Origin of the sequence: Kamptonema formosum PCC 10802 (assembly GCF_000332335.1) — a bacterium.
In the GTDB taxonomy this organism is placed as follows: domain Bacteria; phylum Cyanobacteriota; class Cyanobacteriia; order Cyanobacteriales; family Oscillatoriaceae; genus Oscillatoria.
The window spans coordinates 1684625-1741543 of sequence record NZ_KB235948.1; the positions used below are offsets into that span (position 1 = coordinate 1684625).

Below are 56919 nucleotides of genomic sequence, written 5' to 3' on the forward strand. Positions count from 1 at the left end.
CGCATTAATCTGGCGAGCAGCTTGCTGAAGTATCAAGCCGGAAATCTTAGCGCTAAAAATTTTCAGACTTCCAACTTTAAGCCGGAGATATCCCAGCTGCTAGCCACTGCAGTGCAGCAGGCTCGCAGCACAGGAGATAAAAGGGCAGAATCTTACGCTTTGGGAAATTTGGGGGGGCTGTACGAACAGAACCAGCAGTGGGGAGATGCCAGAAAACTGACTGAGAGCGCCCTACTTTTGGCGCAAGCCATCAGTGCGGCGGATATTGCCTATCAGTGGCAGTGGCAGCTGGGACGGATTCTCAACGTGCAGGGACAGCGAAAAGCCGCCATCGCAAGCTATAATTCCGCAGTCAGCACCCTGCAGTCTCTGCGCAGCGATTTAGTGGCGATTAGCTCAGACGTGCAGTTTTCCTTTCGAGAGAATGTCGAGCCGGTGTACCGGGAGCTAGTCGGCTTGCTGCTGCAACCGGGAACCAATATAACGCAAGCCGATCTGGTGCGCGCTAGGAAAGTTATTGAATCGCTACAGCTGGCTGAGCTAGATAACTTCTTTCGCGATGCCTGTTTGGATAGCAAGCCGGCTCAAATCGACCAAATTGACCCAACTGCGGCTGTTTTCTATACGATTATTCTCAAAGATCGCCTGGAAGTGATTGTGGCACTTGGCGGGAAACTGCGCCACCACAGCATCCCTTTACCGCAGGAGGAAGTGGAAGCGGAGATCGGCAACTTGCGGGAGGCTGCAACAATTCCCCGGCTGCGATTTTCCATCCAGCGCTTTTTAGAACCCTCGCAAAAAGTCTACGACTGGTTAATCCGCCCAGTCGAAGCCGACTTGGCCGCCAGTGGGGTGCAAACCCTGGTGTTTGTGCTAGACGGATCTCTGCGAAATCTCCCCCTCGCTTCCCTTCACGACGGAAAGCAGTATCTCGCCGAAAAGTATAGCGTCGCCATCGCCCCCGGTTTGCAACTGCTAGACCCGAAACCTCTGGCGCGACAGCAGCTGAAGATTCTCTCTGCCGGTTTGACTGAAGGCGTCCAGGGCTTTTCGCCACTTCCTAACGTAGAGCTGGAATTGCAGCGCATCAAAGCTGAGGCTCCCACTGAGGTGCTCCTGAATCAGTCCTTCACTAAATCCAACTTCCAGGCTACCGTCAAATCCGCAGCTTTCCCAGTGGTTCACTTAGCCACTCACGGCGAATTCAGTTCGGAAGCGAAAAATACATTTATTCTCACCTGGGACGGGCGGATTAACGCCAGCGACCTAGACGATCTGCTGCGTTCCGATACCGGAAAGAATCGCTCTATTGAATTGCTCGTCCTCAGCGCTTGCAAAACGGCTGCTGGTGATAAGCGGGCGGCTTTGGGGCTGGCGGGGGTGGCCGTGCGGGCGGGGGCGCGAAGCACCCTGGCATCTCTGTGGTATGTTAGCGATGAAGCCACTTCCTTGCTGATGACTCGATTCTACGAGGAGTTAGCCAAAGGAAATGTGGGGAAGTCGGAAGCCCTCCGCCGCGCCCAACAGGCTCTTTTGCACGACAGCAAGTTCTCTCACCCCTATTTCTGGTCAGCTTTTGTGCTGGTAGGAAATTGGCTGTAATTGAGGATATCATTTATAAAGAAAAAGTGAAGCTACAAGAAACCGGGTTTCTTGTGCTGGAGCAAAAAACCCGGTTCCTGGCCCGCATTCAGGGTTAACAATTCTTTTATAAATCAGCTCTCAGTTGGGCACTCTCACCCTTGACAAAAGACAGGGGATAACCATGAAGCCATTGTGCCAATATATCAGGGTAACAGCCGGCATCGCCCTTTCGTGGCTGGCTGCCATTTCCTCAGCCAAAGCCCAAATTGTCCCGGATGCGACGCTGCCCAATCATTCCGCAGTCGGGGTAGAGGGACAAATTCACCGGATTGCCGGCGGCACGACTGCCGGCACCAACCTGTTCCACAGCTTCAGGGAGTTTTCCGTCCTCACCGGCACCTCCGCCCACTTCGACAGCGCCCCCGACATTCAAAACATCCTCACCCGCGTCACCGGCGGGTCAGTTTCCCACATCGACGGGCTGATTCGGGCCAATGGCACCGCCAACCTGTTCCTGATTAATCCAAATGGCATCATATTTGGCCCCAATGCCAGGCTGGACATCGGCGGGTCATTTGTCGGCAGCACCGCCCTCGGCATCAGATTTGCCGACGGCAGAGAATTTAGCGCCACCGGCACCCAAACCTCACCCCTGCTCACCGTCAGCGTGCCTGCCGGCTTGCAGTTCGGGCCCGGTGCGGAGGCCATTGAAGTGCGAGGGCGGGGCAACCAAGTGGTCTCCGATCCGGAAACTTATGCCACTGTCGGGGTGGCGGGAGAAGGTCTTGCCGTTGCTGCCGGCCAAACTCTGGCGCTCGTTGGCGGTCAGGTGGCCCTTGCTGGCGGAAATCTGACGGCAGAGGGAGGAAGAGTTGAGCTCGGGAGTGTGGCAGAGGGGGTGGTGGCGCTCACCCCAACCAGCCCGGGCTATTCGCTCAGCTATTCAGGCGCGGGGAATTTCCAGGATATCCGCCTCTCGGGAGCATCTGCGATCAATATCAGCGGTCAAGCCGGTGGCAGTGTCGGGTTGCGGGGGCGGCGCGTCACCTTCACCGGCGGTTCCGCGATTTTGGCGAACACCTCCGGAGCGGGAAGCGGGGGAACCGTCACCGTCACCGCTTCCGAGCTAGTGGAATTGAGTGGCACAAACCCTCTGGATGGTAACAGCAGCCTTTGGATTGCAGAGACGAGGGGTGCTGGATCGGGCGGTGACATCACCGTTACTGCGGGACGATTGATACTTCGAGATGGGGCGCAGCTTTCATCTGGCACTTTTAGCGCCGGCAGGGCGGGAAATATTACGGTAGCCGCCTCTGAATCCGTGGAATTGACTGGCGCATCTGCCAGCAGTGGGTTGAGCAGCGGCTTGTACACTCAGGCTGCTGCCGGTACTGGCGCTGCTGGCACTTTGACGATTAACACTCGCACGCTGAGTGTCCGGGATGGGGCGCAAGTCTCCAGTGCGACATTAGATCGAGGTAGTGGGGGAAATCTTACCGTCAATGCTTCTGACTGGGTGGAACTGACTGGCATAGCTGATGGTGGGTTCCCCAGTCTTTTGTCGAATGGAAGTTTTGGCAGTGGGGATGCGGGAGTTTTGACGGTTAACACACGGCGGCTGACTGTCCGGGATGGGGCGCAGATATTTAGTGCTACTTTTGGCTCCGCTCGAGGGGGAAATATTGCAGTGAGCGCCTCTGAGTCTGTGGAACTGATTGGTGGAGCGGCTTCTAATCGCACCGGCTTGCTTGCAAGTGCGGTCGAAGGTACTGGAGATGGGGGCAACTTGACGGTTGTCACCGGCAAATTAACTGTCCGGGATGGGGCGCTGGTCAGTGCGAGTAATTTCCACAGCCGCAACCTGCTTCCGCCCGGGTCGGGGGCGGCTGGCAACATTCAAGTTGTGGCGAACTCTGTCGAGCTTGATGGCGGAGGAACGCTCACAGCGTCAGCTAATGCCGGAGATAAGGGAAATATTACTCTTCAAGCTGGGAACATCCAGTTGCGTCGGGGCAGCGCTATCACTACTAACGCCTCGGGCCCAGCTACAGGGGGCAATATCGCTATCACCACAGACACCTTGGCAGCTCTGGAAAATAGCGATATCACCGCCAACGCTCAACAGAACTTTGGCGGGAGAGTCAGCATCAGCGCTCAAGGCATCTTTGGCACCGAGTACCGCCAGCAACTCTCTCCCGCCAGTGACATCACTGCCACCTCCGCACTGGGAGCCCAGTTCAGTGGGACGGTGCAAATTACTGCCCCTGATGTTGACCCCGGCGCTGGGTTGGTTGCTCTGTCAGAAAATTTTGTCGATTTGGCAGGTTTGATCGCCGAGAATTTCTGCCACCTTGCGGCACAGGGGAGTTCTTTCACACTGATTGGCAGGGGGGGCTTGCCGGCGAATCCCAGTGAGCCGCTCACCAGTGCGCCGGTGGCGGTCGAGTGGGCGGCGCGGGAAGAGTGGGATCGCGGTCGCTCTGGAACTCCGTCGCGGCGGGCCATTTCATCCCCAATCCCAACTCAAAAATCCAAAATCCCAAATCAGATTCTGGAAGCTACGGGCTGGACAGTCGCCCCTGATGGCACAGTCATCCTTACTGCTAGCGCACCTCAAGTTACCCCCTCGGGTCCCCGATTCACCCCCCCAGGCTGCCGGTAGCTTACAGCCCCTGTCAGGAGAGCATTTGCATTCCCGTAGAGCGGGGAAATTCAGCAGCGGAGAGAACAAATATAGCGTTTCTCAGATCAGTGAGGTACTGAGAAACCCGGTTTCTGCAAGAAACCGGGTTTCTGGGCCTTAGTTCATCCAGCTGAGAGCCGCTCTAAATGTGTCCGAGATCACAACTGGCAGTTTGATTGAAGGAGCGTTTGCCAACCCCTCACTACATGGGCCTGCACTAGAAAAAATTTACAAAATTTTATACTCTCATCCTCCGAGGAAGGTAGACAGATGAAATGGGAGAGTGCTATGATTAACAAAATTTGTGTAATAGGAAAAAAAATGACAAAAAACAAACACAAACCAGAAAAAGATTCCCCAAAGGATAAAGAGCAACAAGCAAAGGACAATATCCCTCTGGACCCTCCAGTTGTGATCCAACGCCTCACGCCAAATTCAACAGGAGCGGGCATACGGCAAATAGGAGGGTGACGTCCCTGTTCGCGGTTCGCGAGCGCGGATATACCATATTTTTCCCCTCCCTCGCACAATTGTGTCCGGTTCACCCCGACAAATTTTTCTGTCACCTCTTCCATGTGCGGGGGGTTCGATACCGGTCCCCGGTGTTTTGAGAAGTGTCAGCCAGTATTGCAGCACACAGTTAGGGGCAGGGACAGGCGAGACGCCTGTCCTACGTCCGTTCCCTAAATGGCTGCTGCTATAATATCCTATCCCCTGCCGCCGCTGTTTCTTTGGTAGGGGCGGGTTTAGAAATGTCCTGTGACACTGCCAGATATCTCGGGTGAACAGGCCCCTATTTTTTCCTGCCAGTATTTGTGGGTCACTGCCGGCAATGAATAGAGTGGGGTGCGCAACACCAGCGCACTGTTTGCAGTTGGGCTCATGCCCTGCCGCGAGTCTCTACCCTAAAAATCACCGAGGGGTTCAACGAGCAGGGTGATGCCCTTAATTCCCACCACGCGCACGGTTTCTTCTGGAAAGATAACCACTTCCCTGTCACACAAGGCCGGCCACCAACTGCCCTGAAACTGCACCCGCCCTTTCCTGTAAGGCCCTTGGATCGTTTCATCAACTCGGGCTTTCTCTTGCCGGCTGTTTATCAAATCCTTGAGATTGAGCTTAGGGTTGCCCTTGCTGCCGGATTGGCTGGGGAGAGTTTTTGCACCAAATAAGCCAAAATAATTAAACATATACTTTTAATTTATCGGTCGCGAGTAGAAGACTTCTGATGGATTAGTTTCTAGGGAGATTCGCAGGGGCGGGCTCACCCGAGATATCTACCCGAGATATCTGTGGGAAGCTTTCGGGGAAGGCGGCGTGCGGGCGTGCGGTGGAAACCCTACTGGGAGCGGCTGAGCGAGACTTTGGGGGAGGGCGGCGGTGAATTCCATCTGGGTAATTTTGAACTCTATGATTTAACTGTAGGAACTTCCCCAGAATGCTGTTTCGGCGTGAGTGTCACTATCCGATCTGACCGGCATACCCTACTCTTCGTCCCAGCGCTAACCCTTGCTGAGTGAGAATTTCTGGCGGCAGCCTCGTTTTTCCGAGTGGACAGTTTGGCTGCCGGTAGTCCCTGGCCCACGGCTGCGGCGGGGACGGGCTGCCGGTGGGCCGGTGATACGGTGCGACCCGGTTTCTTAAAGAAACCGGGTTTCAGGGGCGTTAATTTGGGCCATTCGCCCCCGCTCACCTCTGACCCGTCCACCGCCCAGACTGACGCCGCAATTGTTTCTGCTGTTTATCTCTTGTCAAAAACAACAGATTGAGGTATAATAGAGCGCCTTTCCAGAATTGGCTGGCTGTTGCTTGTCTCTGAATGTTTCCTGGGGGCTGTTTGTCTGTTCATGTTTCTCAATTATCTGGGTCGCCCCGCACGCACCGGCAGGCTGGAGTGCGTCAGCCACATCCGCTCAACTCAGCAATTTGTTGGGAAGTTTTCCCCTCACCCATCAAGAATATCCCTAGCACTGCTTGCCTGAAGTGCCGGCACTCCTGTGAGTGCAAAGATTTTGGCAACCGCTGTTTGTGTTCCTGACGCAGGAATGTAGGTTATTACGGATTATCAAACGGTAAATGTAGTTATTATATTTTTAATATTATGCAACTTATGCGCAAATACAGGGCAGGGTGTGGCAGGTCCCGGACCGGTTTAATCTGCTTTTTGGAGAAAGGAGGCAGAGCCCCCACAGCTGCGTTGCCAGGCAGAGCCTGGGAACCAGGGAAGCGACCGGCCTGAGCCAGAGGGCGAAAAGACCGAGCTCCCGCCGGCGGCTGGCAATCCTGTGGGAGTCGGAGGCCCTTCTAAAAATATGCATTTAACTCGCTATGTAAAAACTGTTTATTTTTTAAATAAAGCTGGCAAAAATATTGAATTATTCATTCAATAGAGAAGCAGCGAGTTGAGAGCCCAGCACTTTGGAAAATAGGCTTTTTGGGAACCGTCCTGAGACGGGGGACCCTTACTTCCTATGCAGAATCGGCATCGATCCGTTGAGAAAAGCGCGAGGGAGCGAGTTCAGGGATAGGCTGCGCCCAGTACCGATTAAGCGAGCCTCCTGTGTTACTAACTTTTGTAAACTTCTGCGAGAGTAGATAAAATTTTCCTTAAGATACAAGCCGGCAAGGCTGCCTCGGTAGAAAATACAGGCAAGCTAGAAATAACAGCTATCCACCGGCTAATCGCACCCTCCGCCGCGAGCGCTTCCGAATAAGTAAATGGCCCTAAGCGGGCGTCTCGCGGAGCGACAAACCGATATACCTCAGGGGGCGGTTCCACCGGCACGCCTACCGCCCCGCCAGCCACGGAGACAGCCCACCGGCGTCAGATGACCAAAAGCTCCAGCCCGTTTATTACATCTAATTTAGAACCAGCACAGCTCGTCAGCATGAGAAGACGAAACTCAGTAACTCGATTGCTGTTCCCCGTTCCAGGCGGCGCAGCAGGTATATTTGCTCCCCTTACAGCGGTCGCTCAACGGGGCTCGGAGGGGTGATAGCACAAGGACCGGCACTGAGAAAAAGACAGCAGGCGCAAAGCCCCCGGGCTCGCCCCTGCTGGCAGCAAAGTGCCCGCCGCTGCCAGGAAACAGCTATTGTATAAACCTTCTACAAAACTTTCGATCGCGCCCCCTTTGAACGCGAGTGAAGAGGCAGGATTTGTTTGGCAAATCTTGCTCGACAAACCTTTCAGCCGCTGTGTTGCGGCTCGTCGCACAGCCACTTTAACACTATCAAAATGAACAGCAACAAAATGCCACAAAAACAGGGCCTATACGATCCCCAGTTCGAGCACGACGCCTGCGGTGTCGGCTTCATCGTGCACATGAAAGGAAACAAGTCGCACGAGATCGTAGAGCAGGCGCTGACGGTACTCGTGAATCTCGACCACCGGGGCGCGTGCGGTGCGGAAAAGAACACCGGCGACGGTGCGGGCATTTTAATGCAAGTGCCGCACAAGTTCCTGAAAAAGGCTACCGCCGCCCTGAACATCGAGCTGCCAGAACCGGGCCAGTATGGGGTCGGTGCCCTCTACTCCTCCCCCGATCCAGCGGCACGCGAGCGAGGGCGGCAGCTGTTTGAAAAAATCGCCGCAGAAGAAGGCCAGCAAGTGATCGGCTGGCGCAACGTGCCAACCGACAACTCGGATCTGGGCAACACGGCAAAATCCAGCGAACCATTCATGCAGCAGGTGTTTGTAAAACGGGCTGCAGATATCGCTGACGACAAGGCGTTCGAGCGCAAGCTGTACGTCATCCGCAAACGGGCTGAAGCCGAAATCCACAGGGCGCAGGTAGACCCGTCCTGGTACGCCTCTAGCCTCTCGTGCCGCACACTGGTTTACAAAGGCATGCTGATGCCGGAGCAGGTGGGGCACTACTATCGGGACCTGCAAGATCCGGATATGGAAAGCGCTCTGGCGCTGGTGCACTCCCGTTTCAGCACCAACACCTTCCCCAGTTGGGAGCGCTCACACCCCTATCGCTACATCGCCCACAACGGCGAAATCAACACCCTGCGCGGCAACATCAACTGGATGTACGCGCGGCAGTCGCTGTTCGAGTCAGAACTGTTCGGCGACGACATCAACAAAATCCAGCCGGTGATCGACCTGGAAGGCAGCGACTCAGCCATTTTCGACAACGCCCTGGAAATGCTGGTGCTGGCGGGCCGGTCACTGCCCCACGCAGTGATGATGATGATCCCCGAACCGTGGGCAGCCCACGAGTCGATGAGCGACGAGAAAAAAGCCTTCTACGAATACCACTCCTGCCTGATGGAACCGTGGGACGGACCAGCCTCGATCGCCTTCACCGATGGCACGACAATTGGTGCCGTGCTCGACCGCAACGGGTTGCGCCCGTCGCGCTACTACGTCACCAAAGACGACCTGGTAATTATGGCCTCCGAAGCGGGCGTGCTGCCGGTGGAGCCAGAGCGAGTGGCCCTGAAAGGCCGGCTGCAACCGGGGCGCATGTTCCTAGTCAACATGGAAGAAGGGCGGATCGTCGCCGACGAAGAAATCAAAAACAAAATTGTCAGCGAGCACCCCTACCGCGAGTGGATCGACCAGCACATGGTTGAGCTGGCGCAGCTCAAAGATGCGCCGCAATCGGTGGAACTCGACTACAACCTCGACCTGACCACCACCATCCAGCGCCAGATCGCCTTCGGTTACACCTTCGAGGAACTGCGCCTGCTGCTGACTCCGATGGCGCGCGATGGCGTGGAAGCCGTTGGCTCAATGGGGGCGGATACGCCGCTCGCCGTCCTCTCGGACCGGCCCAAACTCCTTTACGAATATTTCCAGCAGCTGTTCGCCCAGGTCACCAACCCGCCGATCGATTCCATCCGCGAGGAAATCATCACCTCCCCAGAAACGACAATCGGATCTGAGCGCAACTTGCTCAAACCCGAACCGGAAAGCTGCCATCTGATCGAGCTGAAAACGCCGGTGCTGACCAACGAAGAGCTGGCGAAGCTCAAGCACGTCAGCGAGGGCGGCTTCAAATCCGTCACTATCCCGATTTTGTTCAACCCCAAAGAGGGTGTGAGCGGTTTGGAAACAGTGATGGATGACATTTGCCAGCAGGCGTCCCGCGCCATCGAGGCCGGTGCCAACATCATCATCCTTTCCGATCGCGGCATCAGCAAAGACAAAGCACCGGTACCGGCGCTGCTGGCGGTTGCCGGCTTGCACCACCACCTGATCCGCCAAGGCACGCGCACGCGGGTTGGCCTCGTCCTGGAGTCCGGCGAACCGCGCGAAGTGCACCACTACGCCACACTGATCGGCTACGGTTGCGGTGCGATCAACCCCTATGTCGCCTTCGAGACGATTGACGACATGATCCAGCAGGGCTTGCTGGTCAACATTGACCACAAGACCGCTTGCAAGAACTACATCAAAGCCGTCACCAAGGGATCGATCAAAGTAGCCTCCAAGATTGGCATCTCCACCCTGCAAAGCTATCGCGGGGCCCAGATTTTTGAGGCGATTGGCCTCAACAAGTCGGTGATCGACAAATACTTCACCTGGACTGCATCCCGGATCGAGGGCGCGGATCTGGAAGTGATCGCCAAGGAGGCGATTTTGCGGCACAGCCACGCTTTCCCGGAACGCGAGGTCAATGGCCACACCCTGGATGCCGGCGGCGAATACCAGTGGCGCAAGGACGGCGAGGCGCACCTGTTCAGCCCGGAAACTATCCACAACCTGCAAAAGGCGGTGCGCGAGGGCCGGTACGATCTTTACAAGAAATACGCGGCGCTGGTAAACGAGCAGAACCAGAAGTTCTTTACGCTGCGCGGTTTGCTGGAATTTAAGGATCGCGAGCCGGTGCCGGTTGAGGAAGTTGAGCCGGTGGAGGCGATTGTCAAGCGCTTTAAGACCGGCGCGATGAGCTATGGGTCGATCTCGAAAGAAGCCCACGAAACGCTGGCTGTGGCGATGAACCGCTTGGGCGGCAAATCGAACACCGGCGAAGGCGGGGAAGATCCGGAACGCTACACCTGGACAAATGAGCGCGGCGACTCCAAGAACAGCGCCATCAAACAGGTGGCTTCGGGTCGTTTTGGCGTCACCAGCCTCTACCTGTCGAAGGCGAAGGAAATCCAGATCAAGATGGCCCAGGGGGCGAAGCCCGGTGAGGGCGGCCAGCTGCCCGGGGGTAAGGTGTATCCTTGGATTGCTAAGGTGCGCCACTCGACGCCGGGTGTGGGTCTGATTTCGCCGCCGCCTCACCACGACATCTACTCGATTGAGGATTTGGCTGAGCTGATCCACGATTTGAAGAATGCCAACCGCAATGCCCGGATCAGTGTGAAGCTGGTGTCGGAGGTGGGTGTGGGCACGATTGCTGCCGGTGTGGCGAAAGCGCACGCGGATGTTGTGCTGATTTCTGGCTTTGATGGGGGCACCGGCGCGTCGCCGCAGACTTCGATTAAGCACGCGGGGCTGCCTTGGGAGCTCGGTTTGGCGGAAACGCACCAAACGCTGGTGCTGAATAACCTGCGCTCGCGGATTGCGGTGGAAACTGACGGCCAGCTGAAGACGGGCCGCGACGTGGCCATTGCGGCGCTGCTGGGTGCTGAGGAGTTCGGTTTTTCGACTGCGCCGCTGGTGTCGATGGGCTGCATTATGATGCGGGTGTGCCATTTGAATACTTGCCCTGCCGGTGTGGCCACGCAGAATCCGGAGTTGCGGAAGAATTTTGTTGGCGAACCCGAGCATGTGGAGAACTTTATGAAGTTCGTGGCGCACGAGCTCCGGGAAATTATGGCGCAGCTCGGTTTCCGCAAGCTGGAGGAAATGGTGGGGCGCACAGATGTGCTGGAACCGAAGAAGGCGGTGGCGCACTGGAAGGCCAAGGGGATTGACCTGTCGAAGATTCTCTACCAGCCGGCAGTTGGGCCAGAAGTGGGCCGGTACTGCCAGATCCCGCAGGATCACGGGTTGGAGAAGTCGGTGGATATGAAGGTGCTGCTGGATTTGTGCGCACCGGCAATTGAGCGGGGCGAAAAGGTGAAGGCGACGCTGCCGATTAAGAATGTGAACCGGGTTGTGGGCACGATTCTGGGCAATGAAATTACCAAGCGCCACGCTGCAGGTTTGCCGGAAGATACGGTGCACCTGCATTTCCAAGGGAGTGCCGGTCAGAGTTTCGGGGCGTTTGTGCCGAAGGGTGTGACGCTGGAACTGGAAGGCGACGCGAATGACTACTTGGGTAAGGGGTTGAGCGGCGGCAAGATTGTGCTGTATCCGCCGGCGGGCTCGACTTTTGTGCCTGAGGAAAATATCATTGCCGGCAATGTGGCGTTCTATGGGGCGACAGGCGGGGAGGCTTATATCCGGGGTATGGCCGGTGAGCGTTTCTGCGTGCGCAATTCCGGCGTCAAGGCGGTTGTGGAAGCTGTGGGCGATCACGGTTGCGAGTACATGACCGGCGGCAAAGTTGTGGTGCTTGGCCATGCTGGGCGCAACTTCGCGGCGGGGATGAGTGGCGGTGTCGCCTACATTCTCGATGAGAAGGGCGATTTTGCGACGCGCTGCAATAAGTCTATGGTGGGGCTGGAAACCCTGGAAGAGACTGAGGAGATTGCGGAAGTTCGCGAGATGATCCAGAAGCACGCGGAGTACACGAAGAGCGATAAGGCGGCTCAAGTCCTGGCCAACTGGGAGGAGATGGTGCCGAAGTTCGTCAAGGTGATACCGAAGGATTACAAGCGGGTGCTGCAGGCGCTCAAGAAAGCCCAGGAATCTGGGTTGAGTGGCGATGATGCGCTGGCGGCGGCGTTTGAGCAAAATGCCCGCGACGTGGCGCGGATCGGTGGCGGCTGATTTTTCTGGGGGGGGAACCTCTCCCCCCCTGCCTTCTCCCCGTGAATGGGGAGGGGGGGATAGCGGAATTCATCCAAAGTAACTCGTAGGGTGCGTTCCCTCTTAGGGAACGCACCCTACCTCTGGCGAAACATGGAAAATGTTTAATTAACAATTTGGAGATTAATTAGCAAATTCTCTACGCCCCGATGATTAATGTTGAGCAAAGTACGTTAATTGAATGATCAATCTGGCTAGCAGGATAGGGGCTATCCAGTAAGGGCTGTTGGGGTGCCGGTGTGCCGGCTGACCGGCACCCGGGCGATGCAAAATCTCGGAAGCTTTTTAGACCACTTGTAAGACCCTATCAGGGAGGGCAAAGTATTGAACCCAGAATCCTGGAATCAGATAAAATCCAAGTATCAACTTGGGAAATTAATATACGGCCAAGTATAAGCTCACACTCCTTTTGGAGTGTTTGTCGATATTGGCGATGCAGAGGTGAGGGGACTTATCCAAATCACTGACTTTCTGGATACGGGAACGATGACACCAGAAATGTATCCCGAAGTTGGCTCGCCTGGCAGTTGTCGTTGGCTATACTGAAGACGACCGCAACCAAGTTTGGTTAAGCGTTAAGCCCAGCGTTCTACAAAGGTCGCTTGTAAAATTAAAGCTTCCTGTTGCAAATCAACTCTAACAACTGCTTTGAAGTGGGATAAAATTATGAGAGAACCAGCCGGCTTTATCGAATGTCACGGCGAGTTGCCGGCTGACCAGCCCGCACTCGCTTTTGATAAGCGAATAATTCTGATCATGGACTTGGCCAAAGGGGAAGCTGTCGGGGATGCGGAAACCAGATGGAGCCATAGTTGCCCTCGCCCCAGCGGATTAGTCCTTGTTGCCAGAAAGATGTATAATGAACTTACAGGATGAAAATTCCAAATAGCTAGCGTGCCGTTATTGAGCCATCAAAGTTGACAGATTACTTACTTAACCCAGAACATAAGCGAGGAGGTGCTAAGGCCAAACTGCTCATTCAATTTGGATATTCTCAAGAAACTTGGCAGCGATTAGAAACTGATATTCGCGAGTATCACTTGGACGCTGATGTCGATATTGTTAAGGAAACCGCCTACGGAACGCGCTATGAGGTGAGCGCTTATCTTTCTACACCTGTTGGCAGACAACTTCTTGTAAGAACGGTTTGGCAAATAGACAAGGGGACAGACTTTCCCCGATTGATTACGGTGATTCCCGATTAGCAAGTTAGCGGAAGATGTTATGAACTGTGAACTTTATTCAGATGTTATCTTGCTGTGCGATTTACCTGAAGAAGGGCTTTTTGCGGGGGATGTTGGTACGGTGGTGGAACAACATCATGTTGAGGGCCTAGAAACAGGTTATAGCGTTGAGTTCTTTGATATGTTGGGAAATACTGTGGCTGTTGTCACTTTGCCTGAGAGTTCCCTCCGCTCACCGACTCGTGCGGACAGACCCAGCGTAAGACTTGTTGACAGTTTTGCTGCCTAATGAGTTAGAGTAGCCGTCTGGGCCAAATTCCTGACACCCAACAGCCGGCTTAAGATCCGCAGCAAGTTTGACACTATTCTTTCAGATCGTGTGGTATAATAATCGGAGCAACCCCAAAGTGGCGACTGTGGAAACGCTGCTGTTTAAGACAGGGAAGCTGAATCCCTTTCGGGGCGTGAGGGGACTCACCCCAGAAGAGTTCTCAAAGGACAGCTGACGGAGAATAATTATGGTACAAACCCCAGAAAAAACTCTCACTTTGGAGGAGTTTCTGCAACTGCCAGAAACGAAGCCGGCTAGTGAGTATATTGACGGTCAAATTATTCAGAAGCCAATGCCCCAGGGAAAACACAGTAGAATTCAAGGTCAACTCGTCACAGCGATTAATGCTATAATTTTAAACTCTAAGAAAATCGCTTGTGCGTTTCCAGAACTGCGCTGTACCTTTGGCGGACGGTCAATTGTGCCTGACGTGTCCGTATTTCTCTGGGACAGAATTCCCAGCGATGAGAACGGCGATATGGCCAACACTTTTCTAATCCCTCCTGATTGGACAATTGAAATTCTGTCGCCGGAGCAAAGCCAAACAAAAGTTACGAAAAATATCCTGCACTGTCTAAAATTTGGGACTCAAATGGGGTGGCTCATCGATCCTGAGGAGCGTTCGGTTTTGGTCTATCATCAAAAACAGGAAACTGAGGTTTTCGATGAGCCTGAAGCGCAGCTACCTGTGCCATCTTTCGCCAGCGATATACAGCTGACAGTAGGAGATTTATTTGCTTGGCTAAAGAAGTAAAAGCCAAGGAGAGGCGCGGCTAAAGCCCAACTATGAACTTTTGGGCTTTAGCCCAACTACGAACTTTTGGGCTTTAGCCCAACTGCGAACTTTTGGGCTTTAGCCCAACTACGAACCTTTGGGCTCTTCTATCTGTGGCTGATTTCCACCGGCATTCGCTATAATTTACAAAAAAACGCAAATTACAACGGAGATACAACTGTGGGAAAACCAACCGGCTTTATCGAATTTGTCCGCGAGTTGCCCTCTGAACTCGCCCCCCTGGAACGCATTCGCAATTGGGACGAATTCCACCTGCACATGCCGGAGGAAAAACTCCGCACCCAGGGCGCTCGCTGTATGGATTGCGGCACTCCGTTCTGCCACACCGGCACCCTGATTAGCGGTATGGCCAGCGGCTGCCCGATCAACAACCTCATCCCCGAATGGAATGACCTCGTATATCGCGGACTCTGGCACGAAGCCCTCGACCGGCTCCACAAAACCAACAACTTCCCGGAATTCACCGGTCGCGTCTGCCCCGCCCCCTGTGAGGGTTCCTGCGTGCTCGGCATCCACAACCCGCCGGTGACGATTAAAAATATCGAGTATTCCATTATCGAAAAAGGCTGGGAAGAAGGCTGGATCGCCCCGGAAGCGCCGGCGAAACGCACCGGCAAAAAAGTGGCCATCATCGGCTCTGGGCCCGCCGGCCTTTCCGCCGCCGCCCAGCTCAATAAAGCCGGTCACTGGGTAACCGTATTTGAACGCGCCGATCGCCCGGGCGGACTGCTCATGTATGGCATCCCTAACATGAAGCTGGATAAGAAAGAAGTTGTCCTGCGCCGCATCAAACTTCTGGAAGACGAAGGCGTGAAATTTGTCTGCAATACCGAAGTTGGCAAAGACTTGCCGGCGGAACAGTTGCTCAAAGAATTCGACGCCGCTGTCCTGTGCACTGGTGCCACAAAACCCCGCGATCTTCCCATCGAAGGCCGGCAGTTGAAAGGCATCCACTTCGCAATGGAATTCCTCACCGCGAACACGAAATCGGTTCTCGACGGGAGCAAAAATGACAGCTTCATCTCTGCCGAAAGCAAAGATGTTGTGATCATCGGCGGTGGCGACACCGGCACCGACTGCGTTGGCACTTCTATCCGCCACGGATGCAACAGCGTCGTGCAAGTAGAAATCCTGCCCAAACCGCCCCTGAGCCGCGCCGCCGACAACCCCTGGCCAGAATGGCCCAAAGTGTACAAAATGGACTACGGCCAAGAGGAAGCTGCGGCAAAATTCGGTGCCGATCCGCGCGTTTATCTCACCACCGCGACGAAGTTTGAGGGCGATGAAAACGGCAATGTAAAAGCCGTCCACACCATCGAAGTGCAGTGGGAGAAAAATGAGAAAGGCCAGTTTATTCCCAAGCAAATTCCTGGCACGGAAAAAGTCATACCGGCTCAATTGGTGTTGCTGGCAATGGGTTTCCTCGGACCCGAACAGCCGCTGCTCGACGCTATCGGTGTTGAGCGCGATCCGCGCAGCAATGTGAAAGCAGAACACGGCAAATATGCCACCAGTCTTCCCAGCGTTTTCGCGGCGGGTGACTGCCGGCGCGGTCAGAGCCTCGTGGTTTGGGCTATCAACGAAGGGCGCGGTGCCGCCCGCGAGTGCGATCTCTACCTGATGGGGAGTACCGATTTGCCTTGAGGCAATCGGGTTCGGTTAGGGAATTGTCAACAATCAATTATCCTGTTCTGGGGCGGGCAAAAGCTCGCCCTGCCCCGGCAGGATTGCTTGAGAAGAATTGCTTTTTTTGCGAGTTCTTTCAAACCGAAAACCAGGTATAGCACTAGCAAAATTGATAAGGAAGTTAGATATTGAGGGTCGGAGGGAACGCCGGCCCTACGGATATATAGCAGCAGTCATATTGGTTAGGGCGTCAGTGACCTAGGGAAAAAGGCGTAGGGCAGGCGTCTCGCCTGCCCTCTTGATCTAAGGGCATAATCGCATTGGGCATCACGCATGCATGGCATCACGCAAAAGCTGGTAGGGGCGGGTTTACTAACATCTGGTAAAATGAGAAACCCGGTTTCTTTAAGAAACCGGGTTTCTGGCATCTACTTCATCCAACTGAAAACCGCTATATATTTGTGCCGGTGGTAAAGATGTGGCGATGCTCAAATGTGCCGGCACAAACATGGTTGTGCCAGTGGAAATCCTGCTCAAACCGCCCCTGACTCGCGGCGCAGCTTGGGATCAGAAAAGCCTGAACCGGGAACTCGAAGCCGGTGGTAACGACTATTTAAATAAGGAGCTTTCGGGCGGCAATATTGTCCTCGATCTGCCCGCTGGAGCTAGTGCCGGGGAAAATACAAGCGCCGGCATTTGCGTTCTATTTAGTCGCGTTATAAGGCGCGACTAGCGGTGAGGTTTATATCCGTGGCATCGCCCAGAAGAGTGGGAGAAAAAATTTTCAAAATTCTCGCGCCATCCCGGAACAATATCTTGATGAAGCAGCTCTTTTTAAGAAACGAAGGACTGCAAGCAAATGATGCAGGTGCTCAAGAAAGCGCAGGCATTTCGACAGATCAGCGACAGGGGAACTGTCGCCGTTTTTGAGCCAAAAGCTTGCGACTTCGCCCGCACGAGTTGCGGTGGGGATTTGGGAAGCTATCGTTTATTCTGTCAAGCCAGATTTGGGAGTGCAATTCTACCTGTAAAGAGGAAAAACCTGTGAATACGAAGACTGTCCAAAAAGCTGCCTTGGTGGCATCTCTTTCTATTCCCTTAACACTGCACGTGTTGAGTGTTCAACCCGTGAGAGCAGAAATCCTTTCACCGGAAACAAGCGGGGAGGTGCGTGCTGAAAAGAGCGCTAGTATGGGAGGAGGATCGGGAGAGGGCAAAGCAACTCTTTATCGTAGTGGGAACCTTGTTGTAGAAGGTTATGCTGTGAGCACAGCCCGAACTACTGCCACAAGAACTAGCATCTTTGTCGTCGGGGTAGACACAAAGGGGCGCTCTCTTTTTGTGTCTAACAAATTCGATGTCCCAACTGCATGTGCGAAATGGGATCCCTCCTGCTCATCTAAGAGACGCGCAACTTTCCAGCAACAAATAAGCTCTGATTTGGCTCAATATGTAGCCCGACTCGATGTATATGTTGCAGATCGTGGGAGTGGTGGGGTAGAAGGTCGATTGAAGCAGTTTGTAGATAATATTAAAAGTTCCTGTGCTGCTTATGACGATCTTCCCGCAATCGCGAGAGCTGCCATCGCTTCCCAAACAGGATTCCCTGGCTGTAATCCCAGGTAATAAATAACCAGTAGGGTGCGTTACCAGAAGCGTAACGCACCTTACTTACAGGGGGAATTTAATAGCTTTCTTCGACCGGAACCCCATCATCCTTGGGCTGAGAGAAAGTCTGATTGAGAGAGGCATCGCGGATAGCAAGCCACAGAGAAAGGAGTTCCGCACCGCTTATATCGCTGCTTTTGTAGCGCTCAACGGCTAGATCCAAGTCTTGCATGCTAGTAAGGGCAGGAACAGTAAAGCCAAGTGGTGACATAGGGCAACCTCTACTGATAGGACTGCGACAGCAGTCAATCTCTACTGGCTGTATTCTAATCCGAGCCGGAAACAAAATGTAGTGGCCGTTACAATTTTTATAAATTGCTGAGTGTTAATCCTTGAAACTTTACAGGCGGTAGCCGTGACCGGCAAAAAAGACGGAGTGTCCAGGGCGGCAACAGCCGGCGCTATAGTGGCTGCATGCCTTGCTGCAACTGGAATCTGGGCACTTCTTCACAAGGGCTGTCCTGCCATAAAAGCGCGAGCGCTCGCTTGCGGAGCCCTCTTTTGCTTCACAAATCTTGACGCAAGGGTGCGGGTGGCTGGAGGTGAGAGAATTCAAGCACAGTTGCCCCCACCCCGTCAGAAAGGAATCGATTTAACCGGCTTTCCCGAAATTCACCCCCAGAAAAATTGGTCTATACTTTAGTGTATTCACTGTTAATAGAGAGATATTCCATGAAAATTGGCGTTATTGGTGCGGGGAACGTCGGGGGCGCTCTGGGGCGCATCTTAGCCGGCAAGGGCCACGAAATTGTGTTTGGGGTGCGAGATCCGCAAAGCTCGAAAGTGCAGTCGCTGATAGATTCAACGGGAGGAAAGGCGAAAGCCGGCAGTGTTCAGGAAGCCGCAGCGCACGGAGAAGTCGTCATCCTGGCGACGCCTTGGCAAGCGACTCAGGAAGCCATTGAACAGGCCGGCGATCTGAGTGGCAAGATTCTTATTGACTGCACGAACCCTCTGGGAGCGGCACCGAATGAGCTGGTAATTGGGCTCACGACTTCCGCCGCTGAAGAGATTGCCAAATGGGCTGCCGGTGCGCGAGTAGTAAAAGCATTTAACAATATCGGCGCGAGCTGTTTTGAAAATTTGACCTTTGGCTCTCAGCAAGCCAATACCTTTATTTGCGGGGAGGATGCGGAGGCGAAAAAAGTTGTAATGTCCCTGGCGCAAGAAATTGGATTTGAGCCGGTGGATACGGGTGATTTGAGCAAAGCTCGGCTGGCTGAACCTCTGGCTGCGCTTTGGATTCATCTGGCTTACTTCCAGGGAATGGGGCCAGATTTTGCGGTTAATCTCGTGAAGCGCTGAGGTTAAGGCAGGCGAGACGCCTTGTCTGTAGAGCGCGCGCGCCCTGCATAAGAAACCCGGTTTCTTAAAGAAACCGGGTTTCTGAAATTTACACGAATGATTTAGAGCGCTATATAACCGGGAAATTCCTATTTTTCCGTGAGGGTTTCGATCCCGTCCCAGCCTTCGGGGAGGGGGGTGCGAATCCAGTTTTGACAGCGCTGCCGGTGCAAAAGCGCGGCGTAATCGTGGCTGTCGATACTGAGAACTTCCTCAAACTTCTCTAAAGCCGGCTCCAACTGGCGATTGAGATAATACTTGCGCCCTTGCTCATAAAGCTCAATCAGTCGCTGCTTGGTTTCGGAAATTGGAGCGGTGCGCAACCCCACCAATTCATAGATAGAAACCGGCTGATTTTTTCCCTTCACCCGAACGATATCCAGCTCTCGCACCCAGAGCATATCGCCGCAGCACTGATAAGTGCTGCCGCTGATTGCGATGTCGCAGCCGTACAGTTTCGTCGTTCCTTCCAGGCGAGACGCCAGATTCACGTCATCCCCAATAACGGTGAACTCCATCCGCCGGGCGTGACCGATATTGCCACTGATGGCTGCCCCAGAATGGATGCCAATGCCAATGCGGATGGGCAGCTTTTGGTCTGCGAGCCGGCGAGCGTTGAACTCTGCCAGAGAAGCTCGCATTTCCAGGGCGGTTTGCACCGCTTTCCAGGGATGATCTTCCAGGGGCACCGGCGAGCCAAACACTCCCATAATAGCATCCCCAATGTATTTGTCAAGGGTGCCTTTATACTTAAAAATTGGCTCCACCATCGCCGAGAAGTATTCATTGAGCATGCTCACCACTTCTTCAGCTTGCATGCTTTCTACTAATTTAGTGTAGCCCCGAATATCGGAGAACAAAATCGAAACTTCCTTGCGATCGCCTCCCAACTTAGCCGCATCACCACTTTGGATCAGCTGTTCCGCCAGCTCCTGAGTCATGTAGCGATACATGGTATTCTTAATCCGTTTCTCATCGCTGATGTCATCCATCACCACCAGAACGCCGCCCACATTCTGAGCGCCGCTCGCACCGGCAATCGAATTAATCGACAGGTGGACGCTGTGAGACTCGCACCCCGAACCCGGCACCAAAGTTTGGTCGGGATAGTATTGCTGGCGCGATTTCTCATCGCAACCCGCCAGAGCCGCTTGGACCCAAGTCGGGAAATCACCCCCCTTGAGCCGAATCACATCCAAGATAGACTGACCTTCCAAACAGTCTCCCTCGCTCAAACCTAACAAGCGCTTGGCACTGAGATTAGCGGCGGTAATTCGACCGGCTGCATCCGCAGACAGCACCCCATTGCTCAGGCTGCGGAGAATATCTCGCTGCAGCTGTTCCTGTTGCTGAATTTGCGCGTACTGGTGCTGAATCGTCTCGTACTGCTGCTTGACCTTTTCAAACAGCTTGGCATTTTGGATAGCCACACCGGCTTGGATGTTGAACGCCTCCATAAATTCTCGGTCGCTGCGATTAAAACTCGCCTTCCAGCACTCAGGAGCGTGGGGCCAATCATCAGGCTTGTAGGTAGGAAACTCCCCCTGTTTCCGCTTGTTGACCAGTTGAGTCACGCCAATCAACTCCCTTTCGGCATTAAAAATTGGCATGCACAGCAAGCTGCAGGTGCGATACCCATTTTTCTGATCAACTTCTCTAGAAACTTCCGAATCCGCATCATCATACAGGTCAAAGAGAATATTCAGAGGCTTGCCGGTTTGAGCCGTTTTACCCACATAGCCTTTTCCCACCGGCACTCGCAGTTCCCTTAAAGACCCATCTGGCTGCGGAATTTTCGCCCACAGCTCCTTGGTGTGCTCATCTAGCAGCCACAGCGTACTGCGGTCAGCACTCATCAGTTTCTTGGCAGAATCCATCACCCGCTTCAGGGTTGACTCCAAATCCAAGCTGCTCGACGCCAGCGAGCGAGTTGCTTCTAAAAGCGCCTCAGCCGCACGCTGTCTCTGCATCGCTACATAAAAGGAGCGCGAGCTTTCCAGAATCAGCCGAATTAAAGGGGAAAATTCCTCAAACAGCGCTTCATCTTCTTGCGTGAAACCCTGCGTGTCAATCCTTTCACTCAAGTATTTTCCCCGAATGGGATTGCCTTTTAACTTGTTGAGCAGCTGGACAACAGCCACCAACTCGCCCTCTTCATTCAGCAGGGGGAGCGTCAGCATCGTATAGGTGCGGTATCCCGTTTTCTTGTCGGACGCCTTAGCAGCTTCAGAGCGGTGGTCGTCATAAAAATCGAAGGGAATATTCACGACTTTCTTAGTCGTTGCCACTTCACCGGCAATCCCTTGAGTCACCGGCATGCGAATCTCTAGCGACCCCTTGCCATCATCTTTGGCCAGAATTGACCAGAGTTCATTTTGCTCCTCATCCCGGATATAGATAGTCGTCCGGTCTGCCCCCAGAATATCTCCAGTTTTCCAAGTAATGGCGCTCAGCATCTCATTGAGGAGCGCCTCAAAATTAGAGCTGTCCAAACTCAGCATTGATAGAGTTTGATGGACAGCGCTGAGTTTGCCTTCCACTCCTGACATCGCTTTTTTAAAGTTATTTTTGGTCAGCGGGGCCAGAAATTCAGAAAAGCTCGCCTGTCTTGTCGCTAATGCTGCCGGTGCGTGAACCATAATTACTCCTCCAACCCTGATTGACTGCTGAGATAGAACTGAAGGCAGCTTGCCAGACGAGTGCCGGCTGCCCGTAAAACCTGCAATTCCTTGTCGGCGTCTTACAATTTTCAGTATAGGAGCTATCCGGGAATTCAAACCCAAATTATTCAGGAGTTTAACTCAGAAAAATCAAGACTCTTGCGGCGAGGGGCAGCCCGTAACCCTCAAAAAAATCAGAAAATTCAGAAAAGTCATGTTATGCTGGAAAGGCAAACATTGAACCCAGGGTGCTCAATGGCTGATGCAGAGGTCTTAAAACTGGTAGAACTGGCAGACAATTGGATTGGCAAAAAGACTGGCGAGGTGCTCGATGACGCCCAGAAGGCGATCCTGCGGCAGGCTCTCGCCGGTCAGAGGCTTAAAGATATTCAAGTCACCGGCTACACCGGCAGCACCGTGCAGCGGGAAATCGCCCCCAAGTTGTGGAAGCTGCTGTCACAGGTGACGGGGAAAAGGGTGAGTATAAAGACCGTGCGGCTGGTGCTGGAGGGATTGCGGCTTGAGCCTAGCCCTTCAGGGAGCTGGGGGGCTCGGGAGCGGGGGGGGCTCGGGGTCCGCTTTGGGGATGGGGGGGAGGCGGGAGCGGCGAAGAGCGCCAGCCCACAAACTCCTCGGGCACAGAACTCCCCCGATCTCCCCCCAGAGGGGCTGGAACTGCCGGGTGGGCAGCTGGAGCTGGCGTCGAAATTCTATATCGAGCGCCCTCCCATTGAAACCCGCGCCTTTGAAGAAATTAGCAAACCGGGGAGCCTGATTCGCATCAAAGCCCCCAAGCGAATGGGCAAAACTTCTCTAATGACCCGACTGCTGCGCGAAGCAGAACGGCTGGGCTGTCGCTCAGTGGCTTTGAACTTCGAGCTAGCTGATAGCGAAATTTTCACCAATCTCGATAAATTCCTGCAGTGGTTCTGCGCTATCGTAACCGACGACCTGGAGCTGCCCATTCAACTAGATAGCCGGTGGAGCAAGTTTTTGGGCAGTAAAAAGAACTCCACGAATTACTTTGAAAAGTACCTGCTGCCGGCAATTGACACTCCCCTCGCTTTAGGTCTGGATGAAGTTGACCGGATTTTCCCCCATGAAAAAATAGCCGATGACTTTTTCGGGTTGCTGCGGGCTTGGCATGAAAAAGCCAAGCAAAGCGATATCTGGAAAAACTTCCGGCTGGTGATCGTACACGGCACAGAAGTCTATATCCCCCTCAGTAACGACCAGTCCCCATTTAATGTCGGGCTGCCGGTGGAGCTGTCGGAGTTTAACTCAGCGCAGGTGCGCGACTTAGCCCACCGGCACGGCTTAGATTTGACCGGCACTCAGGTCGAGCAACTGATGGCAATGGTTGGCGGACACCCCCACCTTGTCCGGCTGTCTCTCTATAAAATTGCTCGCCAAGAGGTCACTCTAGAGGAACTCCTCAGAGAAGCTCCCACCGAAACTGGAATTTATGCAAACCACCTGCGACAGCACCTGCGGCATTTAGAACAGCATCCGGAACTAGCCTCAGCCTTTCAACAAGTTCTTGAAACAGACTCTCCAGTGCAGCTCATGCCGGCAATCGCTTACAAATTAAACAGTATGGGACTGGTGCGCTTGCAAGGCAATCAGGTCACAGTCGCTTACGACCTGTACCGGCAGTATTTCCGCCAGCGCTTGCTTGGCAGCGAGCGCCTAAACCCTTCCCCACTTTCCCTGTAACGTCACCCCACCCACCCCAAAAAAATAATTCCTCCCCCTCTCTTGGCGTCCTACCCAACGGGCAAGCCGCTAGCGCGTCTAAGGTGTCTTGGCGGTTCATTATATTAATAACTCCTCTCGAACAGGGTGCAATAAAAATCTCCCATCAAAACCATATGACTCATCGCTTTCTCGACCAGCCTGAAGTTTTGCGAGTGCTGTTCCATCCCAAACGGGATGACAGTTTCGACCCCTTAGACCCAAAAACCCGCCCGGTTGCCGTGGAAGTAGAACCGGCAGTTTTTCTCAGGGGATGGCTGTACCCAGCTCTTCCCAATTCGCCGGCGATTCTCTTCTTTCACGGCCATGCAGAAATTGCCGCTGACTATGATGCCTTTGCCGATTTTTATATCCAGATGGGCATCACCTTTCTGGCGATCGATTACCGTGGCTATGGCGCGAGCGACGGCACGCCGGCAGCTAGCAATCTTCTGTGCGATGCGCTAAAAGTATTCTTAGCAGCTGACCGCATCTTCCACTCCTGCCGGCTGGCACCTAAGGAGCTTTATGTTATGGGGAGAAGTATCGGAAGCGCCCCAGCAATTGAAGTGGCTGCGCACGCTTCAGACAAACTGGCGGGACTAATCGTCGAGAGTGGCTTTGCCGAAACAAAGACACTTTTAGATTGCCTCGGCATGCCGGTGGGGGAATTTGATGAAAAGCGCGACGCTTTTGCCAACAGTATCAAAATCAGCCGAATCTCAATCCCCACTCTAATTATACACGGGAAAGAAGACGCCCTGATCCCCCCCGCCCAGGCGCAAGAACTCTACCGCAGATCCGCCGCACAAAAAAAACAGCTTGTGCTGATTCCTCGCGGCAATCACAACACCCTAATGATCGCCGGCATCTCCAAGCAAGGGAAGTCCCCCTACTTTGAGGCCATTCGGGGATTTGCCGGCGGTTAAGTGAGCCGGTATAATTAGATAAAAATTTACCTCGTACCTCGTTCCCAGGCTCCGCCTGGGAATGACCCTCTGGAGGCAGAGCCTCCATTTACCTTACAAATGTAGAAATGGAACCATGACTCATTCACATTACGAATATAAAGTTGGAGGTTGCCTGCCGGCGGACGCCCCCACCTATGTGTGGCGTCAGGCGGATGACGACCTCTATAACTACTTGAACGCCGGCACATTTTGTTACGTCCTCAACTCCCGGCAAATGGGCAAGTCGAGTTTGCTCGTGCAGACAATAGGCCGGCTTCAGCAAGCCGGTGCGGTCTGCGCCGCCATTGACCTGACAGAAATCATCAGCCCCGACATCACCAGAAACGAATTTTATGGCAGCCTAACTTACACCTTAGCCGACAGTTTTAACCTCCTGGACACGATAGGCGGTTTTGACGCCTGGTGGCGCAAGTACAAAACCCTCTCCCCCCTCAAGCGATTGGGCATCTTTCTCAAAGATGTCCTCCTGAGAGAGCCCTCCATGTTGGACAAAGCGATTGTCATTTTTTTGGATGAAATTGATAGCGTCCTCAGATTGCCTTTCTCAGTCAGCGATTTTTTCGGTCTGGTTCGGGCTTGCCACAGCAATCGCGCAGACCAGCCAGAATACAACCGCCTGACTTTTGCTATATTAGGAGTAGCCTCCCCCTCGGATTTGATTAGAGACAAAGACCACAGCCCCCCCTTCAATTTTGGACAAGCAATTGAACTAGCCGGCTTTCAATTAAATAAATCTGAACCGATAGCTGAGGGGCTAAAAGACAAATCTCCCAAACACAAAAAATTGCTGCAAGCCGTGCTGTTCTGGACAGGCGGGCAGCCTTTCCTCACGCAAAAGCTGTGCAAACTGATTGTCGATTCGGAGGAGTCGCCCCCTGCCGGCAGTGAGGCGGAATGGGTGGAAAAATTGGTGCGAACTCGCGTCATTGAAAATTGGGAGAGCCAAGATGAGCCAGAGCATTTGAGAACCATTCGCGACCGGCTTCTCCGCAGCGAGCAGCGCCGCGTTCAGCTCTTGAAGCTGTACCAGCAAATCGCCGGACAGGGAGCTGTCCCAGCGGATGACAGTCCAGAACAGATGGAACTGCGGCTGTCAGGATTAGCAGTCAAGTACCAGGGCGAATTGCGGGTTGGCAATCGGATTTACCAGTCCGTATTTAACTCGGAGTGGGTACAAAAGGTGCTGGCTGCGATCCAGCCCGATCCCCACCCCCGCGACGCCGAGTTTCTCCAAACGCTAGCTGAATTAGAAACCAAACTTTTAGTGTCGCAGCTCGCCAATGTGGCTGAAGGGAAAATTTCCGACCAAGCTCTCTATGAGGTGGTGCGGGATATCACCTTGCAGGTGGGAGATTTACTCGGTGCGGATCGCGCCACTATCTTTTTGCTGAATGAAGACAAAACTGAGCTGTGGTCGCTTGTTGCGGAGAATCAAGGCGATGAATTCCTAGATATTCAGCTGCGAGTCGGGGAGGGTATTGCCGGTCAAGTCGCCGCCAGTAAGAAAACTATTAATATTACTGCCAAGGTTTACCAAGATCCCCGGTCTTGTCTGGTTAAAGACTTCGATAAAAAATATGACTACCGCACCTATAATATGCTGGCTTTTCCCTTCTTGACGGAAATCGGCGAGGTGGTTGCTGTCGTCCAGTTACTCAATAAGTTGAAACAGCCCGACAGTTCGCAGGGGAAACTGTCGCAGAGAATTGACAGGAAGGGCTTTACAAAAGAAGACGAAGAGCGATTGGCTCAATTTGTCCCTCCGATTCGGCGGATTCTGGAAATCTGCCAGTCCTCTTACAAAGCTACCAAAAAACTTCGGGCGACGGCGGCGCTGGCAGAAGCTACCCGCTCTCTTGACAAGAGCAGTTTAGATACCAAAGAAATCCTCCAGCGGGTGATGGATGCGGCTAAGAAACTGATGAGCGCCGATCGCAGCACGCTTTGGCTGCTAGACGAAGAGCGGGGCGATCTGTGGACAAAAATCCCGATGGCGGACGGCACCTTGATCGAAAAGCGCGTTCCCAGGAATGTCGGCTTTGTCGGCAAAGTGGCTGAAACCGGCGAACCCGAGATTATTCCCTTTGACTTGTACGACCATCCCTTCTCTGAAACCGCCAAAGGAACAGACCGGAAAACCGGCTACCGCACTTGCAGCTTGCTGTGCATGCCGGTGTTCAATCCCGAGCGCGAGTTGCTCGGCGTGACGCAATTGCTCAACAAACGAAAACCGGGAGTTTTCCCCACCTACAAACCGGCTGACTGGCCCAAAGCGCCCGAACAATTCAAGGCTAGCTTTGACGAAAACGACCGGCAATCCATGCAGGTTTTCAATGAGCGCGTGGGAGTTATCCTCCAGTACGCAAAAACTCACGAAGACCTGAAGCGGCTTGCGGAAATCCAGCCCAAGGAAGCTGTCCGCAACACCCTTGCTATGCTGATTAATGCAGCAGGCGACCGGAGTGATGAAACGCTCTACACCGCGCTTTTCAATATGCTGAATTTCCTGACTTCCTCTGTCGGTAAAATACTAGAAGCTGACCGCACAGCCATTTTCCTGCTGGATGCGAAGGGAGACGAACTTTGGTCGCTGATTGCGGAGGAAGAAGGGAGCGCCCCCACAGAAATTTCCCTTGCCGCTAATCGAGGGCTTCCTGCTGAAATTGTCGCGTCAAAATCTGTAAAGGCGCTCGCTGTAACGGCAGGCGGCTGGAAAAATAATCCCTCCCTCCTGCAAGCCACTGCCGGTCAATGTTGCAGCTACTCTACTCACAATATTTTACTCTTTACCCTGGCAAACCAGCAAGGGGATGTCGTGGCTGTTGTGGAGGCGCTCAACAAATTAAAATCCCCCCGGAGTGCCGGTGCGCCCCTTTCCGAAAAAATTGACCCTCAGGGATTTACCTGTGCGGACGAGGAGCGGCTGGCGAGCCGCGCTGACTCAATTATACCAATTTTGGAAGGGTTCCAATCTTTTCATAAAGAAATCCGAACCATTCAGGGACAGCGAGCGACAGAAGCGCTTTTTTCAGCGCTCAATTCAGTCAGCCAGAGCAGCGGGAATCCAAAAGAAATACTGCAGCGGGTGATGGAGGAGGCAAAAACACTTACGAATGCCGACCGCAGCACCCTTTGGCTGCTCGATCGCGAGCGGGGGGACTTGTGGACGGAACTCCCCGGTTTGGGGGAATTGCGGTGTGAGATTGGGGTTGGCTTCGCCGGCACTGTCGCCCAAACCCGCCAGCCGGTGATGATTCCGTTTGACTTGTACGAGTGCGAAGGTGCTGAGAATGCCAAAAAAACCGACCGGGAAACCGGCTATCGCACCTGCAGTTTGCTGTGCATGCCGGTGTTGAGTTTTGATGGCCAGGAGCTTCTCGGCGTGACACAATTGCTCAACAAGCGCAAACCGGGAAATTTTCCTGAATATAACCGAGCTGAATGGCCGGCAGCCCCGGACTGCTTCAAAGCTAGCTTTAATGAAAAGGATCTCCGGTATATGGAGATATTTAACAATCACGTCGGGATTCTGCTGCAAAACTCTCAGCAGCAGGATATATTGCGAACTGAGCTGGGCAGAGCTGCCGGTGACACCCCCTTAAATATGCCGAATTCGTAAGCTGTTAGGCTTTTAACCTGCTTTTCCCTTGAAAGGAGGCAGAGCCTCCAGAGGGCGTTCCCAGCCAGAGGCTGGGAACGAGGGAAAAACGAGGGAAAATCCAAAATTGGTATTAGTGAGCCGGTGGCGCTTTGGCTCCCGCACGACCTTTCCCCAAAAATACCAGCAGAGGCATCGAACAGAGGAAGGCAACTCCTACCACCCGAAAAATGTCTGCGAAAGACAGAACTGCGGCTTGTATGCTGACGGTCTGGCTCATTAAGGCAAGCGCTTGCTGGTGCGCCGTGACAGCATCCATTCCCCGACTCTGGAATGCCCCAGTTAGTAAGTCGAGACGCTGATTCGTTGCGATATCGTAAGGAGTGATATGAGCGAGCAGCACCGCTCGGTGAAAAGCCTCCCGCTGAGCGAGCAAGGTGGTGAGTGCCGCAATGCCGATACTGCCCCCTAATTGGCGAGTCAGGTTGTAAAAACCAGACCCCGCCGAGATATCTTGCTTGGGAAGCGATCCCAAAGTTGCCAAACTCAACGGGAGAAACATCAGCACTGTAACCCCACCGCGTTCGAGCAGGGGGAAAAATAGCTCGTCCGTCCCTGTCTGGGGATTGATATTTGCCAGCTGAAACATAACAAAGGCATTCCCCACCGCACCGCAACCAATCAAAAGTCGGGCGTCAACTTTAGTCGATATCTTGCCCAACAGCACCATTGCAATTGCTGAGGTTAAGGCACCGGGAGCGAGTAACCAGCCGGTTTGAGTCGCGGTAAAGTGAAGCACGCTTTGGGCGAAAATCGGCACGGCAAAGAGCGCTCCGTAAAGCCCCATACCGAGAATTCCAGAGTAAATGCTTCCAGCCACGAGAGAGCGGTGACGCAGCACCCGCAAGTCAACCGCAGGATGTTTTGTGCTGAGTTCGCGCCAGATAAACAGCCCGAGTGTGAGAGCGCTAACCACCGCCAAAGCCGTGATGTAACGAGATTCAAACCAGCTTTCTTTTTCTCCTTCTTCTAAGAATGTTTGCAAGCTGCCAACTGCAACCGCTAACAGCCCAATTCCCCACCAATCGACCGCTGTGCTGTGCTGGCTGTCCTTGATTTTATTTGGGGGCAAAAATAGCCAAGCCATCACGGTTGCCAATATTCCAAAGGGAAGATTGATGTAAAAAATCCAAGGCCAACCCATCGTATCGGTGAGGTATCCCCCCAAGGTTGGGCCAATTGCAGGGCCGGCAATCACGCCAACGCCAAACACAGCCTGCGCCACACCTTGCTCGTGGGGTGGAAACGTCTCGAAAAGAATGGCTTGGCCTTTGGCAAGCAACCCCCCCCCGCACAAACCTTGCAGGATGCGCGAAAAAATCAGCGCCGGCAGGTTAAATGACAGCCCGCACATCACCGAAGCAATAGTGAAGCCCACTAAAGAAAAGATAAAGTACCTTTTCTTCCCGAAATAATCTCCCAGCCAAGCCGTCAACGGAATCATGATAACGTTGGCGATTCCATAGCCAGTCACAACCCAGCCAATTTCACTCACGGTTGCGCCCAGACTCGCTTGCATGTCAGTCAGCGCTACGTTGACGATGCTGGTGTCGATGACTTCCAGAATTGCTCCCAAGGCAGCTGTCAAAGCGATTGCCCACTTTAGAGGGCCGGTGACATACCCAGACTTACTAACACTTGAAACCATCTTTTTTGCAGGAGCCACTCGTTTACTGCTCTCAGTATTAGAGACATTTAAAATTTTAATCATTGAAAAATATGCGGAAATAGTTACTGCTGGAGGCTATCAGAAACCGGGTTTCTTGAAGAAACCCGGTTTCTTGTTCTTTCTTGATGCGGGGGATTAATTTTCGGTTCATTTTGGCCGGCTTGCTTAAAATCCTACGGCTCGGCAGCCATCTGCTGGCGGTTCTCAACAGCAGCGGTACTCACCGTGACGGTGACGCTCAAACCGGCTCGGAGTTTGTGCTGCGGATCGGCATCCGGCAAAAAGCTTAACCGCACCGGCAGCCACTGCACCACTTTATTGAAATTCCCCGTGGCATTGTCGGGAGGCAGCAGCGCAAATTGAGCCCCTGTCGCCGGACTGAGCCCCTCAACTTTGGCTCGGAAAACTTCGCCCGGATAGGCATCCACTCGCACTTCTGCCGCTTCTCCCACGCGCAAATCTTTTAACTCCGTTTCCTTAAAATTCGCTCGCACATAAATTGTTTCCGTCTCCAGGGGAACGACTGCCAAAAGTGGCTGTCCGGGCTGAACTTTCTGGCCGACTTCCCCCGTCAGCTGCCCGACATAGCCGGTAACGGGTGCCTTGATAGCGGTATATTCCAACTGCTGGCGAGCTAGAGCCAAAGCGGCTTCGGCTTGTTTCACCTGAGCTTGAGCGCTCTCGGTTTGATCCTGCTGCACAGTCACTTTTTGAGTAGAAGCTTTCGTTTCAGCAACCTGCGAGCGAGAGGCATCGGCTTGTGCCACTGACTTTTGCACTTGAGCTCGGGCATTATCGATCTGAGCTTCGGCTTGCTGGAGTCGCGATCTGGCACTCTCAACCTGAGCTTGCGCTTGTTGCAATTGAGACTGAGCGCTCTTAACCTGAGCTTGCGCTTGCTGCAGTTGCGCTCGCGCGTCATTCACTTGAGCTTCTGCCTGCCCGACTCCTTCATTCGCCACCGTCAAATTGGCTTGAGCAGTATTAAAAGCCGCTCGTGCGGTGTCTTGCTGCTGAGCAGGAATCGCCCCCTGCCCGAACAGGAATTCATAGCGCTGCAAATCAGTTTGAGTTCTGGTGACTTCTGTCTCAGCTTGGGCAACCTTAGCGCGGGCGGCGCTCACGCCTGATTCGGCTTGCCGGATTCTAGCTTGCTGAGCCTCGACGGCTGCGACTGCCCCCTCCACTTGCGATTTTGCCGCACTCACGCCCAATTCCGCTTGCTGCAACTGAGCGTCAGCTCCCTTCCTTTCGGATTGCGCTTGCTTGACGTTGGTTTCAGCTGCAACAACCGCAGCTTCTTGCGCTTCTAAATTCGACTCAGCTTGCTGAATTTGAGTCGTGTTTGTATTGGCGGTGAGCGATACGGTGTCAGCAGAACTCTTTAACTGAGCCTTTGCTGAGTTTAGATTCGCTTCCATTTGCTGGATTTTTAGCTGCAGGTCTTCGTCCTGCAAAATAACTAGAGTCTGCCCAGCTTTGACGAGAGCGCCATCCTTGACCAGCACCTGTTTAACGGTCGCTGATATTTTTGGCGCGACCGGAGAGATGTGCCCTTCAATTTGCGCGTTGTCCGTGGAAACGTGTGTGTGTTGAAATTGCCACCACCGCCATCCGGAAACAGCTCCAAAAGCCAGACCGCTCGCTCCCACAACCGCCAGCAGCCACCGGTGCCGGTTGAAGAAAGACGGTTTTGTTTTGGCTTCACCGGCTGTTTCCCCGTCTGGCTTAGATTCGTCTCCCTCTGGCTGAATTTCAGGCCGGTATTCGCTCTCACCTTCCTTCCGCAGAGCCGGCTGGCTAGCGGGTGACGGCGCTAAGTCATCAGATTTGACTCTAGATTCAACCGCTGTGTTGGTCTTCATTTTTATTGTCTGTACTTGTAATTTTGGCTGGCAAAGTGCTAATCCCGCGCACGAAAACACCGACGCAAGTCTCGATGTAGCTCTCGCGACTGTAGCCTAGTGAGGTTGGGGTTGCATTGCGGCGCAGCATGCCGGCGAGCAGCATGCCGGTAAACAGATCCACTGCCGGTTTCAAGTCGATATCCTCGCGGACGTCACCCCGCTTTTGAGCTTTGCGCAGGTAAGTCACCAGCTTTTCTCGCAGCGGTAAAACTGCCTCGGCGATAATCCGGTTCGCCGCTTCCGGGTGGCGCTTCGCTTCTCCAATGAATGTCCGGATTAGGGCTTCATGTTCTTCCAGCATGCTGTTGTACAGCGATGCGTAGTGCCTGAGATCCTCAGTTAAGTTCTGAGTCCACTCGTCTTGGTGAGCCAGGGCTTCTACTTGCAAAGCTGTAGCCTGCGCGACAACTGCACCCAGCAGCTCGTCTTTGCTGTGGAAATGCCGAAATAGCGTCACTTCATTCACGCCGGCAACACGGGCAATTTCCCTGGTTGTCGCCCCCGCTACCCCCGCTCGGGCAAAAACTTCCGCCGCTGCTTTCAGCAGCCGAGTCCGGGTTTGTTGGGTTTTTTGCTCGGTACGATCCATGTTTGTCATGCAAGTGCTTACTTGCAGTATAAGGCACCGGCTCGGCGCAGCGCAAGGGGCACTCCAAATAACTGCCCATTGGACATAGGGCATCGGGCATAGGGCGCTGGGCGTCCTTAGCACATCTGCGAGCTTCTGTCAAGGAGATAAAGTGGAGCGCCAGAGGCTGTCAGCAGTAGCCGATTTGCTAACACTTGTCCCCTCGTTCCCAGGCTCCGCCTAGGAATGCACAAAGGGAGGCTCTGCCTCCCTTTCCCCTGATTCCCCTTTGTCCCCTCGTTCCCAGGCGGAGCCTGGGAATGCACAAAGGGAGGCTCTGCCTCCCTTTCCCCTGATTCCCCTTTTAAAATCTAAAACCTAAGTTTATTAAAGAAACCAGCTTTCCTAAAAACCAGGTTTATTTAACAAGCTTTTAGGCTTTTAATCTTCCTATCTACCCAAAGGAGGCAGAGCCTCCAGGACCTCGTTCCCAGGCAGAGCCTGGGAACGAGGGATAGAGGCTTTGCGCGTTCTACACTTTACGAAATACCTGTCCGAGCTGCTTGCAGGCTTCTTCAATCTTGTCAATACTGCCCGGATTCACCAATCCGAAGTAGTCAAAAACATACACCCGGTTATTTTGAGTGGCTTTCAGCTTACTCCAGAAAGGCTCCGACTTGAACTCCTCCAAAATCCCCTGCCCCATATCCACAACCAAAAGCACCTCTGGATTGGCTTCCAAGACTTTTTCTGGCGAGAGCGTCACGTACCCGCCCACAGGGCTTTTCCCCTGCAAGTCCGCCACGAGATTTTTGGCCCCAAATTTTTCCAGCAAATCCCCCGCCCAACTGTTTTTATTCGGTGCCAAAATTGGCTGCCGGCTCACCAGCACCAGTGTGGGTGGGGATTCGACTGCCGGTTTTCCCAAAAAGGATTGATATCGCGCCAGCAGTGGGGCGGGGTCAGCACCGATAGAGCGAGCCACGCTTTCGGTAATTGACGCCAGGTCATCCCACTTTTTAATATTAGTCGAAAGCGTGGCAATCTTCAAATCTTTCAATTTGGGCAGGAGCTGAGCGTGAAACTCTTCATTAACCACCACCAAATCAGGTTTGAGAGCCACGATTTGTTCCAAACTGGGTGGCGTCTGCCCCTGACTGACTCGCGGAATGTCTTTAAATCGGGCATCCTTATCCAGCAACCGGCTGCCGCCAACACCAGCCAGTTTGGTTTTATCCAGATTGGCGACAATATCAGAAGTGAGCGAAGTGAGACTGACAACCCTAGAGGCTACCTTTTGAGCCGTGCTAGCTGGCGGGGTGGTAGCAGTGGCACAAGCCACCAAAACCAAACTCAATAATAGTGTGACACCGGCTGCTATCCAGCGACGAAACATAAAACAAATCTCCCAGTACAAACAGCTGTTTTCAAAGAGCGGTGACAGGTAAATCAGAAGGGGAGCATACCACTGTGCCGGCGAATTTTGTGCAATCAGTCGCACCGGCATCTCTACTATACGGGATATAGCGTTTCTCAAATTAGTGTGCTACGGAGAAACTCCGTAGGGGCGGGCACGGGGGCATTGGTGTCAACTTAAGCTGTGTCCCATAGTCTCCCGGCGGTTGAAACCGCAGCTACACAGACCAAACCCGCCTGCGCGGGTTTGAAAACTCCCGCTCTTCTCTTAAGTCCGCGTAGGCGGACTTCGTTTGTATAGCCGCGATTTCAATCGCCAGGAGCTTAAGTTGACACCAGTGGCACGGGGGCACCGCCCCTACGACAATGTGTTTAGGGGCTATAGTACATCAATCTGAGAACCGCTATATTCACCGGCGCTCACCGACTTTCTAACATCTATCTTATGACAGATTTACATCCGCTTCTCTCGTTCCGACGCAGAGCCTGGGGACGCCGCTCGCTGGGCACGCGCCGGTCGCCTGCGCCGGCACTGTTTGGGCGTCGCACAAATAGGAGAGCGCTCTCCTGTAACGAATGCTAAAATGCCCCTGTTCCGTCACCAACCGCGCTGGAGAGCCGGCACGGAACGGCTATCGTCTTTCTGGATTGCAACGCCAGTTAACTGACTGTTATAGCACTTTTCACTTGAGTGGAGTACAGTCTGGAGATCCCCCCAAACGGGGCGGGCACGGGGGCACCGCCCCTACGATTGGGGGGCGCAAGAGAATGTTCCCCTCCTTTTTAAGGGGGGGCTAGGGGGGGATCTAATATCTGTACCTCACTCGGCTGAAATCTGCTATATATGCCTGATTGCGGCTGTCGGGGGGGACCCGCGAGGGGCACGGAGAGCAATCAGCAGCCACTTCGATGAGCTGTCCGGCTGCCGTGCTTGGTGCTGCCGGCGGGGAAATTTTGGTCCCAGAGAACCCATTGGCTGCCAACATGAGAGCGATCCCGATTTCTGAAATAGAAATAATGCTTTTCATGGCTGCTTTGTCCCGTAATTCGGGGAGTACATAAAAGTAGATATTTCGCTTGCCGGTTTAAATTAGAGCGATAACGGCCCCAAGAGCAGGAAATCTAAAACCAATCCGGAAAGCGCTTAACAAGTAATGATTTATGCCTTTTATCTCGCGCTCCAAGGCGGCTTCCATAAGAGCGCATCATTACTTTTACGCGACTGCTAATCCTTACTATTAAGCACTGCCGCAGGCTGCTAATTGAGACATGGAACATTACCTCCTAAACTGGCGTGCGAAACCATCCACCACAATCTTGCTGCCATTTAGAAGATTATTGCTGTGGAGAAAAGGGACTTAAAAACCGGAATTAAAAATTCCTGGTAAAAAACCTGGGAAACTATAGCCAGAGCAGTTTTTTTTGCTTCTAAACTCAGACACTAAATGCCTTAACTCTCTTAAATCCCTTAAAATTGACACAAAGCCCCTATCTGCCGTATGCTTGGCAGAGGAGCCATCCGCTGAATTCGGGACAGTCTAAGCTTTTCCCCAATCCTGGCCCTCCCCTTTCACCGAAACAGAGGGGCTCGGAGGGTTGGGTTGCTACGCCTTGGACTGGTAGCCAGCGGAAGTCCAGCAACCTTGAGTTAACACGCGCAACACAATGGCCTCATCCAAAGCAAGACGCGCTCGCGGTCGGATACTGACGGATAAAGGATGGAAGAAAATCTGGGATGCGGTCAAAGAAAATTTTCCAGATGGACATACTCTGGCAGATATATCAAACCTGACTGACCGCACTATCAATGAACGCGCTAGTGGCCATTTTGTATCCGTTGATACGGTTTCTAATATATTGAACCGGCGGGCTGGGTCTGACAAGAGTAAAATTGAGAGTCTTTTTAGCGCCTTGGGCCAAAAGCTGGATGAGGATGACCATGTTTTGGCCAACGCCCATGTGTCACAACTCAACTCGAACGTTGTGGGGCGTGAAGGGGGGATGGCCAACGCCGGTATCAGCCAAGACGCCAAAATTACCGTCAACCGGGCAGCGGGCGGCGTGGTTAGGGCCAGTTGGGGAGAAGCGCCTGATGTCTCCGGTTTCGTTGGGCGCACTGAGGAGCTGGCAGAACTAGAGCAATGGATTGTGCGGGATGGCTGCCGGCTGGTGGCGCTGTTGGGCATGGGGGGAATTGGCAAAACTGCCTTGTCTGTCAAGCTGACACAAACGATTCAGGGTGAGTTTGAATCCGTCATCTGGCGAAGTCTCCGCGAAGCCCCTCCTGTGGACAAGCTACTGGCAGAGTTAATCAAATTCTTGTGCGAACAGCAGCAAACCGATTTGCCAGACGCAACCGGCGAGAGAATAACCCTGCTTATTGATTATTTACGAGCTTCTCGCTGTCTGGTAGTTCTGGATAATGCTGAGTCCCTGTTGCAAAGTGGCACTCACGCAGGAGAGTATCGAGAAAGCTATGAGACTTATGGCGAACTGCTCAGACGGGTGGGAGAATCCACGCATCAAAGTTGCTTGGTGCTAACCAGTCGGGAAAAACCGGCAGATGTGGCACCCTTGGCAGGAGAAACCCTGCCGGTTCGAGTCAGGCAACTCAGTGGGTTGCGGGAAGCGGCACGCAACATTCTTCAGATCCAGGGATTGTTCGGTTCAGAAGATGAAAAAATACGGCTCGTTGATTTATATCAAGGCAATCCTTTAGCTTTAAAGATTGTTGCCGCCCGGATTAAAGAAGTCTACAATGGTAAAATAGCTGAATTTTTCACGCAAGACGAACCGGTTTTTGGAGATATCAGCAAGCTGTTGAGGCAACAAGTAGATCGCTTGTCAGATTCAGAAAGGCAGGTCATGTACTGGCTGGCAATCGCGCGAGAGCCGGTTTCGATCTCAGAATTGCGCGAGGATATTCTCTCATCTAGCGGGAAGCGAGAAGTCCCTGACGCTCTGCGCTCGCTCGTCTGGCGCTCGCTCACAGAAAAAGCAGGGGACAAGTTCACCCTGCAAAACCTAGTCATGGAGTACATCACCGGGCGATTTACAGAAGAAGTCCGCTCGGAAATTAGAGCGGGACAGCCTCAACTCTTTAACAGCCACTCCCTGATCAAAGCGACAGCAAAAGACTGCGTTAGGGACACACAAATTCGCCTCATCCTCAAGCCTTTGGCTGAGAAGCTATTCGCTGATTTTCGCAGCCAAGCGGGGGTCGAAGCCCAGCTCAAACAAATCCTGTCAGGACTCCCGAAAAATTATAGGCCGGGATATGCCGGCGGCAATATTATCAATTTACTCCTGTCTTGGCAAACAGATTTAACGGGCTGGGATTTCTCTAACCTAACAATTTCTCAAGCTTTTCTCAGAGAGGCAAACTTGCGCGGGGTTAATTTTGCTAGCGCTAATTTAGCTCGCTCTATTTTTGCTGAAAATATAGATAGTATTTTGGCCGTTGCATTCAGCCCTGACGGACAATTATTGGCTGCCAGTGATTTCGCCGGCGAGATTCATTTGTGGCAAGTTGCAGGAAATCAAAAACTTTTTACCCTCAAGGGGCACATCTCTGTAGTGCGGTCAGTTGCTTTTAGTCCTGACGGCAGGGTTATCGCCACCGGCAGCGACGACGCAACAGTAAAACTGTGGGATGCCGGCACTCATCAGTGCCTCAGAACTTTACAAGGGCACACCCGCCGGATAAGTTCCGTCGCTTTCTGCCCTCAAGGGAATATTCTAGCCACCGGCAGCGACGACGCAACAGTGAAATTGTGGGAGGTTCCCACTGGTCAATGCCGCGCTACTTTAGCCGGACACGCCGGCAGGGTGCGTGGTGTGGCCTTCAGCCCCGACAGCCAAACGCTGGCCAGCGCCAGCAGCGATAAAACAGTGAAGCTGTGGGATGCTAGTAGCGGTCAGTGCCTAACTACTTTAAAAGGACACCAAAAATCCGTTTATGCGGTTTGTTACAGCCCTAATGGAAAACATCTAGCTACCGGCAGCGCTGACAAAACGGTCAAGCTGTGGGATATCTCCAATATCGGCAACAGTCAGTGTTCCGCCACTTTAACAGAACACAGTGCAGAAGTTTCTTCAGTGGCGTTCAGTCCGGACGGACAAATTTTAGCTAGTGGAAGCTATGACCAAACAGCGATCCTGCGAGATATCCGAGATATGCGCAGCTGTCGGGTTTTAACGATTTGCCAAGGGCACAGCAGCTGGATACACTCAGTTGCCTTCAGCCAGGACGGGCAAACCCTAGCCAGCGGTGGCGACGATCGGGCGGTAAAACTGTGGGATATTCGCGAAGGTCAGTGTTTAGCCACTTGGCGGGGACGCCCCAGTTCGGTGCATTCAGTTGCTTTCAGTCCTGAAGGTAATATTTTGGCAAGTGGTGGCGCTGATAGCGGGGTCAAGCTCTGGGATATCAGGGATGGCAAGTGCCTCAATATTTTGTCAGGGCATGCCGAGCGAGTGTATTCAGTTGCTTTTAGTCCGGACGGGCAAATTCTCGCGAGCGGCAGCGACGACCGGACGGTACGGTTGTGGGATGTCAGTCACAGTAAATGCTCCCACACTTTGCGGGGACACACTCATCGAGTGCGCACAGTCGCTTTTAACCCTAAAGGTAAAATTTTTGCTTCTGGCAGCCGCGATTGTCGGGTGAAGTTGTGGGATGCTGATACGGGCCAGTGTCTGGCGACTTTTCAGGAAGAAACAGATTTAGTGTACGCAGTTGCTTTCAGTCCGGACGGAAACATTATTGCCAGCAGCAGCGATGACTACAGCATTAAGTTACGAGATGTCTGTACGGGTGAGGATCTGGCAATTTTGCGGGGACACGAGAGAGAAATAAATTCACTGGCTTTCAGTTCGGATGGCCAAATTATAGCTTCTGGAAGCGGTGACAGTACGGTACGGTTGTGGGATGTTAGAACCCGTGAGTGCTTAGTGATTTTGAAAGAACACGCCAACTGGATATTTTCAGTGGCTTTCAGCCCGAATGATAAAATCTTGGCGTCTGGCAGCGGCGACAGTACAGTGCGCCTCTGGGATATCAGCACTTATCAATGCTTAGCTACTTTGCGGGGTCACGCTGACTGGGTGTATTCCGTTGCTTTCAGTCCGAACGGGGAACTTTTGGCTTCTGGCAGTGCGGATGAAACAATTAAACTGTGGGATGTAAAAACCGCAGAGTGCAAAACAACGCTCTCGACGCCAAAACCTTACGAAGGCATGAACATTACGGGGGTTACAGGTTTGAGTGAAACAGCGGTGGCAACGCTTTTAACTTTAGGGGCAAAAGTATTTTATAGCAATGGACAGTCAGTTTAGGACATGGGCATTGGGCATTGGGCATTGGGCATTGGGCATTGGGCATTGCTGTCAGTCTTCCCCATGCGCCATGCCCCATGCACCATGCCCCATACGCTATGCCATTAGTGTCCTAATCTAAGTTATAGCGGTTTGCATCTGGGTGAGGTACAGATATTAGATCCCCCCCTAGCCCCCCCTTAAAAAGGGGGGGAACTTTCTCAAAGCCCCCCAATCGTAGGGGCGGGCACGGGGGCACCGGTGTCAACTTAAGCTCCTGGCGATTGAAATCGCGGCTACACAAACGAAGTCCGCCTTCGCGGACTTAAGAGAAGAGCTAGAATCTTAAAACCCGCGCAGGCGGGTTTTGTCTGTATAGCTGCGGTTTCAACCGCCGGGAGACTACGAGACACAGCTTAAGTTGACACCAGTGGCACGGGGGCACCGCCCCTACGCTCATCGGGTTTATGAACCATAGTACATCAAACTGTGAACCGCTATAATACTGCTATATCTTTCTCTTGGCGTTCTTGGCGTCTTGGCGGTTCATTATTAAACTGGGATCGGAGGGAACTCCTGCAGCTTCTAGACTCCGTGCTAGCTAGGGAACGACCTAACTATTTACCTTAATTACAGACTGTAAAATTTTAACGGCCCACTCTTCCGCACTGATTCCCGACGCTTTGGCTGTTTCTAAAATTGCAGCTTGCAAAGAGAAAGGAATCTGCAACGTTAAACAGCAAGCCGGCTGAGTGCTTTCGCTCTCTTGCTGTTCTGTTGCATTTTTGGCAGCTGTTGTGTTATTTTGGAGTAAATCTTCTGGCATCGCTTCCCCATCTTGATCATGGGTGCTGGTTTTTCTACCTTTCCTGGAGCCATTCGTTAGCTGTCGGGGCTCCTGATATTCTTTGGCTATCTTGACAACGTGATGGTAGGTGATGCGGCCAGAAGGAGCCGTAGTGACAGCTTTAACCCAAGCTTCTCTTTGCTTCTCAGCCGGCAGAGCTGTCAGGGGGCGTGCTTGGCGTTCGTTAGCCGGCAGGGTTTCAATCCCTGCGCCGTGGCGCAGGTTTTCCATCAGGACAGCAGCCTCAATCAGCTGATAAGCGGAGCGCCAAGAAATCTGCCAGCGAGCGGGACAGTATTTTTCAAAAGAGCTGTAGTTCTGCCTGTACAGGCGTTTGTCCCGAATCTGCCTTAAAGCCTCTCCCATCTCCCAGAAGGCTTTTATCCCCCGCTGTACCTGAGCTTCCAGATTCTCCAGTTCTATTTGCTCCGGTTGAGTCAGTTCCTCAGATGCCGGCACAATTTGAGCCTCAGAGCGGGTGGTGTCCCCGTCTGTCTGTTTCATATACGCCCTCTCGAAAGTGATTCAGTTGAATGAGCCGTTCTCTGCAAGCCGTCAGAGCGGGCCACAGCCGGTGGCCCGCCGGTGGGGGAGAGCGAACTCCTAAATTACTCCTAAATTACTCCTGAAATCGTCCGCAGTATAGGTCGCTTAACAAAACTATGAAAATAGAACGCAATAAGAAACTTCAAATTTGGGTGAGCGAGGAGGAGTACGCTCGGCTCGATGCCGAGTCCGCCCGTCAGGGAATTCCGATTGCGCAAGTAGTGCGTTCTTTTATCCGCCAGCTGCCAGCCATTGACCTGTCTGAGGAGTCCGCTGTTTGAGGGGTGAGGCCCAAGGTTGGGTGCCGGCGGCGGGTGCAGGGGGAATTGCCGGCATCCTAAAAACCAGGGGCGGCGTCGAAAATAACCAGCCGCGAGTTAATTTAGATATCAGTAAGGGAAAAGTCTCAATGCAGCGAGATGCTCTGGTTGTTGGGATTAATCGCTATCCTTTTTTGAAAAAATTGCCAATCAGCGACGCTCAACACCTGACGGCGGCGGCAGCGGATGCGGAGGCAGTGGCTCGCCTGCTGGAAACTCACGGCAATTTTACGGTGCGGCGCTTTCCCAACTCTCTGATTGACGGCAAATTGCAGGTCGATCCGAAGGCACTGATGACGGCAGAGGAATTGGAAAAAGAGATCGCTCGCCTGTTCAATCCCAACACCGGCAGCCCCCCAGACGCGGCACTGCTGTATTTTGCCGGACACGGATTGCGGCGGGAAGTCACAGGCGGCGTCACCGAAGGCTATCTGGCAACCAGCGATGCCGGTCCGAGAAAAGAGAAATGGGGGGTGTCCCTGCAGTGGTTGCGCCAACTGCTGAAAAAGAGTCCCGTGCGGCAGCAGATTGTCTGGCTGGATTGCTGCAGGAGCGGCGAACTGTTTAACTTTGCCACGGAAGACTTACAGGTGGCGGACTCCGAGAAGGTGCGCTTTTTTATCGCCGCAGCCCGAGATTTTGAGGATGCCCACTCCAACTTAACGGGAGAACGCGGGGCGCTGACTGAAATTCTCCTGGATGGACTCGACCCCAGTGCCAAGGGTGCTGTCACCAGCGTCAGCCTCACGAAGTTTATCAACCGGCAACTGCTTCTCGTTCCCCAAAAGCCGATTATCCATTGTGACAAACGCCCACTCATCTATCTGACGGCAACTCCTGAGAAAAGACATTTATTAGAAAAGCGTTTGGGGAGTGGACCAGTTTCGCCAGATAGCGGCAGAATTCTCTCTCGCAGAGAATATCTGAACCGGCAGGGATTGCTGTCACAGGTGAAGAATGAGGTAGACAGTCGCCTGGAGCATTCGCTGCACAATGCGGTGCTGATTAATCTGGGGAAAGAGAAGCAACCGCAACAGGTGCAACGCCCTTGGGATGTAGAGGTGAAGGTTGGGAATCAGTCGCCGGTGGCGCTGCCCCAGAGGACGGAGATTATCGACGTATTTGACGATGAAACGATCGCTGGAAAGCTGCTGATTCTGGGTGCGCCGGGAAGCGGCAAGACGACGACTTTGCTAGAACTGGCGCGGGAGTTAGTCGAGCGGGCGGGATTGGATGCGAATCAGCCGGTGCCGGTGCTGTTTAACCTTTCGAGTTGGAAGGATGACAAGCAAACTATAGCGGAATGGTTAGTGGCTGAACTCAAGGATAAATATCGGGTTCGTCAGGATATTGGGCAAAAGTGGCTTGCCGGTGGCGAATTGTTGCCGTTGCTGGATGGGCTGGATGAGTTGGCATCGGAGCGGCAAGAGAAATGCGTGAGAGAGATCAATCGGTTTATAGGGAGTGAGGTGCAGTCGCGCCATCTGGTCGTGTGCAGTCGCCGTGAAGAGTACGAACAGTACGAAACTCAGTTAGAACTGAATGGTGCCATTTGCTTGCAATCTCTAACTGAGGCACAGATTCAGAAGTATTTGGAGGGTGCGGGACGTTCAGAACTCTGGCCCAGTATCGAAGCTGATTTCCAGCTCTTGGAATTGGCTAAGTTTCCACTGCTGCTGGCAATCATAACTTTGGCGCTAGCCGGTGAAGAACTATCCGTTGAAGAATGGCACAAATGTTCTTCTGCTGAAACCCGCCGCCGGTATTTGTTTGATGCTTATATTGCGCAAATGCTGAGACGAAAAATCAAAGCGCAGTGGTATGCCAAAGGCAAGGAGCCTCGCGAGGCTAATATAAAAAATTGGTTGACTTGTCTTGCTAAAAGGCTTACAGAAGATTCTCAAACTGAGTTTTTAATAGAGCGAATGCAGCCCGCTGCTTGGCTGCCGGCTACTTGGCGCGACCGTCAAATTTACGCTCTGGGAGTGGGGGGAATTTTGGGACTCATTGCCGGAGCGGTCTTTGCGCTCTTTTACCTCTTTCCCTTAATTACCTTCCTGCCTTTTCCTTTATTAATAAAAACCCCTGCTGGCAGAATAGCAATATTTGCCTCTTTGTTTATAGGTATATGTTTTGGATTAATTTTTTGGCTGCTCTTTTATTTAACTTTCGGACAAGAAAAAAAAATCAACCTGTAGAGACTTTGAATGTGACAGTAGGGAGTATAGGAAAGTCTCTAATTCTTGGACTGATTCTGGCACCGATAAGTTCGATCATCGTTGAACCATTATTGCGTTTGAGCGGTTCGCCAATAAGGGCAAAACCGATTTTTTTTCTTTTAATTATCGCGCCCCTTATGATGATAATTTCACAAATGCCCGGCCCTGAAATAGAAACAATAAAAACCCCTAATCAAGGCATTTGGGAGTCCTTAAAAGCAGCGCTCATCTTCGCCTTAATCGGAGCAACAACGTTAGGGTTATCCGCTTTCCTGATGAGGGAACAGCTGTTTGTAGTTTTTGTCTCATGGATGTGGAAATCCTCGGGGGTGATGCCATCTTTTGTATTGTCTCCAGTGCAAACCGCCGGTCTTGTTTTACCGGCCATACTGGTAGGGCTGTGTTTTGGGCTGAGTCAAGCCGGCACAGCCTGCATTCAACATTTCAGCCTGCGCGTCGTTCTCTACTGCAAGGGCTTTATTCCCTGGAACTATGCCCGGTTTCTCAACTATGCCACCCAGCGAATGATCCTGCAACGAGTCGGCGGGCGCTATCGTTTCATCCATCGCCTGCTGCAAGACCATTTTGCCAATATGGGGCAATAGTGGTTGGTAGCGATGGACACTTAGCGATCGCTCTTGGGAATACGGATAGCAATACACCCCTACTGCCCCAGCACCTTCACCACGCGATCGATCCAACGCAGGGAGCCGATTTTCTTCTGCGGGTTGTCATCCTTGAGGACCTTAATGGCAATCTGGATAACTTTTTCAACAATTTTTCGATTGGCGAAATCCCGATCGTCACCGCGGATTTCAATTTTACGCTCAAACAACACCTGGGTCACTTCCTCATCTGTCGGTAATAACTGTTGCCTGACTTTTTCAGCCACAGTCAAAAGGCTAGAGTGTGCCGATTGAAAAGCTGCATTAAGGGCATCATTACTGGTTATAATCGCCATTAAGCCTTCTTCAATAAACTCCCAATCGTCAGGATCTAGTTCAAGTTGCTCCCCAACCTCGAATAGGTTGGATTGTTCTAAGGAACTCAGGGAAACTTTTGGACTTTTCAAAGCCAGCAATAGAGCAAGTAATGTGTTAAAGGCAGTGGAGTTCATCGCGCAATCGTGCTAATTTAGATATCAAGTCACAATTGTAATAGATGCTGAGGATGTGAAACGATCAGTTGTAGTCGCTGGTGAATAGATAAGTACAAATACGCATGACTGTAAAAAACTGTAAAAATAGCTGTTTCGATAGCTAGTAGGGGTGGCGCAATTTTTACAAAAAGTTACAGACTGTAGAGGAATTAGCCTGAAATACTTAGCAAGGGTTTGCTCTTTATGATGTATTCGGTGAGCCAATGGGGTAATATATCCAAATGAGCCAATCTTAGTTGATGAGGGAAAGATGAAGCGACACGCTTTAGCAGTTGGCATCAATCGTTATCCCTTCCTGAAGGCTGGGGGTAACACCACACATCTGAGAACCCCAGCAACTGATGCAGAGACGATCGCTCAGCTTTTAGAAACCTACGGTGGCTTTAGGTTGCGACGACTGCCCGAAGGTATCAACGATGGTAAGAGACAAGTCGATGTCGCTGGCCTAGTTACGGCAGCAGGACTGCAAGAAGCTATTACTCACTTATTCTGTCCAACAGGAGGCTACATCCCAGATACAGCACTGCTATTTTTTGCAGGACAGGGTTTGCAGAACCAACGTGAGGGGCTGACAGAAGGCTTTTTAGCAACCAGCGACGCTTCTCCGAGAAAAGATAATTGGGGCGTTTCTCTCCATTGGTTGTGCGAAGTTTTATTAAAAAGTCCAGTAAAACAGCAAATTGTCTGGCTGGATTGTTGCTATAGCGGGGAGTTGTTGAATATTTTGACAGCGGCAGAGTTAAAAAATTGGCTTTCAGGGGGTGATCGCTGTTTAATAGCTGCTTCTCAAGATAATCTAAATTATGCTATAGGCGAGCGCGGTGTCTTGACCAATGTATTATTACAGGGGCTTGACCCCCTGCAGCAACCACAAGATGAGTGGATAAGCAGCTGGACGCTCATAACGTTTCTCAGGAAACAATTAGAAACTAATCCCGTTTTAAAACTCCAGATTCCTTTGTGCCGAACCTTTGGGGAAGAGATTCGATTTTGGCCCGGTCAGAGACGGTTGTTGGTGTCAAATAGTGCTTTGAATTTAGGAAAACGCGCTGCAGCAATAAAGCGCTCCGCACTGGTAGTTGGCATTAATCGCTATCCATTTCTAAAAGATTCACCCACAAGCGAAGCTCAACATATAACAACAGCAACAACCGATGCTGAGGCGATCGCCCGTCTTCTCGAACTCTACGGAGACTTTGAGGTCACTAGACTCCCTTCTTGGCCAGATATATCCCAATTCAATCCAACAGAACTGGTAAAAGCAGAAGACCTTCAAACTGCTATTGAGCAATTATTCAGGCCAACTGCAAGTCAAATTCCTAATACAGCGCTGCTGTTTTTTGCCGGTCGCGGACTGCGGCGGGAGTACGAGAATGGAGAATCAGAGGGTTTTCTAGCAACCAGTGACTCAAATTTTAGAAAGCGCTGGGGCATTTCTCTCAAATGGCTTCGGGAGTTATTGCAAAAGAGTAAAGTGTCCCAGCAGATTGTTTGGCTTGATTGTGGGTTCAGTGGTGAATTTTTAAACTTTAATCAGTCCCGTGAAATTAAAAAAGGGCAGAGTCGTTGTTTCATCGTTGCGGCACAGCGAGCGGAGCAAGCTCATGCGCGTGACGGGCGAGGATTATTAACTAGCGCTCTCCTCCAAGGAATTACCCCTAAAAATAATTTGGAACCCATAGATAACTACTCTCTGACTAATTTTATTAAGGATTTTTTTAAAGAAGAAACTCTTCAATATCCTGATTTTATTAATCTTGGCGACGAAATTATTTTAACGGGAAGTGAGGGGGTTATGCAATACCTACATTCCCAACACCCACTGCATCAATTGTGGGAAAATACAGAAGAATGGTTTTCCAACGATTATGAAAATTTACTTGTCAAACATAGCGCTGCCGAAATTTACGAATATTTTGAATCCGATCCCCTTCGAGCCAACCGATATAAAGCAGAAATCGAGAAGGCCATAGGTTGTAATTTCCCCGAAATTTGGTTCCAAACAAGGGATTCTATTCAAAATATACACGAATCGCTGAAGCACCTTTGTGGGGCTTTTTTCTGCGGACAGACGAAGAATCCAGGCCGTCGTCACATTTCTATTGGCTCCGCATACTTAATCGCGTTGATGGCTCATCAAAAGGCGTGGGGAAATGTACAACCCTTAACTAAAAGCGTTCCTAATTGGGCCAACTTGACACAAGCTACCAGTCCGTTGTTTCCTTGGCAAGACCCAGCTACCGCCCAAACATCGGCTATGGCCCTGTATGACCTCTTTCTTCGCTTATTTGAAAAACGCAGTCAAGAGGTTGAGTCCCAAGTGAAGACAGCATTTTTTGACAACTCGGGTAAAATACTGAAAATCCAATTCAAGTGGAAAGCCAATCAAGCGTCTGAGAATCGTCCGGATAGTCTGGCCCAGGGGGTAGCTCGAATTCTTAACCAAGAGAACATCTCAGTCCCGGATACGGCTAGCAACACCAGAACCGCGATTTTGCGGTTGTGGAGAAATATGCTGGTTAGTGAGGAAGGTTTTATGAGTCCTGGGGTTGTCTATATGCAAGGACCATTGCTTGTAGTATCATCTACTAATTAAAGGAGGAAAATTTCATGGTAGCATCAGAAAACACTGTCCACCCCCTCACAGCTTGTGTTGTTTGTATGGATAGCGACAGATCGTCAAAATGGGTAAAGCTGCTGCTGAGCGGTGGCTTCGCTGAAATTTATGTAATCTCATCGGCTAACGATTTTACAAAAATCACGCCAGACGATCCGGATGGAGAAGGTTTATCGAAAGAAAAATTCCCCGATCGAGTTAACGCAACTTTTATTCATTCCTCAGATGCTAATTTATGGGATGACAGTGGTATAAAAGCTGACCATGCGTTTCAATTTAGCGCGCCAGGTGTTTTCTCTAGGAGAAGACGCTCAAGACCATATTTAGGAAACCCTATTTTTAGAGAAACTGCGCCTAAATTTGACATTTCAGATGCTGATATAGCCCAAGCCGTTAAATTTTTAAGACAGCAGGGAAAATTACCCCAAATGTGCGAGGAACAAAAAAAAGTCTATGAAGAAGAACTTAAGGCTGACAATCAAAAGGCAGATGAATGGCAAAAGGAATTTCATAGGGAGTTAATTGAAACTCCAGCGGACAGCAGAAGCTCGAAACAAAAGATATTTTCATTGCTTAATTTTCTAAAAACTACTGCAGACGAAAATGTGAGAACCGATTTGCTAGATGATATAAAACCCCATCGCTATGTAGGAGGGATAAAACCAATTATTTATGTTTTCGATGACTATAACAATTATCTGGTGCGCAAAAACAATTTATATCAACATAACAGCCACATCAAAAAATCAGAAATTGGTAAATACTATCGGGACAAGCAGACAGAAAATTTGACTGAGGATCAATTTGCAGAGATATTGGATGGATTTTGCCGGTTTAATTTAAACAACTTGTCTGTAATATTTGATGTTAAAGCGCTGCCCCTTTGGATTCCGGCTGGGATGGAGTCGAGCTATGAGCTAATTTATTCGGCACTGCCCTTTGACCAAATCGAGCGCGACCGCCCCCACATTGCGGCCTTCTTAGTTGACTTAGAGTGGAGGCCAACCTTATTCGATCCTTCAGAAGAAAATAATAAAGATAAATGGACAGGAATGGGCTTCCGCGCTATTCATGTACTATGTGAAAAGTATCCTGAAATTCCCTCATTTGTCTTAACGGGCCTACAAGACGAACCAGACAAATCAAACAAGGAATTGGTCGCTCCTGAAGACATCGGAGAAGGTTCTTTGGCATACCTGGAAAAAGCTTTGACTTACGGAGCGTCTTGGGGTTTTTACAAAGACATAAACCACCACAGAAAATTCGATCTAGTTAAAGGTAAAAAAGATAGAACGTCAAAGCAGCCTCTTTATTATATTACCCTCGAACGCCAACTAGAAGCCGATGCCGAGAAGCGCTACAGTCCCTTATTAGGAGAAATTCTCATCCCTAAGCAGTTGAAGGTTGACCCCATTACTCCAGAAGTTAACAGATTATTCAACCAACTTGATATCAAAAAGCCAATCGGTAGCTGTAGTAAGGGTAAAGCGTTTTTACAGCTAATCGCTGAACTGTTCCGCAGTGGGGATGAAGTTGAACCCGTTAAGGTTCTCACTTCGGGCAAATCACTGGCTCAAGCCACCTTTTTTGTGAAGCCGAAAGACCAAGCAACGCGCTTCATCAAAATTGGCCCCTGGCTCAGTATCCAGCGAGAGTATCTCGCCTATCAGCAAATTATCCAGCCCCGACTCAACAGTTACACTGCCGGGATCATCCGCAAACCTGTTATGAGTAAAGGTGATGGCGAGCAAATCCCCACCGGCGCACTGATGTATTCTCTGGCGGGATTCCCCGAAGACTATCAACGCTTGCGTCCCCTGCATGACCTAATGAAGCAGCAACTCAACCAACCGGCAGGGGGAGATTACCTCGTGAGTCGCATTCAAAATACTCTGGAAAAAGTCCTCAAACCCCTATCTCACTCCGGAATAGCCCAATCTGAACTCAAAACGGAAAAACTTCCTCTCTGGCAGTGGCTCGGTCACGCGCTGCCACCTCTATCGGGCGTATTGATCCCCCTAGAATTTGTTTCTGCTGACGATTTAGAGATCCCCAGCGACAGTGCTAATCAGTCCAGCGAAGGCAAAAAGCGCAAGGTGAAGCCGCTGCAATCCTATATTGCCCTGGGGTACAAAGAAAATGTCGCTTGGACTCTGGCATCGTTTGAGCTGGAGAGGCAACAGAAAATCGGCAAACAAGACCTTTCCCCGTGGGACGATCGCGCAACGTTTGAAAATGCTGAGAAAATCTTGCTCTCTGGCTGGCACCTGCTAGAAGTTAGCGCCCAGGAAGGGGAGTTTGCTGAAGGTTCTGTTATGTTAGCCCATCCCGATCTGGGACTTCGCATCAAGCTGCGGGGCAGAGGTCGAGACATTTGCCGGCGGTTTGGCGCGACTTGGATTCGTCCGGGAATGCCGGTGGAGGTGCTGGCGTGTCTCGACGCTGAAAGCCAAGAAGTCAAAAAGATGCAAGACAGAATTTTCAGTGTAGCCTTAGCAGAGGAGGCTTTCCCAAAAGAAAAGCAAGATAGTAAGAATATTGAACAACTGCTGAACAGTGTCCAGACAGTCAGCAAGGAAAAACTGCCCAATCCGTTTGATTATTTTGGCGATCGCTCCCAAATCCCCTACCACTACACCCTCTCCGCCCATATTGGGGCCATTCACGGAGACTTTAACCTGCAAAATATTCTGTTTGGCAGCGAACAGGAACAGGTGGGGTGGTTGATTGACTTCGAGCGATCCCAGGATCGGGGCATGGTGGCCTTTGACTTCGCCAAGCTGGAAGTAGAAATCTGGAATCACCACCTGACGCCCTCTCTGGCCAATCTGGCCAATCTCTGGCCCAACGGTGGCTCAGACAAGGCTCATTACCGGTTGCTGGATGCGGCGCTGAGGGCTGTGGAATTTGAGGGAAACAGCGCTGAATTTTTTGCTGCCCAATTGGCCCAACCCGATCTAGCCGCATCTCAAACCTTGACCCTGCCGGTCGGTAACGCCCTCAAGGCGATCGCCGCCATCCGCCGGTTTGCCCTCAAAACCTGCAAGCTAGATATGGCAGAACTCCGGTGGGCGCTGTCTGCCTATTTCCTCAATTCGTCCAAGTTTCCAGATATCGATCCCTGGTCTTCGATTTTTGCCTTTCTCGCTTCAGCATGGCACTTGCAAGCTGTCATCCCTCAAGCAAATTCCGGAGAATATGACAATATTTTCCAAAAAATCAAGCTCGGCAGTCGGGGGCAAACTTTACAGCGACAAATTGACGGACTTTTAATCAAAATGCGAAATCATCGTGGAGAGTAATCAAACTTATGACCGGCATAAAACTTAACGAATTTACCGCCGCAATGTCTGAATCCCCTATGGCGGAGCGATTGCAAAATCTGTGGGGACATGCAGAGCGATGGGATGTGGCTTCTACAGGGTGCGTTGCCAATATTACGCCGATTTTTGGCTATCTTTGGCTGATGGTTGCCGCAACTCCACCCAACAGGCAAAACAGCGAAACCTCTATGTATGTCACCAAGTTACCTTCTAAAGGGGGCAGTTGTGGCACGGTGGATATTTTGGAAAGTGGTGGCTTGTCTTTTCCAAGCGACGCACAGGCGATCGCGCAGCAATGTAAAAAGGAGCTGGGCGTTATTTGCCAGCCCACTGACGATTTAGCCCCAGTGGACAAAGAGTTGATGCGCGTGCGAGGCTTAACCAACTTGATGACTAACTTTCCTTTAGTCTATGCCTCTATTCTTTCTAAGCGTATCGCGATCGGCTGCACTCACTGCATTGTAGATGTCAAGTTAGGTCAAGCGACTAAAATGCTCTCTCCCAGGATGGATGAGAAGCAGATTCAATTAGTGACGAATGATTACTTTAATGAACAGGGCGAACAAAGGCTAGTTATTGACCAGCGGGAAATCTTAAAGGAGTTTAAAAGTCTCCTTTCTGAGGTAGTAGGCGGGACAAATAAGGAGTTTCCGGACCTGAAAGAACAGCCCTGGATTGTGCAACTATGCCAAGATTCAAAGCAACCAGGCGGCGAGTCAAAACTCAATCAACTCAAAGAGATTCGCTGGTTGCTGACAAATTCCAGTATGCCCCAATGTCGGGCTATCGGCAGGCAGCTAATTTTGATTCATATTGACGAACTGATTTCTGGGAAAAGAGGCAAGGGAGAACATTTAGAAGATTTGCTGGATGAAAATTTGTTAAACCAGCCAACCGAATACAAAAAACTATATTGCGATATTCTTCCCAAGATATGCGGAATCAATGAAGTTGAATTGGCCGTATGGGAAGAGCTGAAAGAACAATGGCGTAAGTTGAAGAAGTGCTTGCCCAAACTGGAATCAAATTGCCGGCATAGGGACAGTCTTCTAGCTTCATCGGAGGAGGCGGAAGCGAATGTTAAAAATGATGACAAGGAGTTTACTGTCCAGAAATATCTATACGAACCCACCTATGATTCTCTGGAAAAAAGCTATCCAGAGGGACAAGAAGAAGATTTAAAGATTGTCACTTTTGGGCTTTATCCCTATCAGTTGGCAGCTAAAGATAAGGTAAAAATCAAGTGCATGGATGCTTACGCGCTGGATAAGTTGTTTGGGTGGCTGTGTGGAGAAAACCCCTACGATCCGGAAGTAGGAATCTGGCTGCACAAGTTGCCTGGAGAAGAAGTAGAAAAAACCACCAATAATCAGCCAGATGAGCGGCAAAAAAAGCACTATAAAAAGCTTGCTGCTTGCGGCTTATGGCAACAGCCTATAATCTCTATTTTCTATCGCCCTAGCCGGTGTTCTGAATCAGAGGTCTTTGCAAAAGCAAGGGAATTTTTGTGCCGTGTGAAAGTCTAAATACCGCCCAGAGAATTGACATATCTGCCCTTTCAGGCAGAGCCTGGAAACGCCGCGTTCTTGAGGCTCTGCCTCCTTAAGTAGCAACTTGGGTTATTTACAGGACTTACGCAGCTACACTTAATGTGGTGTGGGGTGGGTTACGCTATCGCTAACCCACCCTACGAGCTGCAAGCTGAAGCATGCGCTCTCGCGTCAGCGCGTGGGGTTTAACTGGAGCAATGGCCATAACCAAGCGACTGCGACGAGTAAGTTTAGGAACCACCGCTACAGTCATGACTGTCAAAGCCATTATAGCGACAACAGACACTCTCCACTTTTTTTTCATCGGTTTGATTATCTGTTGTGGTGGCAGTTCTGCCGGCGAACGCACAGCCACTCAGACGCCGCCTCAATAACCATCACGCTGGTGACTCTTTCGATTAGCAGTATAGCATCCCCCGCCAGTCAAAAGACAAATACGGTAAGCCCCCCTCCCCGTATTGGCGAGCGAGTTTTGCTAACCCCTCAAAAGGTGCCACCGGCACCCTCACAATCCCCCAATCCCCCAATCCCGGCTCCCTCCCCCAATCTCATAACTCCACAGTCAATATGCCTGCCCTACAAGAAATGGCTTTACAAAAAAGTGACGCTCCCATCTGAAGTAACCTCACAAGGGGCGACCGGAAAAATTTGCAACCCAACCGGCGTATCCATAACGATAACTTCCACATCAAAAACCTGAGCGAGATTTTCCCGAGTCAGAACCTTTGCCGGCGTGCCGATATCCCAAAGACGCCCCTGCTTGAGGAGAGCGATGCGCGAACTGTACCGCGCTGCCAAATTTACCTCATGCAGCACAGTGATAATCGACAGCCCTTGCTGCCGGTTGAGCTCTTTGAGCAGTTCCAGCAGTTGCAGCTGGTAGTGAATATCCAGATAAGTCGTCGGCTCATCCAAAAGTAGCACACGCGGAGACTGGGCGAGCGCCAGCGCCAGAAAAGCCCGCTGGCGCTCCCCCCCCGAAAGCTGCTCCACAAGACGCTCGCTAAACTCTACCAGCCCCGTCTCGACGAGCGCCTCCTCAACTAATGCCCGATCTTCAGCATCCAATTCCCACTGCCACCAAGGCTGGTGGGGCGAGCGCCCCAGACTCACCAGCTGGCGCACCGTCAGCCCAGCCGGAATCGCTTGCTGTTGCGGCAAAAGCGCCAGTTTTCGCGCCACCGCCTGTGCCGGCTCGCTGTGAATCGCTCTCCCATCCAAAAGAACCGCACCCCCGACAGGCTGCAGGATGCGGCTGAGGAGTTTCAGCAGAGTGGACTTGCCCGAACCGTTCGCGCCCACCAGACTCAGCCACTCGCCCGCGCCGAGAGTGAAGTCAATTTCCTGAACAATTGGCGTTGCGCTGTAACCGCCGGCAAGATTTTGAGCTTCTAAAGGCATAACTAGAAATTTCTGGAACCAGAACGACTCGATAGCAACCAGACAAACAAAGGAGATCCTAGCAGTGCCGTAACAGAACCCACCGGCAGCTCCACCGCCCCCAAGCGAGACAGAATATCAGCAAAAGTCAGCACAAAAGCGCCGCCAACCGCCGAAAGCGGCAAAACCCAGCGGTAGTCCGCGCCCACGAGCAGCCGGACGCCGTGAGGCACCACCAGCCCCACGAATCCAATCAAGCCGGCGACACTCACCGCACCGGCAGCCAGCAGAGTGGCCACTGCCCCAATTAAAAGGCGAGCTCGCAGCAAAGAAAACCCCAGCCCCACCGCCAGATCGTCCCCCAAATTCAAAACATTCACCGATCTTGCCAGCAGACAGCCGCCCAGGAGCGCCGCCACAATATAAGGAGCAGCCACTGTAACTTCTGACCAGCCCCGTCCGTTGAGACTGCCAATCAGCCAGTTGAGGGCGAGCTGAACCCTGCCATCATCCGCCAGCAGCAGCAGAGTTGACTGAATAGCGCCAAATAGGGAGCTCACCGCAACGCCGCCCAAAACCAGCCGCTCCACCGCAATCCCGCCGCGAGTGCGAGCCAGAAAATAGACTAGCGCCGCCGTCAGCACCGCACCAACCCAAGCTGCCACCGGCACCCAAGCGGCAAAGACGCCCAAAGTCACCAGCCCCACTGCCACCAAACCCGCGCCGGCAGAAATCCCCAGCAAAAAGGGATCGGCGAGTCCATTGCGCAGCATACCCTGGAGCAGCGCGCCCGACATTCCCAAAGCCGCCCCAACCGTCAGCCCCGCCATTGTCCGAGGCAGCCGCAGATCCCAGATAATAGTCTGGTAAATCGGATCGCCTTTGTGCTGCAAGGCTTGCCACAGCTGGGCCAAACTCACGGAAACCGCACCCTGAGACAGGGAAAACCCAACCGTCAAAACCAAGCACCCTCCTAAGAGGATGCAGGCTTGCAAGACTCTGCTGAGCGAGAAAGCTTTTGCCACCGGCTCGAAAACCGATACATTCTTTGACCCCATTGCGCTCCTTGCGTCACAAATTTTCCTCTGATCCCTCTGTGTGAAGCTTAAAACATTCAGGCTGTAGGGTGCGTTCCCCCCTGGGGAACGCTACTATCCCCACCGCACACGCCCGGCGCAATGGACAATCGTGCCGGTGCGGCGGGCCGGCAGCTTGCTATTTTACAGTTTACGATTAAATGATTTTTAAAAAAGTCCGAGTTTAGACCTGTTTTGTATATATGTCTTCTACCGGAAGATATAAAATTGGCTTCTGAGGGGCCCCCGAAATGGCCATTTGAGTGTGCCGGTGTGCCGGTGGGCCACGGAGCAACCGCCCCGATTGCGGGATATCGCGATAAATTTTACAGCTTCCGATTAAATGATTTTCAAAAAAGTCCGAGTTTAGACCGGTTTTGTATATATGTCTTCTACCGGATGATAGAAAATTTGCTTCTGAGCTGTCCCCCAGATGGCCATTGGACTGTGGTGCCGGTGATACCCAAGGCGTAGGACAGGCGTCTCGCCTGTCCCTGGCCTGTCCCTGGCCTGTCCCTGGCCTGTCCCTGGCCTGTCCCTGGCCTGTCCTGCAGCGTGCGGCGGGTGCGGCGAGGGTGTCTTCCCCGATTGGGCTAAAAAGGCTATATTTGCCGGTGTGGGGCCGAACGACTGTTTGCTCCTACAATTTGTTGGGGGTATTCTATCACAGAATCTCGATTCTTTCAACCCTAATCTATGACAGTCAAGAAAATTTTATCTTACGTTTTGTTAATATTCGTGCCGATTTCAATAGCGGCTGAATATTTGCACTGGGGGACGATGACGGTGTTTGTCACGTCGGGTATAGCGATTGTCCCGCTGGCAATCTGGCTGAGCACTGCGACGGAAGAAGTTGCGATTGTGACGGGCCCTTCTATTGGGGGGCTGTTAAATGCGGTGTTCGGAAATGCGACTGAGCTGATTATTGCGTTTGTGGCGCTGAAAGAGGGTTTGGTTGACATTGTGAAGGCGAGTATTACTGGCACGATTATCAGTAACTTGCTGCTGGTGATGGGGCTTTCCATGTTGTTGGGAGGTTTGCGCTACAAGGAACAGGAATTTCAGCCGGTTGTGGCGCGGGTGAACGGTTCCTCGATGACGCTGGCGGTGACGGCGCTGGTTTTGCCGACGACGGTGATTTACACTTCCAGTGGGGTGGAGCCGGGGGCGATTACCAATCTCTCTATTACGGTGGCGGTGGTGCTGGTTGCGGTTTACGCTCTGACGCTGGTGTTTTCTCTGGGCACTCACAGCTACCTTTATGATGTGGGGCTGGTTGAGCTGGAGGGAGAAGCGCCGAAGGCTGAGAGCGGTGAGCCGGCTGAGCACAAGCCGAATTTGTGGCTCTGGCTGGGCGTGCTGGCAATCTCTACTGTGGCGGTGGCGTTCGAGTCGGAGATTTTTGTCGGCGTGGTGGAGGAAGCAACTCAGGGGCTGGGGCTGACTCCGCTGTTTACGGGGGTGATTCTTTTGCCTCTGGTTGGCGGCGCTGCAGAATATGTGACGGCGGTGAGTGTGGCCATTAAGAACAATATGGATCTGTCGGTTTCGGTGGCGATGGGTTCTAGCCTGCTGGTGGCTCTGTTTATGGCTCCGCTTTTGGTTCTCGTCGGGGTGGCCATTGGGCAGCCTATGGATTTGAATTTCAATCCGTTTGAGGTGGTGGCTGTGGCTGTGGCGGTGGCGATTGCCAATCTGATCAGTTTGGACGGGCGCTCTAACTGGCTGGAGGGGGGGCTGCTGCTGGCTACTTATATGGTTTTAGGGGCGGCTTTCTATTTTCACCCGGCGTAGGAGGGATGTGGCGCGCTGCCGGTGGGGATGGCTCTCGGATGCCGGTGGCAGCTGGGGGGGCGGTGGGGCTGCCGGTGGCCCGAAATGTGCCTTACCGGACAGCCTCCGCCCTGGGTGAGGGCCGGCTCTGCCGCCGCTCCCCCCTGAACCGTACAAAAAAAGTAGGGTTATCCGTACCAAAAAGTTCGGTTGTGTCTCTCCCGAAGCGGGATTTATCTGTTACAGTAATAAAGCGCCGAAAAAAACCAGCGTTCGCGCTTGGGTCTGGAAGCGCACCGAACCAGGAAAAAATAATAGTTTGAAAGCCAGAAAGCACGCTAAAACTTTTAAGCTGTTGGGTTGGCTTTGGGCGCACGTCACTAGCCGGTGGGATGATGCGAGATATGTGAGCCGCAGGAAAAATTTCGGTTCCGCTCGCTCAGTCTCCAGGAATAGGATGTGTTTCTAAATAACAGCGCTTCCGAAGATCCAGAAGCGATTCACTCTCGTGTGAGCGGGCGGTGAAAAAAACTTCGAGGAAATTCGGAAAAAAGCTTGACAAGCTGAAAGCTGCCATGTTAGATTGAGAGAGTGTCAGGGGAGCGCCCCGAAGACACGCCCGAACCAAGAAAAACCAATAGTTTGAAAGCCAAAGCAAGATATTCAATCCTCGTCAAAAGAAATCAGTCTTTGGGGGAAACCCCGGGACAATAGCAAAGATACAAACTCTTAAAACAAAATGGAGAGTTTGATCCTGGCTCAGGATGAACGCTGGCGGTCTGCTTAACACATGCAAGTCGAACGGGAGGAGCAATCCTCTAGTGGCGGACGGGTGAGTAACGCGTGAGAATCTGCCTTCAGGTCGGGGACAACAGCTGGAAACGGCTGCTAAGACCCGATGTGCCGAAAGGTGAAAGATTTATCGCCTGAAGATGGGCTCGCGTCCGATTAGCTAGTTGGTAGGGTAAGAGCCTACCAAGGCGACGATCGGTAACTGGTCTGAGAGGACGACCAGTCACACTGGGACTGAGACACGGCCCAGACTCCTACGGGAGGCAGCAGTGGGAATTTCCGCAATGGGCGAAAGCCTGACGGAGCAAGACCGCGTGAGGGAC

At 52.2% G+C, this 56919-nt stretch carries 37 protein-coding genes and 1 rRNA gene (2 of these 38 only partly in view); 26 read left to right on the forward strand and 12 right to left on the reverse strand.

Annotation, left to right across the window (positions count from 1 at the left end; translation table 11 throughout):
* The 3 genes from OSC10802_RS0107220 to OSC10802_RS0107235 all read left to right on the forward strand — a co-directional run.
* Positions 1-1602 carry the 3' portion of a CHAT domain-containing protein gene (locus tag OSC10802_RS0107220; protein WP_017716119.1) on the forward strand. 987 nt of this gene lie to the left of the window's left edge, so only the last 1602 of its 2589 coding nucleotides appear in the window; the start codon falls outside the window, past its left edge; it ends in the stop codon at positions 1600-1602.
* Between the two features lie 163 nt (positions 1603-1765).
* Entirely contained in the window at positions 1766-4246 is a 2481-nt protein-coding gene (locus tag OSC10802_RS39055; protein ID WP_017716121.1) for a two-partner secretion domain-containing protein, read from the forward strand.
* 309 nt (positions 4247-4555) lie between these two features.
* A complete protein-coding gene (locus OSC10802_RS0107235; protein WP_026098243.1) occupies positions 4556-4738 on the forward strand; it encodes a hypothetical protein in 183 nt (60 codons plus the stop codon).
* Positions 4739-5172: 434 nt separating this feature from the next.
* Here OSC10802_RS0107235 and OSC10802_RS0107240 read toward each other — a convergent pair whose 3' ends face one another.
* Entirely contained in the window at positions 5173-5457 is a 285-nt protein-coding gene (locus tag OSC10802_RS0107240; RefSeq protein ID WP_017716123.1) for an NfeD family protein, read from the reverse strand.
* A gap of 102 nt (positions 5458-5559) precedes the next feature.
* Here OSC10802_RS0107240 and OSC10802_RS49075 point away from each other — a divergent pair, with 102 nt between their 5' ends.
* Positions 5560-5787 (forward strand): hypothetical protein, encoded by a 228-nt coding sequence (locus tag OSC10802_RS49075; protein WP_155967432.1) that lies wholly within the window; start codon positions 5560-5562, stop codon positions 5785-5787.
* Positions 5788-6833: 1046 nt separating this feature from the next.
* On the opposite strand, the gene OSC10802_RS49080 is transcribed toward OSC10802_RS49075, so the two are convergent.
* Complete coding sequence (locus OSC10802_RS49080) at positions 6834-7073, reverse strand: hypothetical protein (RefSeq protein WP_155967433.1); 240 nt, start codon at positions 7071-7073, stop codon at positions 6834-6836.
* A 432-nt stretch (positions 7074-7505) separates the two neighbouring features.
* On the opposite strand from OSC10802_RS49080, the gene gltB reads away from it, so the two are divergent.
* The 7 genes from gltB (at position 7506) to OSC10802_RS0107290 (ending at position 16816) form a co-directional block, all read left to right on the forward strand.
* Positions 7506-12107 (forward strand): glutamate synthase large subunit, encoded by a 4602-nt coding sequence (gltB, locus tag OSC10802_RS0107260; RefSeq protein WP_017716126.1) that lies wholly within the window; start codon positions 7506-7508, stop codon positions 12105-12107.
* Between the two features lie 941 nt (positions 12108-13048).
* Positions 13049-13351: a DUF6883 domain-containing protein gene (locus OSC10802_RS0107270; protein ID WP_026098246.1), complete on the forward strand. Its 303-nt coding sequence runs from the start codon at positions 13049-13051 to the stop codon at positions 13349-13351.
* A 19-nt stretch (positions 13352-13370) separates the two neighbouring features.
* Positions 13371-13619, forward strand: a complete 249-nt coding sequence (locus OSC10802_RS0107275) for a DUF4926 domain-containing protein (protein ID WP_026098247.1) — start codon at positions 13371-13373, stop codon at positions 13617-13619.
* A gap of 67 nt (positions 13620-13686) precedes the next feature.
* The gene (locus tag OSC10802_RS49085) at positions 13687-13836 is read left to right on the forward strand and encodes a hypothetical protein (protein ID WP_155967434.1); all 150 of its coding nucleotides are present in this window, start codon (positions 13687-13689) and stop codon (positions 13834-13836) included.
* A 12-nt stretch (positions 13837-13848) separates the two neighbouring features.
* Positions 13849-14415, forward strand: coding sequence for a Uma2 family endonuclease (locus tag OSC10802_RS0107280; RefSeq protein WP_017716129.1), 567 nt, complete (start codon positions 13849-13851; stop codon positions 14413-14415).
* Positions 14416-14616: 201 nt separating this feature from the next.
* Complete coding sequence (gene gltD, locus OSC10802_RS0107285) at positions 14617-16101, forward strand: glutamate synthase small subunit (protein ID WP_026098248.1); 1485 nt, start codon at positions 14617-14619, stop codon at positions 16099-16101.
* Positions 16102-16561: 460 nt separating this feature from the next.
* Complete coding sequence (locus tag OSC10802_RS0107290) at positions 16562-16816, forward strand: hypothetical protein (RefSeq protein ID WP_155967435.1); 255 nt, start codon at positions 16562-16564, stop codon at positions 16814-16816.
* A gap of 951 nt (positions 16817-17767) precedes the next feature.
* Here the strand turns inward: OSC10802_RS0107290 and OSC10802_RS39060 are convergent.
* Positions 17768-17962: a hypothetical protein gene (locus tag OSC10802_RS39060; RefSeq protein WP_017716133.1), complete on the reverse strand. Its 195-nt coding sequence runs from the start codon at positions 17960-17962 to the stop codon at positions 17768-17770.
* Positions 17963-18423: 461 nt separating this feature from the next.
* Between OSC10802_RS39060 and OSC10802_RS0107310 the strand changes: the two genes are divergently transcribed.
* Positions 18424-19056 (forward strand): NADPH-dependent F420 reductase, encoded by a 633-nt coding sequence (locus tag OSC10802_RS0107310; protein ID WP_017716135.1) that lies wholly within the window; start codon positions 18424-18426, stop codon positions 19054-19056.
* Between the two features lie 128 nt (positions 19057-19184).
* Here the strand turns inward: OSC10802_RS0107310 and OSC10802_RS0107315 are convergent, their stop codons facing one another.
* Positions 19185-21734, reverse strand: a complete 2550-nt coding sequence (locus OSC10802_RS0107315; RefSeq protein ID WP_017716136.1) for a GAF domain-containing protein — start codon at positions 21732-21734, stop codon at positions 19185-19187.
* A gap of 276 nt (positions 21735-22010) precedes the next feature.
* On the opposite strand from OSC10802_RS0107315, the gene OSC10802_RS39065 reads away from it, so the two are divergent.
* The 3 genes from OSC10802_RS39065 (at position 22011) to OSC10802_RS39070 (ending at position 28079) form a co-directional block, all read left to right on the forward strand.
* Positions 22011-23471, forward strand: a complete 1461-nt coding sequence (locus OSC10802_RS39065; RefSeq protein WP_044170003.1) for an AAA-like domain-containing protein — start codon at positions 22011-22013, stop codon at positions 23469-23471.
* Positions 23472-23626: 155 nt separating this feature from the next.
* The gene (locus OSC10802_RS0107325) at positions 23627-24418 is read left to right on the forward strand and encodes an alpha/beta hydrolase (protein ID WP_017716138.1); all 792 of its coding nucleotides are present in this window, start codon (positions 23627-23629) and stop codon (positions 24416-24418) included.
* Between the two features lie 115 nt (positions 24419-24533).
* Entirely contained in the window at positions 24534-28079 is a 3546-nt protein-coding gene (locus OSC10802_RS39070; protein WP_017716139.1) for a GAF domain-containing protein, read from the forward strand.
* A gap of 112 nt (positions 28080-28191) precedes the next feature.
* On the opposite strand, the gene OSC10802_RS0107335 is transcribed toward OSC10802_RS39070, so the two are convergent.
* The 4 genes from OSC10802_RS0107335 to OSC10802_RS0107355 form a co-directional block, all read right to left on the reverse strand.
* Positions 28192-29766, reverse strand: a complete 1575-nt coding sequence (locus OSC10802_RS0107335; protein WP_044170609.1) for a DHA2 family efflux MFS transporter permease subunit — start codon at positions 29764-29766, stop codon at positions 28192-28194.
* A gap of 194 nt (positions 29767-29960) precedes the next feature.
* On the reverse strand, positions 29961-31652 hold the full coding sequence (locus tag OSC10802_RS0107345; protein WP_017716142.1) for an HlyD family secretion protein: 1692 nt from the start codon (positions 31650-31652) through the stop codon (positions 29961-29963).
* A complete protein-coding gene (locus OSC10802_RS0107350; protein ID WP_232731638.1) occupies positions 31630-32292 on the reverse strand; it encodes a TetR/AcrR family transcriptional regulator in 663 nt (220 codons plus the stop codon). Before OSC10802_RS0107350 ends, OSC10802_RS0107345 begins: the two co-directional genes overlap by 23 nt.
* A gap of 502 nt (positions 32293-32794) precedes the next feature.
* Positions 32795-33799, reverse strand: a complete 1005-nt coding sequence (locus tag OSC10802_RS0107355) for an ABC transporter substrate-binding protein (RefSeq protein ID WP_232731639.1) — start codon at positions 33797-33799, stop codon at positions 32795-32797.
* A gap of 1544 nt (positions 33800-35343) precedes the next feature.
* On the opposite strand from OSC10802_RS0107355, the gene OSC10802_RS0107365 reads away from it, so the two are divergent.
* Positions 35344-39015: a WD40 domain-containing protein gene (locus OSC10802_RS0107365; protein ID WP_017716147.1), complete on the forward strand. Its 3672-nt coding sequence runs from the start codon at positions 35344-35346 to the stop codon at positions 39013-39015.
* A 592-nt stretch (positions 39016-39607) separates the two neighbouring features.
* Here OSC10802_RS0107365 and OSC10802_RS39075 read toward each other — a convergent pair.
* Positions 39608-40345: a hypothetical protein gene (locus OSC10802_RS39075; RefSeq protein ID WP_017716148.1), complete on the reverse strand. Its 738-nt coding sequence runs from the start codon at positions 40343-40345 to the stop codon at positions 39608-39610.
* Positions 40346-40503: 158 nt separating this feature from the next.
* On the opposite strand from OSC10802_RS39075, the gene OSC10802_RS49090 reads away from it, so the two are divergent.
* Genes OSC10802_RS49090 through OSC10802_RS0107385 form a run of 3 tightly spaced genes read left to right on the forward strand, consistent with a single transcriptional unit; the run spans position 40504 to position 43531 of the window.
* The gene (locus OSC10802_RS49090; protein ID WP_017716149.1) at positions 40504-40668 is read left to right on the forward strand and encodes a hypothetical protein; all 165 of its coding nucleotides are present in this window, start codon (positions 40504-40506) and stop codon (positions 40666-40668) included.
* Positions 40665-42905, forward strand: a complete 2241-nt coding sequence (locus OSC10802_RS44090) for a caspase family protein (RefSeq protein ID WP_052334296.1) — start codon at positions 40665-40667, stop codon at positions 42903-42905. The genes OSC10802_RS49090 and OSC10802_RS44090 overlap by 4 nt, the downstream gene beginning before the upstream one ends.
* A gap of 5 nt (positions 42906-42910) precedes the next feature.
* Positions 42911-43531 (forward strand): hypothetical protein, encoded by a 621-nt coding sequence (locus OSC10802_RS0107385; RefSeq protein ID WP_155967436.1) that lies wholly within the window; start codon positions 42911-42913, stop codon positions 43529-43531.
* 59 nt (positions 43532-43590) lie between these two features.
* Here OSC10802_RS0107385 and OSC10802_RS0107390 read toward each other — a convergent pair whose 3' ends face one another.
* Positions 43591-44043, reverse strand: a complete 453-nt coding sequence (locus OSC10802_RS0107390) for a hypothetical protein (RefSeq protein WP_017716150.1) — start codon at positions 44041-44043, stop codon at positions 43591-43593.
* Between the two features lie 292 nt (positions 44044-44335).
* Between OSC10802_RS0107390 and OSC10802_RS0107395 the strand changes: the two genes are divergently transcribed.
* From OSC10802_RS0107395 to OSC10802_RS49095, 4 genes are all read left to right on the forward strand, one after another.
* Positions 44336-46681 carry a caspase family protein gene (locus tag OSC10802_RS0107395; protein WP_017716151.1) on the forward strand — a complete coding sequence of 782 codons (2346 nt, stop codon included), beginning with the start codon at positions 44336-44338 and terminating at the stop codon, positions 46679-46681.
* A 449-nt stretch (positions 46682-47130) separates the two neighbouring features.
* Positions 47131-50004 (forward strand): lipopolysaccharide kinase InaA family protein, encoded by a 2874-nt coding sequence (locus OSC10802_RS0107400; protein WP_044170005.1) that lies wholly within the window; start codon positions 47131-47133, stop codon positions 50002-50004.
* Between the two features lie 8 nt (positions 50005-50012).
* Entirely contained in the window at positions 50013-51551 is a 1539-nt protein-coding gene (locus tag OSC10802_RS0107405; protein ID WP_017716153.1) for a hypothetical protein, read from the forward strand.
* Positions 51552-51772: 221 nt separating this feature from the next.
* Positions 51773-51949: a hypothetical protein gene (locus tag OSC10802_RS49095; protein WP_232731640.1), complete on the forward strand. Its 177-nt coding sequence runs from the start codon at positions 51773-51775 to the stop codon at positions 51947-51949.
* 217 nt (positions 51950-52166) lie between these two features.
* On the opposite strand, the gene OSC10802_RS0107410 is transcribed toward OSC10802_RS49095, so the two are convergent.
* Both OSC10802_RS0107410 and OSC10802_RS0107415 read right to left on the reverse strand, forming a co-directional pair.
* Positions 52167-52976 carry an ABC transporter ATP-binding protein gene (locus OSC10802_RS0107410; protein ID WP_017716154.1) on the reverse strand — a complete coding sequence of 270 codons (810 nt, stop codon included), beginning with the start codon at positions 52974-52976 and terminating at the stop codon, positions 52167-52169.
* 2 nt (positions 52977-52978) lie between these two features.
* Positions 52979-54013: a FecCD family ABC transporter permease gene (locus OSC10802_RS0107415; RefSeq protein WP_017716155.1), complete on the reverse strand. Its 1035-nt coding sequence runs from the start codon at positions 54011-54013 to the stop codon at positions 52979-52981.
* Positions 54014-54259: 246 nt separating this feature from the next.
* On the opposite strand from OSC10802_RS0107415, the gene OSC10802_RS0107420 reads away from it, so the two are divergent.
* From OSC10802_RS0107420 to OSC10802_RS39085, 3 genes are all read left to right on the forward strand, one after another.
* On the forward strand, positions 54260-54505 hold the full coding sequence (locus tag OSC10802_RS0107420) for a hypothetical protein (protein ID WP_017716156.1): 246 nt from the start codon (positions 54260-54262) through the stop codon (positions 54503-54505).
* 222 nt (positions 54506-54727) lie between these two features.
* Complete coding sequence (gene cax, locus OSC10802_RS0107425; protein WP_017716157.1) at positions 54728-55825, forward strand: calcium/proton exchanger; 1098 nt, start codon at positions 54728-54730, stop codon at positions 55823-55825.
* A 715-nt stretch (positions 55826-56540) separates the two neighbouring features.
* A 16S ribosomal RNA gene (locus OSC10802_RS39085) occupies positions 56541-56919 on the forward strand; it runs 1172 nt beyond the window's last position.

Excerpts from the sequence above, each read along its gene's own strand:
- OSC10802_RS0107235 (WP_026098243.1), top strand. The coding sequence starts at position 4,556 with ATGATTAACAAAATTTGTGTAATAGGAAAAAAAATGACAAAAAACAAA.
- OSC10802_RS0107345 (WP_017716142.1), bottom strand. The coding sequence starts at position 31,652 with ATGAAGACCAACACAGCGGTTGAATCTAGAGTCAAATCTGATGACTTA.
- OSC10802_RS0107325 (WP_017716138.1), top strand. The coding sequence starts at position 23,627 with ATGACTCATCGCTTTCTCGACCAGCCTGAAGTTTTGCGAGTGCTGTTC.
- OSC10802_RS0107275 (WP_026098247.1), top strand. The coding sequence starts at position 13,371 with ATGAACTGTGAACTTTATTCAGATGTTATCTTGCTGTGCGATTTACCT.
- cax (WP_017716157.1), top strand. The coding sequence starts at position 54,728 with ATGACAGTCAAGAAAATTTTATCTTACGTTTTGTTAATATTCGTGCCG.
- OSC10802_RS0107280 (WP_017716129.1), top strand. The coding sequence starts at position 13,849 with ATGGTACAAACCCCAGAAAAAACTCTCACTTTGGAGGAGTTTCTGCAA.
- OSC10802_RS0107395 (WP_017716151.1), top strand. The coding sequence starts at position 44,336 with ATGAAGCGACACGCTTTAGCAGTTGGCATCAATCGTTATCCCTTCCTG.
- OSC10802_RS39060 (WP_017716133.1), bottom strand. The coding sequence starts at position 17,962 with ATGTCACCACTTGGCTTTACTGTTCCTGCCCTTACTAGCATGCAAGAC.
- OSC10802_RS0107415 (WP_017716155.1), bottom strand. The coding sequence starts at position 54,013 with ATGGGGTCAAAGAATGTATCGGTTTTCGAGCCGGTGGCAAAAGCTTTC.
- OSC10802_RS0107310 (WP_017716135.1), top strand. The coding sequence starts at position 18,424 with ATGAAAATTGGCGTTATTGGTGCGGGGAACGTCGGGGGCGCTCTGGGG.
- OSC10802_RS0107400 (WP_044170005.1), top strand. The coding sequence starts at position 47,131 with ATGTGCGAGGAACAAAAAAAAGTCTATGAAGAAGAACTTAAGGCTGAC.
- OSC10802_RS0107350 (WP_232731638.1), bottom strand. The coding sequence starts at position 32,292 with ATGACAAACATGGATCGTACCGAGCAAAAAACCCAACAAACCCGGACT.
- OSC10802_RS0107335 (WP_044170609.1), bottom strand. The coding sequence starts at position 29,766 with ATGGTTTCAAGTGTTAGTAAGTCTGGGTATGTCACCGGCCCTCTAAAG.
- OSC10802_RS0107390 (WP_017716150.1), bottom strand. The coding sequence starts at position 44,043 with ATGAACTCCACTGCCTTTAACACATTACTTGCTCTATTGCTGGCTTTG.
- OSC10802_RS0107240 (WP_017716123.1), bottom strand. The coding sequence starts at position 5,457 with ATGTTTAATTATTTTGGCTTATTTGGTGCAAAAACTCTCCCCAGCCAA.
- OSC10802_RS0107365 (WP_017716147.1), top strand. The coding sequence starts at position 35,344 with ATGGCCTCATCCAAAGCAAGACGCGCTCGCGGTCGGATACTGACGGAT.
- OSC10802_RS39055 (WP_017716121.1), top strand. The coding sequence starts at position 1,766 with ATGAAGCCATTGTGCCAATATATCAGGGTAACAGCCGGCATCGCCCTT.
- gltB (WP_017716126.1), top strand. The coding sequence starts at position 7,506 with ATGAACAGCAACAAAATGCCACAAAAACAGGGCCTATACGATCCCCAG.
- OSC10802_RS0107315 (WP_017716136.1), bottom strand. The coding sequence starts at position 21,734 with ATGGTTCACGCACCGGCAGCATTAGCGACAAGACAGGCGAGCTTTTCT.
- OSC10802_RS39065 (WP_044170003.1), top strand. The coding sequence starts at position 22,011 with ATGGCTGATGCAGAGGTCTTAAAACTGGTAGAACTGGCAGACAATTGG.
- OSC10802_RS0107405 (WP_017716153.1), top strand. The coding sequence starts at position 50,013 with ATGACCGGCATAAAACTTAACGAATTTACCGCCGCAATGTCTGAATCC.
- OSC10802_RS0107410 (WP_017716154.1), bottom strand. The coding sequence starts at position 52,976 with ATGCCTTTAGAAGCTCAAAATCTTGCCGGCGGTTACAGCGCAACGCCA.
- OSC10802_RS49095 (WP_232731640.1), top strand. The coding sequence starts at position 51,773 with ATGGCCATAACCAAGCGACTGCGACGAGTAAGTTTAGGAACCACCGCT.
- OSC10802_RS49090 (WP_017716149.1), top strand. The coding sequence starts at position 40,504 with ATGAAAATAGAACGCAATAAGAAACTTCAAATTTGGGTGAGCGAGGAG.
- OSC10802_RS39075 (WP_017716148.1), bottom strand. The coding sequence starts at position 40,345 with ATGAAACAGACAGACGGGGACACCACCCGCTCTGAGGCTCAAATTGTG.
- OSC10802_RS39070 (WP_017716139.1), top strand. The coding sequence starts at position 24,534 with ATGACTCATTCACATTACGAATATAAAGTTGGAGGTTGCCTGCCGGCG.